Annotated in this window: 57 protein-coding genes (1 of these 57 running past the window's edge); 46 read left to right on the top strand and 11 right to left on the bottom strand. The window is 75.4% G+C overall.

Annotated elements, in window-relative coordinates:
* The 23 genes from H7K62_RS20340 to whiG all read left to right on the top strand — a co-directional run.
* A partial coding sequence (locus H7K62_RS20340; RefSeq protein WP_186722162.1) for an AAA family ATPase occupies positions 1-2,471 on the top strand: 2,471 nt, incomplete at its 5' end.
* A gap of 53 nt (positions 2,472-2,524) precedes the next feature.
* Entirely contained in the window at positions 2,525-3,727 is a 1,203-nt protein-coding gene (gene ftsY / locus H7K62_RS20345) for a signal recognition particle-docking protein FtsY (RefSeq protein ID WP_370591881.1), read from the top strand.
* A 261-nt stretch (positions 3,728-3,988) separates the two neighbouring features.
* Entirely contained in the window at positions 3,989-5,353 is a 1,365-nt protein-coding gene (locus H7K62_RS20350; protein ID WP_186722166.1) for an ammonium transporter, read from the top strand.
* Positions 5,350-5,688 (top strand): P-II family nitrogen regulator, encoded by a 339-nt coding sequence (locus tag H7K62_RS20355; RefSeq protein ID WP_109772549.1) that lies wholly within the window; start codon positions 5,350-5,352, stop codon positions 5,686-5,688. The genes H7K62_RS20350 and H7K62_RS20355 overlap by 4 nt, the downstream gene beginning before the upstream one ends.
* Before the next feature lie 88 nt (positions 5,689-5,776).
* Complete coding sequence (locus H7K62_RS20360; protein WP_370591873.1) at positions 5,777-8,227, top strand: [protein-PII] uridylyltransferase; 2,451 nt, start codon at positions 5,777-5,779, stop codon at positions 8,225-8,227.
* A 46-nt stretch (positions 8,228-8,273) separates the two neighbouring features.
* Positions 8,274-9,893, top strand: a complete 1,620-nt coding sequence (gene ffh / locus H7K62_RS20365; RefSeq protein ID WP_186722168.1) for a signal recognition particle protein — start codon at positions 8,274-8,276, stop codon at positions 9,891-9,893.
* A gap of 3 nt (positions 9,894-9,896) precedes the next feature.
* Complete coding sequence (locus H7K62_RS20370; protein ID WP_186722176.1) at positions 9,897-10,997, top strand: amidohydrolase family protein; 1,101 nt, start codon at positions 9,897-9,899, stop codon at positions 10,995-10,997.
* A 58-nt stretch (positions 10,998-11,055) separates the two neighbouring features.
* Positions 11,056-11,955 (top strand): ABC transporter substrate-binding protein, encoded by a 900-nt coding sequence (locus H7K62_RS20375; RefSeq protein ID WP_186722178.1) that lies wholly within the window; start codon positions 11,056-11,058, stop codon positions 11,953-11,955.
* On the top strand, positions 11,952-12,827 hold the full coding sequence (locus tag H7K62_RS20380) for an amino acid ABC transporter permease (protein ID WP_186722180.1): 876 nt from the start codon (positions 11,952-11,954) through the stop codon (positions 12,825-12,827). The genes H7K62_RS20375 and H7K62_RS20380 overlap by 4 nt, the downstream gene beginning before the upstream one ends.
* Positions 12,824-13,588 carry an amino acid ABC transporter ATP-binding protein gene (locus H7K62_RS20385; RefSeq protein ID WP_186722182.1) on the top strand — a complete coding sequence of 255 codons (765 nt, stop codon included), beginning with the start codon at positions 12,824-12,826 and terminating at the stop codon, positions 13,586-13,588. The genes H7K62_RS20380 and H7K62_RS20385 overlap by 4 nt, the downstream gene beginning before the upstream one ends.
* Before the next feature lie 176 nt (positions 13,589-13,764).
* On the top strand, positions 13,765-14,244 hold the full coding sequence (rpsP, locus tag H7K62_RS20390) for a 30S ribosomal protein S16 (RefSeq protein WP_186722184.1): 480 nt from the start codon (positions 13,765-13,767) through the stop codon (positions 14,242-14,244).
* A 23-nt stretch (positions 14,245-14,267) separates the two neighbouring features.
* Positions 14,268-14,522: an RNA-binding protein gene (locus H7K62_RS20395; RefSeq protein ID WP_186722186.1), complete on the top strand. Its 255-nt coding sequence runs from the start codon at positions 14,268-14,270 to the stop codon at positions 14,520-14,522.
* A gap of 12 nt (positions 14,523-14,534) precedes the next feature.
* Positions 14,535-15,065 (top strand): ribosome maturation factor RimM, encoded by a 531-nt coding sequence (gene rimM, locus H7K62_RS20400; RefSeq protein ID WP_186722187.1) that lies wholly within the window; start codon positions 14,535-14,537, stop codon positions 15,063-15,065.
* Between the two features lie 7 nt (positions 15,066-15,072).
* On the top strand, positions 15,073-15,882 hold the full coding sequence (trmD, locus tag H7K62_RS20405) for a tRNA (guanosine(37)-N1)-methyltransferase TrmD (RefSeq protein WP_186722189.1): 810 nt from the start codon (positions 15,073-15,075) through the stop codon (positions 15,880-15,882).
* A 224-nt stretch (positions 15,883-16,106) separates the two neighbouring features.
* A complete protein-coding gene (gene rplS / locus H7K62_RS20410; protein ID WP_186722191.1) occupies positions 16,107-16,463 on the top strand; it encodes a 50S ribosomal protein L19 in 357 nt (118 codons plus the stop codon).
* A gap of 202 nt (positions 16,464-16,665) precedes the next feature.
* Positions 16,666-17,424, top strand: a complete 759-nt coding sequence (gene lepB / locus H7K62_RS20415; protein WP_186722193.1) for a signal peptidase I — start codon at positions 16,666-16,668, stop codon at positions 17,422-17,424.
* Positions 17,417-18,229, top strand: coding sequence for a ribonuclease HII (locus H7K62_RS20420; protein WP_370591874.1), 813 nt, complete (start codon positions 17,417-17,419; stop codon positions 18,227-18,229). The genes lepB and H7K62_RS20420 overlap by 8 nt, the downstream gene beginning before the upstream one ends.
* Positions 18,230-18,238: 9 nt before the next feature.
* Positions 18,239-18,562, top strand: coding sequence for a DUF2469 domain-containing protein (locus tag H7K62_RS20425; protein ID WP_186722195.1), 324 nt, complete (start codon positions 18,239-18,241; stop codon positions 18,560-18,562).
* A 148-nt stretch (positions 18,563-18,710) separates the two neighbouring features.
* The gene (locus H7K62_RS20430) at positions 18,711-19,154 is read left to right on the top strand and encodes a YraN family protein (RefSeq protein ID WP_370591875.1); all 444 of its coding nucleotides are present in this window, start codon (positions 18,711-18,713) and stop codon (positions 19,152-19,154) included.
* Entirely contained in the window at positions 19,151-20,731 is a 1,581-nt protein-coding gene (locus H7K62_RS20435; RefSeq protein WP_186722197.1) for a YifB family Mg chelatase-like AAA ATPase, read from the top strand. The genes H7K62_RS20430 and H7K62_RS20435 overlap by 4 nt, the downstream gene beginning before the upstream one ends.
* Complete coding sequence (gene dprA / locus H7K62_RS20440) at positions 20,728-21,960, top strand: DNA-processing protein DprA (RefSeq protein ID WP_186722204.1); 1,233 nt, start codon at positions 20,728-20,730, stop codon at positions 21,958-21,960. The genes H7K62_RS20435 and dprA overlap by 4 nt, the downstream gene beginning before the upstream one ends.
* A gap of 67 nt (positions 21,961-22,027) precedes the next feature.
* Positions 22,028-22,906 (top strand): tyrosine recombinase XerC, encoded by an 879-nt coding sequence (locus tag H7K62_RS20445; protein WP_255480896.1) that lies wholly within the window; start codon positions 22,028-22,030, stop codon positions 22,904-22,906.
* A gap of 49 nt (positions 22,907-22,955) precedes the next feature.
* Positions 22,956-23,870 carry an RNA polymerase sigma factor WhiG gene (gene whiG / locus H7K62_RS20450; RefSeq protein ID WP_186722208.1) on the top strand — a complete coding sequence of 305 codons (915 nt, stop codon included), beginning with the start codon at positions 22,956-22,958 and terminating at the stop codon, positions 23,868-23,870.
* Here the strand turns inward: whiG and H7K62_RS24360 are convergent.
* A complete protein-coding gene (locus tag H7K62_RS24360; RefSeq protein WP_222437962.1) occupies positions 23,761-24,438 on the bottom strand; it encodes a M23 family metallopeptidase in 678 nt (225 codons plus the stop codon). The genes whiG and H7K62_RS24360 overlap by 110 nt on opposite strands.
* Before the next feature lie 388 nt (positions 24,439-24,826).
* On the opposite strand from H7K62_RS24360, the gene rpsB reads away from it, so the two are divergent.
* The 10 genes from rpsB to H7K62_RS20505 all read left to right on the top strand — a co-directional run bounded on the left by rpsB (position 24,827) and on the right by H7K62_RS20505 (position 35,718).
* Positions 24,827-25,771 carry a 30S ribosomal protein S2 gene (gene rpsB / locus H7K62_RS20460; protein ID WP_186722210.1) on the top strand — a complete coding sequence of 315 codons (945 nt, stop codon included), beginning with the start codon at positions 24,827-24,829 and terminating at the stop codon, positions 25,769-25,771.
* 139 nt (positions 25,772-25,910) lie between these two features.
* Entirely contained in the window at positions 25,911-26,735 is an 825-nt protein-coding gene (tsf, locus tag H7K62_RS20465; RefSeq protein ID WP_186722212.1) for a translation elongation factor Ts, read from the top strand.
* 4 nt (positions 26,736-26,739) lie between these two features.
* Positions 26,740-27,498 (top strand): UMP kinase, encoded by a 759-nt coding sequence (pyrH, locus tag H7K62_RS20470; protein ID WP_186722214.1) that lies wholly within the window; start codon positions 26,740-26,742, stop codon positions 27,496-27,498.
* Between the two features lie 66 nt (positions 27,499-27,564).
* The gene (gene frr, locus H7K62_RS20475) at positions 27,565-28,122 is read left to right on the top strand and encodes a ribosome recycling factor (RefSeq protein ID WP_186722215.1); all 558 of its coding nucleotides are present in this window, start codon (positions 27,565-27,567) and stop codon (positions 28,120-28,122) included.
* Positions 28,123-28,150: 28 nt separating this feature from the next.
* Positions 28,151-29,032 (top strand): phosphatidate cytidylyltransferase, encoded by an 882-nt coding sequence (locus tag H7K62_RS20480; protein ID WP_186722217.1) that lies wholly within the window; start codon positions 28,151-28,153, stop codon positions 29,030-29,032.
* Positions 29,033-29,080: 48 nt separating this feature from the next.
* Positions 29,081-30,262: a 23S rRNA (adenine(2503)-C(2))-methyltransferase RlmN gene (gene rlmN, locus H7K62_RS20485; RefSeq protein WP_186722219.1), complete on the top strand. Its 1,182-nt coding sequence runs from the start codon at positions 29,081-29,083 to the stop codon at positions 30,260-30,262.
* Positions 30,263-30,505: 243 nt separating this feature from the next.
* Positions 30,506-31,582 (top strand): LLM class flavin-dependent oxidoreductase, encoded by a 1,077-nt coding sequence (locus tag H7K62_RS20490; RefSeq protein WP_186722221.1) that lies wholly within the window; start codon positions 30,506-30,508, stop codon positions 31,580-31,582.
* A 244-nt stretch (positions 31,583-31,826) separates the two neighbouring features.
* Positions 31,827-33,539 (top strand): ATP-binding cassette domain-containing protein, encoded by a 1,713-nt coding sequence (locus H7K62_RS20495; RefSeq protein WP_370591876.1) that lies wholly within the window; start codon positions 31,827-31,829, stop codon positions 33,537-33,539.
* A gap of 48 nt (positions 33,540-33,587) precedes the next feature.
* Positions 33,588-34,157, top strand: a complete 570-nt coding sequence (locus H7K62_RS20500; protein ID WP_186722225.1) for a DivIVA domain-containing protein — start codon at positions 33,588-33,590, stop codon at positions 34,155-34,157.
* A gap of 136 nt (positions 34,158-34,293) precedes the next feature.
* Positions 34,294-35,718, top strand: coding sequence for a family 43 glycosylhydrolase (locus tag H7K62_RS20505; RefSeq protein WP_186722227.1), 1,425 nt, complete (start codon positions 34,294-34,296; stop codon positions 35,716-35,718).
* Here H7K62_RS20505 and H7K62_RS20510 read toward each other — a convergent pair whose 3' ends face one another.
* Entirely contained in the window at positions 35,719-37,599 is a 1,881-nt protein-coding gene (locus tag H7K62_RS20510) for a chorismate-binding protein (RefSeq protein ID WP_222437963.1), read from the bottom strand.
* Between the two features lie 101 nt (positions 37,600-37,700).
* Here H7K62_RS20510 and H7K62_RS20515 point away from each other — a divergent pair, with 101 nt between their 5' ends.
* Positions 37,701-38,234, top strand: coding sequence for an SNARE-associated domain-containing protein (locus H7K62_RS20515; RefSeq protein ID WP_186722229.1), 534 nt, complete (start codon positions 37,701-37,703; stop codon positions 38,232-38,234).
* On the opposite strand, the gene H7K62_RS24365 is transcribed toward H7K62_RS20515, so the two are convergent.
* Entirely contained in the window at positions 38,220-38,789 is a 570-nt protein-coding gene (locus H7K62_RS24365; protein WP_186722231.1) for a YdeI/OmpD-associated family protein, read from the bottom strand. The genes H7K62_RS20515 and H7K62_RS24365 overlap by 15 nt on opposite strands.
* 106 nt (positions 38,790-38,895) lie before the next feature.
* Here H7K62_RS24365 and H7K62_RS20525 point away from each other — a divergent pair, with 106 nt between their 5' ends.
* The gene (locus H7K62_RS20525; RefSeq protein ID WP_370591877.1) at positions 38,896-39,156 is read left to right on the top strand and encodes a helix-turn-helix transcriptional regulator; all 261 of its coding nucleotides are present in this window, start codon (positions 38,896-38,898) and stop codon (positions 39,154-39,156) included.
* A complete protein-coding gene (locus tag H7K62_RS20530; RefSeq protein ID WP_186722235.1) occupies positions 39,153-39,632 on the top strand; it encodes a hypothetical protein in 480 nt (159 codons plus the stop codon). Before H7K62_RS20525 ends, H7K62_RS20530 begins: the two co-directional genes overlap by 4 nt.
* A gap of 12 nt (positions 39,633-39,644) precedes the next feature.
* On the opposite strand, the gene H7K62_RS20535 is transcribed toward H7K62_RS20530, so the two are convergent.
* The 4 genes from H7K62_RS20535 to H7K62_RS20550 all read right to left on the bottom strand — a co-directional run bounded on the left by H7K62_RS20535 (position 39,645) and on the right by H7K62_RS20550 (position 43,699).
* Positions 39,645-40,061: a pyridoxamine 5'-phosphate oxidase family protein gene (locus H7K62_RS20535; RefSeq protein ID WP_186722297.1), complete on the bottom strand. Its 417-nt coding sequence runs from the start codon at positions 40,059-40,061 to the stop codon at positions 39,645-39,647.
* A gap of 114 nt (positions 40,062-40,175) precedes the next feature.
* The gene (locus tag H7K62_RS20540; protein WP_186722237.1) at positions 40,176-41,594 is read right to left on the bottom strand and encodes an aspartate aminotransferase family protein; all 1,419 of its coding nucleotides are present in this window, start codon (positions 41,592-41,594) and stop codon (positions 40,176-40,178) included.
* Positions 41,591-42,055: an Lrp/AsnC family transcriptional regulator gene (locus tag H7K62_RS20545; protein WP_186722245.1), complete on the bottom strand. Its 465-nt coding sequence runs from the start codon at positions 42,053-42,055 to the stop codon at positions 41,591-41,593. Before H7K62_RS20545 ends, H7K62_RS20540 begins: the two co-directional genes overlap by 4 nt.
* Positions 42,056-42,163: 108 nt before the next feature.
* The gene (locus H7K62_RS20550) at positions 42,164-43,699 is read right to left on the bottom strand and encodes an APC family permease (protein WP_370591878.1); all 1,536 of its coding nucleotides are present in this window, start codon (positions 43,697-43,699) and stop codon (positions 42,164-42,166) included.
* A 117-nt stretch (positions 43,700-43,816) separates the two neighbouring features.
* On the opposite strand from H7K62_RS20550, the gene H7K62_RS20555 reads away from it, so the two are divergent.
* Positions 43,817-45,088 carry a saccharopine dehydrogenase family protein gene (locus H7K62_RS20555; RefSeq protein WP_186722249.1) on the top strand — a complete coding sequence of 424 codons (1,272 nt, stop codon included), beginning with the start codon at positions 43,817-43,819 and terminating at the stop codon, positions 45,086-45,088.
* A gap of 21 nt (positions 45,089-45,109) precedes the next feature.
* Entirely contained in the window at positions 45,110-45,832 is a 723-nt protein-coding gene (locus tag H7K62_RS20560; protein WP_370591879.1) for an AAA family ATPase, read from the top strand.
* A gap of 20 nt (positions 45,833-45,852) precedes the next feature.
* Here H7K62_RS20560 and H7K62_RS20565 read toward each other — a convergent pair whose 3' ends face one another.
* Positions 45,853-46,248 (bottom strand): YtxH domain-containing protein, encoded by a 396-nt coding sequence (locus H7K62_RS20565; protein ID WP_186722251.1) that lies wholly within the window; start codon positions 46,246-46,248, stop codon positions 45,853-45,855.
* 94 nt (positions 46,249-46,342) lie between these two features.
* Here H7K62_RS20565 and H7K62_RS20570 point away from each other — a divergent pair, with 94 nt between their 5' ends.
* The 3 genes from H7K62_RS20570 (at position 46,343) to H7K62_RS20580 (ending at position 48,572) form a co-directional block, all read left to right on the top strand.
* On the top strand, positions 46,343-46,840 hold the full coding sequence (locus tag H7K62_RS20570) for a GNAT family N-acetyltransferase (RefSeq protein ID WP_370591880.1): 498 nt from the start codon (positions 46,343-46,345) through the stop codon (positions 46,838-46,840).
* A 117-nt stretch (positions 46,841-46,957) separates the two neighbouring features.
* Positions 46,958-47,380, top strand: coding sequence for a hypothetical protein (locus tag H7K62_RS20575; protein WP_186722255.1), 423 nt, complete (start codon positions 46,958-46,960; stop codon positions 47,378-47,380).
* A gap of 40 nt (positions 47,381-47,420) precedes the next feature.
* The gene (locus H7K62_RS20580; RefSeq protein ID WP_186722257.1) at positions 47,421-48,572 is read left to right on the top strand and encodes an alpha/beta hydrolase; all 1,152 of its coding nucleotides are present in this window, start codon (positions 47,421-47,423) and stop codon (positions 48,570-48,572) included.
* Positions 48,573-48,628: 56 nt separating this feature from the next.
* On the opposite strand, the gene ypfJ is transcribed toward H7K62_RS20580, so the two are convergent.
* From ypfJ to H7K62_RS20595, 3 genes are read right to left on the bottom strand one after another with little or no spacing between them, the layout of a single operon-like run.
* Positions 48,629-49,525, bottom strand: coding sequence for a KPN_02809 family neutral zinc metallopeptidase (gene ypfJ / locus H7K62_RS20585; RefSeq protein WP_186722259.1), 897 nt, complete (start codon positions 49,523-49,525; stop codon positions 48,629-48,631).
* Positions 49,526-49,576: 51 nt separating this feature from the next.
* Complete coding sequence (gene gabT / locus H7K62_RS20590; protein ID WP_186722261.1) at positions 49,577-51,007, bottom strand: 4-aminobutyrate--2-oxoglutarate transaminase; 1,431 nt, start codon at positions 51,005-51,007, stop codon at positions 49,577-49,579.
* 10 nt (positions 51,008-51,017) lie between these two features.
* The gene (locus H7K62_RS20595; RefSeq protein ID WP_186722263.1) at positions 51,018-52,091 is read right to left on the bottom strand and encodes a lysylphosphatidylglycerol synthase transmembrane domain-containing protein; all 1,074 of its coding nucleotides are present in this window, start codon (positions 52,089-52,091) and stop codon (positions 51,018-51,020) included.
* A 32-nt stretch (positions 52,092-52,123) separates the two neighbouring features.
* On the opposite strand from H7K62_RS20595, the gene dxr reads away from it, so the two are divergent.
* From dxr to H7K62_RS20620, 5 genes are all read left to right on the top strand, one after another.
* Complete coding sequence (dxr, locus tag H7K62_RS20600; protein WP_186722265.1) at positions 52,124-53,329, top strand: 1-deoxy-D-xylulose-5-phosphate reductoisomerase; 1,206 nt, start codon at positions 52,124-52,126, stop codon at positions 53,327-53,329.
* Positions 53,330-53,344: 15 nt separating this feature from the next.
* Entirely contained in the window at positions 53,345-54,727 is a 1,383-nt protein-coding gene (locus tag H7K62_RS20605) for a M50 family metallopeptidase (protein ID WP_186722267.1), read from the top strand.
* Between the two features lie 30 nt (positions 54,728-54,757).
* The gene (gene ispG, locus H7K62_RS20610) at positions 54,758-55,921 is read left to right on the top strand and encodes a flavodoxin-dependent (E)-4-hydroxy-3-methylbut-2-enyl-diphosphate synthase (protein ID WP_186722269.1); all 1,164 of its coding nucleotides are present in this window, start codon (positions 54,758-54,760) and stop codon (positions 55,919-55,921) included.
* Between the two features lie 70 nt (positions 55,922-55,991).
* Entirely contained in the window at positions 55,992-56,864 is an 873-nt protein-coding gene (locus H7K62_RS20615; protein WP_186722270.1) for a GNAT family N-acetyltransferase, read from the top strand.
* 103 nt (positions 56,865-56,967) lie between these two features.
* Positions 56,968-57,671, top strand: partial view of a uracil-xanthine permease family protein gene (locus H7K62_RS20620; RefSeq protein ID WP_186722272.1) — the 5' portion only. It continues 610 nt past the right edge of the window; the window shows 704 of its 1,314 coding nt (coding positions 1-704); the start codon lies at positions 56,968-56,970; the stop codon falls past the right edge of the window.

Raw genomic sequence — 57,671 nt, forward strand, 5'->3', positions numbered from 1 at the left:
GCCGAGCCCGCCTCGAGGCGCGGGTGGCCGCGGCGCGCGGCTCCCTGGAGGCCGCCGCGGCCGAGGCGGCCCGCGCCGAGGCCCTGCTCGAGGCGGCACGGGGGCGGGAGGCGCAGGCCACAGCCGCGCTCGCGCAGGTCGCCGGTCCCGCCGCCGCTGACGACGACGACGGGGGCCGCGTCCGGGAGGCGGCGGCCGCCACGGCGAGCGCCCTGGCCGACGCGGAGCAGCGGCTGGCGGCGGCCCGCGCCGCCGAGCGCGGCGCGGAGCGGGACAGGGCCGGTGCCGCAGCGCGCCTGGAGGCGCTCGAGCTCGGGCTGGCCGGCCGCCGCGACGGCGCCGGAGCCCTCCTGGCCGCCGGGGCGCGCCAGCCGGGCGTGCTGGGGGCGGTGGCCGGCCAGCTGCACGTCGAGCCGGGCGCGGAGGACGTCGTCACCGCGGCCCTCGGAGACCTCGCCGAGGCCGTGGTGGTCGAGTCGCTCGACGCCGCCGTCGACGCGCTGCGCCTGCTGCGCCACGAGGCCGCCGGCAGCGCCGACCTGGTGGTGCTGCCCGGCGCCCGGACGCCGGCCGACCGGGGCCCGGGTGCGGGCGGGCGCCGAGCCGCCCGCGCGGACGCCGCCCACGACGCGGCGGCGGAGCTGGCCGCGGTGCTGCGCGACCTGGAGGGCGTGGACGGGGCGCGTCCCGTCGCGGCGCTCGTCAGCGCCGACGGTGAGCTCGGCCGGGCGGTGTCCGCCCTGCTCGCGGCGCACGTCGCCGTGCCGGGGCTCGCCCAGGCCCGTGCCCTCGTGGCGGCCCACCCGGCGCTGGTGGCCGTGACGGAGTCCGGTGACGTGCTGCGCGCGGGGTCCGCCCGCGGCGGGGGCAGCACCGGCACGAGCCGCGTGCACGTGCAGGCCGCGGCCGACGCCGCCCGGGAGGCGCTCGAGGACGCGCAGGCCGCCAGCGCCTCCGCCGCGGCGGAGCTGCGCACCGCCACCGCAGTGGCGGCCGCCGCCCGCGAGCGGCGCGACGCCGCCCTGGCGGAGCTGGCCTCCCGGGACGCCGCCGCGGCCCGCGAGGCCCGCCGCACCGGTGAGCTGACCGCCGCCGCCCGCGCCGCCTCCGCCGACGCCGCCCGTGCGGCGCAGCAGGACGAGCGCGCCCGTGCCGCCGTCGTCGTCGCCCGCCAGAAGGTGGAGGCGCTGTCCGCGGAGCTGGCCGCGGACCAGCAGGCAGCCGCCGCAGCGGCCCCGGCGGTCCTGGGGGAGCTGGAGGACGGGCAGGCGGCCGACGAGCGGGGCTCCCGGACCAGCGCTGAGCTGGCTGCGGCCTCCACGGCGGCGCGCGGCGCCGAGGTGGAGGCGCGCCTGGCGCTGCGGACCGCGGAGGAGCGCGAGCGGGCCAGCAGCGGTCGCGCCGAGGGGCTCGCCCGCGCGGCGCGCCAGGAGCGGGCCGCGCGCGAGCGCGCTGCCCAGCAGGCCGAGCGACACCGCGCGGGCGAGGCCGTCGCCGCGGCCGTCCGGGTCGGGGCGCAGGCGTCGCTGGAGGTGCTGGAGCGGGTGCTGGCCGAGGCCGGCCGCGTGCGCGAGGAGGCCTCCGCGCAGCGCGAGGGCGCCGCGGCGGCGGTCCGGGAGGGCCGCAGCGCCGTCGAGGGGCTGTCCCGTGAGCTCGCGGCCCTCACCGACGCCGCCCACCGCGAGGAGGTGGCGCGCGTGGAGCAGCGCGCCGCGCTCGACGCGCTGGCCGCGCGGGCCGCCGACGAGCTGGGGCTGGACGTGCCGGCGCTGCTGGCCGAGCACGCGCCCGGGGAGGACTTCGACCGCCCTGCCCAGGAGGCCCGGCTGGCGAAGGCCGAGAAGGCGCTGGCGCGCCTGGGGCGGGTGAACCCGCTGGCGCTGGAGGAGTACGCGGCGCTGGAGGAGCGCTCGGCGTTCCTCACCTCCCAGCTGGAGGACCTGCGCACCACCCGCGCCGACCTGCTGGAGATCGTGCGCACCGTCGACGAGCGCGTGCAGCAGGCGTTCGCGGAGGCGTTCGCCGACACGGCGGCCGCCTTCGAGAGCGTGTTCCCCCGGCTGTTCCCCGGCGGCGAGGGCCGTCTGGTGCTCACCGACCCCTCCGACCTGCTCACCACCGGCGTGGAGGTCGAGGCCCGTCCCGCCGGCAAGCGGGTCAAGCGGCTGAGCCTGCTCTCCGGCGGGGAGCGGTCGCTGACCGCCGTGGCGCTGCTGGTGGCCATCTTCACCGCCCGCCCGAGCCCGTTCTACGTGCTCGACGAGGTGGAGGCGGCCCTGGACGACGCCAACCTGCGGCGGCTGCTGGCCGTGCTGGAGGAGCTGCGGGCCTCCAGCCAGCTCATCGTCATCACCCACCAGGAGCGCACCATGGAGATCGCCGACGCCCTGTACGGCGTGACCATGCGCTCCGACGGCGTCACCGCGGTGGTGTCGCAGCGGCTGCGGGAGCGGGCCAGCACCTCCGCCTGATCCGGCGGTGCTGGCCCCGCGCGCGGGTCTGGGAGGCTGGGGGCGTGGACACGATCCAGCTGATCATCGGCGCCGTCATCCTGATCGGGGTGCTCGGCGCCGGGCTCGCGGTGGGGCTGGTGCGCCGCGGCCGCGACGCCGCCAGCCGGACCCTCGGCCGCCGTCCCGGCCAGGACGCCGACGGTGAGCACCTGCCGGGCGTCGGCGACGACGCCGAGGTCCCGCGCGACAGCGCCACCCGCACCATCGACACCCTCCCCGCTCCTCACCTGCAGCTGCCCGACGAGGTCGAGGAGCCGACCACGCCGGCGGTGGACCGGCCCGAGCCGGCCGCCGGTCGCCTGGTCCGCCTGCGCGAGCGCCTGGCCCGGTCCAACACCGCGCTCGGGCGCGGGCTGCTGGCGCTGCTGAGCCGCGACACCATCGACGAGGCGACGTGGGAGGAGGTCGAGGACACCCTCCTGCTCGCCGACCTCGGCGTCGGCCCCGCCACCGAGCTGGTCGACAGGCTGCGCCTTCGCGTGCGCACCCTGGGTGAGCGCGACCCGCAGCGCGTGCGCGCGATGCTGCGCGAGGAGCTGCTCGCGGTGGTCGACCCGTCGATGGACAGGTCGCTGCGCACCGCGCGCCCCGCCGAGGCGCCCGGGCACCCCGCCGTCGTCATGGTGGTCGGGGTGAACGGCACCGGGAAGACGACGACGGTGGGCAAGCTCGCCCGCGTGCTCGTCGCGGAGGACAAGGACGTCGTGCTGGGCGCCGCGGACACCTTCCGCGCCGCCGCCGCCGACCAGCTCGCCACCTGGGGTGAGCGCGTGGGCGTGCCCACCGTCCGCTCCGACCGGGACGGCGCCGACCCGGCGTCGGTGGCCTTCGAGGCCGTCAGGACCGGCACGGAGGCCGAGGCCGACGTGGTGCTCATCGACACCGCCGGCCGCCTGCAGAACAAGGCGGGCCTCATGGACGAGCTGGGCAAGGTCAAGCGCGTCATCGAGCGCAGCACGCCGGTCAGCGAGGTGCTGCTCGTGCTCGACGCGACCACGGGGCAGAACGGCCTCAAGCAGGCCGCCGTGTTCTCCCAGGTGGTGGACGTCACGGGCATCGTGCTCACCAAGCTGGACGGCACCGCCAAGGGCGGCATCGTGGTGGCGGTGCAGCGCGAGCTGGGCGTGCCGGTGAAGCTGGTCGGGCTGGGGGAGGGCCCGGACGACCTCGCCCCGTTCGACCCCGAGGCGTTCGTGGACGCGATCCTCGCCTGAGCCGCCCCCGCCGGGCGCAGGCCCCCGACCAGGGGGTCTCACGGCCCCGGAAAGCCCCTGCGGGGGACGGCGAAACGCAGTGTTCACACGAACGGGGCCGATGACACGGCTCAGTAACACCGAGGGAACGCGCGCTTGACGGTGGGTGGGCACCTTTCTCTGCAGCGCCCCCGGCGACCGGGGGCTCGCGGCAGCCGGACGACGGCGCCGCTCCCCACACCCCGGCCCGCACGGGCCGCGCTCCTGGCAGGAGGTGGCCGGATGGACACCGGCTCGACCGCCTGGATCCTCACCAGCGCCGCCCTGGTGCTGCTGATGACTCCCGGCCTGGCGTTCTTCTACGGCGGCATGGTCCGCGGCAAGAGCGTCCTCAACATGATGATGATGAGCTGGGGCGCCCTCGCCCTCGTCGGGGTGCTCTGGATCCTCTACGGCTACTCCATGGCGTTCGGCAACGACGTCGGTGGCGGCCTCCTGGGCGACCCGTGGCAGTTCTTCGGCCTCAAGGGCCTCATGACCCCGGTCACCGGCGAGACCCTGGCGCCGTTCGGCATCAAGGAGGCCACCCCGGGCGTCATCCCGCCGATGGCCTTCGTGGCCTTCCAGGTGGTCTTCGCCTGCATCACCGCGGCCCTCATCTCCGGCGCCATCGCCGACCGCGTGAAGTTCAGCACCTGGATGATCTTCGTGGGTGTCTGGGTGACCCTGGTCTACTTCCCCGTCGCCCACTGGGTGTTCGCGTTCACCAGCGCCGACGGCTCCACGGTCGGTGGCTGGATCGCCAACAACCTCAAGGCCATCGACTTCGCCGGCGGCACCGCCGTCCACATCAACTCCGGCGCCGCGGGCCTGGCCCTGGCGCTGGTCATCGGCAAGCGCCGCGGGTTCGGCAAGGAGGCCATGCGCCCCCACAACCTCACCCTGGTGATGCTGGGCGCCGGCCTCCTGTGGTTCGGCTGGTTCGGCTTCAACGCCGGCTCCGCCCTCACCGCCGGCACCACCGCGTCGGTCGCGTGGGTCAACACCTTCGCCGCCACCTGCGCCGCGATGCTCGCCTGGCTCATCGTGGAGCGGTTCCGCGACGGCCACGCCACGTCCCTCGGCGCCGCGTCCGGCGCCGTGGCCGGCCTGGTGGGCATCACGCCCTCCTGCTCCTCGGTGAACCCGGTCGGCGCGCTGCTGCTCGGCGCCATCACCGGCGCGATCTGCGCCTTCGCCGTGAGCCTCAAGTACAAGCTCGGCTACGACGACTCCCTCGACGTGGTCGGCGTGCACATGGTCGGCGGCTTCACGGGCACCGTGCTGGTCGGCTTCCTCGCCACCTCCGACGCCCCGGCCGGGGTCTCGGGCCTGTTCTACGGCGGCGGCGTCGACCAGCTGTGGCGCCAGGTGGTCGGCGCGCTCGCGGTGATGATCTACTCGTTCGTCGTCACCTACGTCATCGCCCTGGTCCTGAAGAAGACGGCCGGATGGCGCATCCCGGACGAGGACGAGGTCTCCGGCATCGACCAGGCCCAGCACGCCGAGACGGGCTACGACCTCGTCGGCAGCATCGGCGGCCACGGCCCGGTCTCCGGGTCGGTCCTCCACACCACCGCTCGCACCTCTGAGGGGGCCTCGGCATGAAGCTCGTCACCGCGGTCATCAAGCCGCACAAGCTCGACGACGTGAAGAGCGCGCTGGAGTCGTTCGGCGTGCAGGGCATGACGGTCTCGGAGGCCAGCGGCTACGGCCGCCAGCGCGGCCACACCGAGGTCTACCGCGGCGCCGAGTACACCGTGGACATGGTCCCGAAGGTGCGCCTGGAGGTCCTCGTGGACGACCTCGACGCCACCGGCGTGGTGGAGGCGGTCGTCAAGGCCGCCGCCACCGGGCGCATCGGTGACGGCAAGGTGTGGGTCATCCCGGTCGACGACGTCGTGCGGGTCCGCACCGGCGAGCACGGGGCCGACGCCCTCTGACACCCCTGCGGGCGGTGCTCCTGTCGCTGTCAGCGGCAGGAGCACCGCCCGACGCACTTCCCCCGCACCACCGAAGAGAGGGTGACCCGTGACCGCTGGAGCCATCCCCCGCAGGGACCTCCGCAGGGAGCGGCTCGCCCTCGCCGTGCGCGCCGGCCTGGACGACCCCGCGCGCGGCCCCGACCGGCGCGAGCGCCTCGCGGGCCTGGTGGACGCCTGGCTCGAGGACGTCTGGACCGACGCCGTCCTGTCCCACCCCGCGGGTCCCGCCGTCGGCGCCACCGCCACCGCCACCGGCATCGCGCTGGCCGCCGTGGGGAGTCACGCCCGCCGCGACGCCGGCCCCGCCAGCGACCTCGACCTGGTGATCCTCCACGACGGGCGCCAGCTGGGCACCGACGACGTCGCCGCTCTGGCCGACCGGGTCTGGTACCCCGTCTGGGACGCCGGCCTGCGCCTGGACCACTCCGTGCGGTCGCCCGCTCAGTGCCGCGAGGTGGCCGCCGCTGACGCCTCGGCGGCCGTCGGCCTGCTCGACCTGCGGCCCCTCGCCGGTGACGCCGCGATGGTGCTGCGCACCCGCGAGGCCGTCCGCGAGGACTGGCGGCGCACCGCGCGCAAGCGCCTGCCGGTGCTGCTCGACGAGGTCGCGGCGCGCCACCGCCAGCAGGGTGACCTGGCCTACCTGCTCGAGGGCGACCTCAAGGAGGCCCGCGGCGGGCTGCGCGACGTCGTCGTCCTGCGGGCCCTCGTGGCCAGCTGGGTGGCGGACGCGCCCCACGGCGGTGGCGGGGCCCACGGCGTGCTCGACGAGGCGACGGGCCTGCTGCTGGACGTCCGCGACGGGCTGCAGGCCGTGACCGGCCGCGCCGGTGACCGGCTGCTGCTGCCTGAGCAGGACGCCGTGGCCGCGGCGCTGGGCCTGGGCGACGCCGACGAGCTGCTCGCCCGCGTGGCCGGTGCCGCCCGTGCGGTGGCCCACGCCCTGGACCGCACCACCCGGCGCGCCCGCGGCGCCATGACCTCCCGGCGCGGCCTGCGCCGCGCCCGCCCGCGGCTGCGCAGCCTCGGACCCGACCTCGTCGAGCACGAGGACGAGCTGTGGCTGGGCGCCCAGGCGCGTCCGCAGACCGACCCCGCGCTCGCGCTGCGCGCCGCCGCCACCGCCGCCCGCGCCGGCATCCCGCTCTCCCCGATCACCGCCGAGCACCTCGCCTCCGGCGGCGCTCCGCTGCCCGACCCCTGGCCGGTCCCCGCCCGCGAGGCGCTGGTGGACCTCCTCGGCACCGGCGAGGCGCAGGTGCCGGTGTGGGAGACCCTCGACCAGGCCGGACTGGTGGTGCAGTGGTTCCCCGAGTGGGCCGCCGTGCGCAACCGCCCGCAGCGCACCGTCGTGCACCGCCACACGGTGGACCGCCACCTGGTGCAGACGGCCGTGGAGGCCGAGCCGCTGCGCTCGTCGGTCTCGCGCCCCGACCTGCTGCTGCTCACCGCCCTCCTGCACGACCTGGGCAAGATCGGCAGCGGTGAGGAGCACTCGGCCAAGGGCGCTCCCATCGCCGCGGGCGTGGCCCGGCGCGTGGGCCTGTCCGACGCCGACGCCGCCGTCGTCCACCGGCTCGTCCTGCACCACCTGACGCTGGTGGACCTCGCCACCCGGCGCGACCCCGACGACCCGCGCACCGTGGCCGAGCTCGTGGACGCCGTGGACGGCCGGGAGGACGTGCTCGACCTGCTGCGCGCGCTGACCGAGGCCGACGCCCGCGCTGCCGGCCCCGCCGCCTGGACCGCCTGGCGGGCGCGGCTCGTGGACGACCTCACGCACCGCGCGCGGCGGGTGCTGCAGGGCCACGAGCCTCCCGGCCCGGCGCCGCTGACGCAGGAGGAGTCCGCGGCCGTGGACGGCGTGCTCGCCGACGGGCAGCCGCGGATCCGGGTGGACCAGGTGGCCGGCCTCCACGCCGTGCACGTGGTGGCCCCCGACCGCCCCGGCCTGTTCGCCGACCAGGCGGGCCTGCTGGCCAGCCACCGGCTGTCGGTGCGCTCGGCGCTCGTGCGCACGGTCGACGGCGCGGCGGGCCGGCCCGGGAGCACGGGCGTGGCCGTGGACACCTGGTGGGTGGAGGCGCCCGCGGGCCTTCCCGACCCCGGCGTGCTGCTCACCGGTCTGCGCCGCCTCGCCTCCGGGGACGACGCGGTGCTCGAGCCCATGCGCCGCCGCGACGCGGGCTGGCGCCCCGGCACCTCGGCGGCCCAGACCCGCGCCACCGCCCCGCCCCGCGTGCTCGTGCTGCCCGGGGCCTCGGGGGAGGCGACCGTGGTGGAGGTCCGGGCCCTCGACAGGCCGGGCCTGCTGCACGCGCTGGGGTCGGAGCTGGCCGGCATCGGCGTGGAGATCCACAGCGCGCACGTGGCCACCTACGGCGGGCAGGCCGTCGACGTGCTCTACCTCGGCGAGCCGGACGGCAGCCCGCTGGCGCCCGCCCGGGTGGCCGCGGCGGTCTCGGTGCTGGGCGCGGCCGCCGACGTCGACGCCTGACCTCCAGCGCTCCACCGCGCGGCGGCCCGCCGGTAGCCTGGACGTCGTGTTCAGCTCCCTGTCCGACCGGCTCACCGCGACCTTCAAGGGCCTGCGGGGCAAGGGCCGGCTCACCGAGGCCGACGTCGACACGACGGTGCGCGAGATCCGCCGCGCGCTGCTCGAGGCCGACGTCGCCCTGCCCGTGGTGCGCGCGTTCACCGGGAGCATCCGCGAGCGGGCTCTCTCGGCGGAGGTCTCGCAGGCGCTGAACCCGGCGCAGCAGATCGTCAAGATCGTCAACGAGGAGCTCATCGGCGTCCTCGGGGGGCAGACGCGGCGGCTGCGCTTCGCGAAGAACCCGCCGACCGTGATCATGCTCGCGGGCCTGCAGGGCGCCGGCAAGACCACCCTCGCCGGCAAGCTGGGCAAGCACCTCAAGGACACCGGGCACACCCCGCTGCTCGTCGCCTGCGACCTCCAGCGCCCCAACGCCGTCACCCAGCTGCAGGTGGTCGGCCAGCGCGCCGGCGTCGAGGTCTTCGCCCCCGAGCCGGGCAACGGCGTCGGGAACCCGGTCGAGGTGGCGCGCCGCGGTGTCGAGCACGCCCGCGACAAGCAGTACGACGTCGTCGTCGTCGACACCGCCGGCCGCCTCGGCGTCGACGCGGAGATGATGCAGCAGGCCTCCGACATCCGGGAGGCCACGCAGCCCGACGAGGTGCTGTTCGTGGTCGACGCGATGATCGGCCAGGACGCGCTCGCGGTGGCGCAGGCGTTCCAGGAGGGCGTCGACCTCACCGGCGTCGTCCTCACCAAGCTCGACGGCGACGCGCGCGGCGGTGCCGCCCTGTCCGTGGCCACCACCACCGGTCGCCCGGTGCTGTTCGCCTCCACCGGCGAGGGCCTGGCCGACTTCGAGGTCTTCCACCCCGACCGGATGGCCTCGCGCATCCTCGACATGGGTGACGTGCTCACCCTCATCGAGCAGGCCGAGCGCGCCTTCGACGCCAAGGAGAGCGCGGCGCTCGCCAGCCGCTTCGAGGCCGGGGAGGACTTCACCCTCGAGGACTTCCTCACCCAGATGCAGGCCCTCAAGAAGATGGGCCCGCTCAACAAGGTGCTCGGGATGCTCCCCGGCATGGGCGCCATGAAGGACCAGCTCGACGAGCTCGCCAGCGACGGCGCGATGAAGCGCATCGAGGCGATCGTGAGGTCCATGACGCCGCTGGAGCGCCACAACTCCAAGGTGCTCAACGGCTCGCGGCGCGCCCGCATCGCCCGCGGCTCCGGCGTGGAGGTCAGCGAGGTCAACCAGCTCATCGACAGGTTCACCGAGGCGCAGAAGGTCATGCGTGCCATGCGGGCCAAGGGCGGCGGCGGTCTCGCCGGCGCGCTCGGCGGCATGGGCGGCGGCCCCGGCGGCGGGATGGCCGGCCTCGCGGGCGGCAAGAAGTCGCGCGGGCGCATGCAGGCCCCGCCGGCCAAGGGCAAGAAGGCGAAGTCGGGGAACCCCGCCAAGCGCGCCGAGCAGGAGCGCGCCGCCTCCGAGAAGGCCCTCGCCAGCCGCGGCTCGGCCTTCGGGCCTGGCGCGGCCTTCGGCGCGGGCGCCTCGACGGGTGACGAGCCCCAGCTGCCTCCGGGCTTCGAGCTGCCCTCGGGCTTCGACAAGCACCTGGGTCGCTGACCCGTGCTCCACCTCCCCGGTCCCGTCCTGGCGCGCCTCGACGACTCCGGCGAGGTGGAGGTCCGCGACGGCGCCTGGGTGCTCGACGGGCGCATCACCTTCGACCGCCCGACCTCGGCGGGACGCGACGACGTCGAGGTGCTCGACGGCTGGGTGCTGCCCGGCCTGGTCGACGCCCACTGCCACGTCGGCCTCGGCCCGACCGGCCCGGTCGACGCCGAGACCGCCCGCCGCCAGGCCGAGACCGACCGCGACGCCGGCGCGCTGCTGCTGCGCGACGCCGGCTCCCCGGCCGACACCCGCTGGATGGACGACGACGACGCCATGCCCCGCGTGCTGCGCGCCGGGCGGCACGTCGCGCGCTCGCGGCGCTACCTGCGCGGGGTGGGCGAGGAGGTCGAGCCGGAAGACCTCGTGGCCACGGTCTCGGCGCAGGCCCGGACCGGTGACGGCTGGGTCAAGGTGGTCGGGGACTGGATCGACAGGTCCACGGGCGACCTGTCCCCGTGCTGGCCGGTGGAGGAGCTCACCCGCGCCGTGGCCGCCGCGCACGCCCTCGGCGCGCGGGTGGCGGTCCACACGTTCTCCGAGCAGACCCTGCCCGACCTGCTGGCCGCCGGCGTCGACTGCTGGGAGCACGCCACCGGGCTCGACGGCGAGACCGCGGCCGCGGCAGCCGCCGCGGGCGTGGCCATCACACCGACGCTGGTGAACACCGCGAGGTTCCTCGAGTTCGCCGCGGCGGGTGCGCCGAAGTTCCCCACCTACGCCGCCCACATGCGGGCGCTGCACGCCCGTCGTCCCCAGGCCGTGCGCGACGCGGTCGACGCGGGTGTGCGGCTCCTCGTCGGCACCGATGCGGGCACGGAGGTGCCGCACGGGCTGGTCGCCGACGAGGTCGCCGCGCTCGTCGAGGCCGGGCTCACGCCGCTGCAGGCGCTCAGCGCGGCCACCTGGGGCTCGCGGGCCTACCTCGGGGCGCCCGCCCTGGAGGAGGGCGCCCCGGCCGACCTCCTCGTGCTGCCGGCCGACCCCCGCGAGGACGTCGACGTGCTGCGCGCGCCACGCGCGGTGGTCCTGCGCGGACGCGCCGTCGCCACCTGACCTGTGCGTGCGGTTCCAGGACCGCCGGATCGTGCCCGTCTCAACTACTGTTCGGCGCGTGCTGCGCCGACCCGCCCTGCTCCTCACCGCCCTCGCGGGAGCGTCCGCCCTGCTCGTGGCGGGCTGCGCGCCCCAGGAGGAGGCCGGGGGAGCGGCCGGCGCCTCCAGCGCCGGGGGCTCGGCGTCCGCGACGACGACGGCGAGCTGCTCCCCGGCCGACCTCAAGACGCTCACGCCAGGCACGTTCACGGTCGCCACCGACACCCCCGCCTACGCGCCGTGGTTCTCGGACGACGACCCGAGCAACGGCAAGGGCTACGAGTCCGCCGTCGCGTACGCGGTCGCGGGGCAGCTGGGCTACTCCAAGGATGCGGTCACCTGGAAGGTCGGCAGCTTCAACGCCGCCATCGCGCCCGGTCCGAAGGACTTCGACGTCGACATCAACCAGTTCTCCATCACCGACGAGCGCAAGCAGGCCGTCGACTTCTCGACCCCGTACTACGACGTCGCGCAGGCCGTGGTCACCGAGGGCAGCTCCAAGGCCGCCTCGGTCACGACGCTCGCGGGCCTCAAGGACCTGCGCCTCGGCGCCCAGGTGGGCACCACGAGCTACACGGCCATCACGGACCAGATCAAGCCGTCGACCCAGCCGAGCGTCTTCAACACCAATGACGACGCCGTCGCGGCGCTGAAGAACGGCCAGGTGGACGCCATCGTCGTCGACCTCCCCACCGCCTTCTACATGGCCGGCGCCCAGCTCGACGCCGGCAAGGTCGTCGGCCAGCTCCAGACGCCCAGCGGCGGCGCCACCGACACCTTCGGCATGGTGCTCGACAAGGGGTCGCCGCTCACCGCGTGCGTGAGCCGCGCCGTCGACACGCTCCGCGCCGACGGCACGCTCGCCAAGCTGCAGCAGCAGTGGCTCGACGAGGCGGCCCAGGCGCCCGTCCTGACGTGAGCGCCCCGCCGTCAGCCGGGGTGGTCCTCCCGCCGGTCAGCGACGTCGAGGCGGGGCGCCGCTCCTACCGCCGCTCGCGCCAGCGGCGCTCGACGGGGATCGCCGTCCTCTCGACGGTCGTCTTCGCCGTCGTGCTGGTCGTGGGGACGACGAGCGCCCCGGGGTGGCCGCGGACGCAGCAGTCCTTCCTCGACCCCGACGTCGCGCGCCGGGCCCTGCCGCTCGTGCTCGAGGGCCTGTGGCTGAACCTGCGCGTGCTCGTCGTCGCGGCGGTGCTCGTCCTGGTGATCGGCCTGGGGGTGGCGCTGCTGCGGACGCTCCGGGGGCCGCTGTGGGCGCCGGTGCGCCTCCTGGCGGCGCTGTACACCGACGTGTTCCGCGGCATGCCGCTCATCGTGCTGCTGTACATCATCGGGTTCGGGGTCCCGGGGCTGCGCCTGCAGGGCGTCCCCACCGACAAGGTGGTCCTGGGCACCACGGCCATCGTCCTGGTCTACGCGGCCTACGTCTCAGAGGTCTTCCGCGCGGGCATCGAGTCGGTCCACCCCAGCCAGCGCGCTGCTGCCCGTGCTCTGGGGCTCACGCACCGGCAGACCACGCGCCTCGTCGTCCTCCCGCAGGCCGTCCGCAACGTCACGCCGCCGCTGCTCAACGACCTCGTGGCGCTGCAGAAGGACGTCGGCCTCATCTCCGTGCTGGGCGCGATCGACGCCGTCCGGCAGGCCCAGATCCTCTCGGCCACCACTGCGAACTTCACCCCGTACATCGTCGCCGTGGTCCTCTTCGTCCTCCTGGCCGTGCCGACCGCCCGGCTCGCCGACTGGTCCACCGCGAGAGCGCGGCGCCGGCAGCAGGCGGGAGGCATCCTGTGAGCGACCAGCCGGTGCTGCGGGTGCGGAACCTCGTCAAGACCTACCCGACGGCCCAGGGACCCGCGCCGGTGCTGCGGGGCATCGACCTCGACGTCGACGAGCACCAGGTGGTCACGCTCATCGGGGCGTCCGGCTCGGGCAAGTCGACCCTGCTGCGCTGCGTGGACCTGCTCGAGCAGGTCGACGACGGGCAGGTGTGGCTCGACGGGCAGGACGTCACCGACCCCCGGGTCGACGCGGACGCCGTGCGCCGCCGCATCGGGGTGGTGTTCCAGGCCTACAACCTCTTCCCGCACCTGTCGGTGCTCGACAACGTCACCCTGGCCCCGCGCCGCGTGCACGGCGTGCCGCGCGAGCAGGCCGAGGCCGCGGCCATGGAGCTGCTCGAGCGGATCGGCCTCGCAGCGCGCGCCCGCGCCTACCCCGACCAGCTCTCCGGCGGCCAGGCGCAGCGCACGGCGATCGTGCGGGCGCTGGCGGTGCAGCCGCGGCTGCTCCTGCTCGACGAGGTCACGTCCGCGCTCGACCCCGAGCTGGTGGGGGAGGTGCTCGCCCTGGTGCGCGAGGTGGCGGCCGGGGGCATGACCATCCTCATGGCCACCCACGAGATGGGGTTCGCCAGGTCCGCCGCCGACGTCGTGTGCTTCCTCGAGGGCGGCGTGCTGCTGGAGCAGGGCCCGCCCGAGCAGGTGCTGGGGGACCCGCAGCACGAGCGCACCCGGACCTTCCTGCGCCGGGTCGTCGAGGCCGGGCGCCTCTGAGGGCCGCCGGAAGGCGGTGACGGGGCAGGCCCGGACTACCGGTACGATCGAGGGCTGTACTCGGCGGTGTGCGGCCCCTCTCTCCGCGATCCGCTGGTCCTCGGGCCCGACGCAGCGCGACACCCACCGCGCGGCCGCCGGCCCACACCCGCGAACCGAAGCAGGAGCACTACCCCGTGGCTGTCAAGATCCGCCTCAAGCGCCTGGGCAAGATCCGCGCCCCGTACTACCGCATCGTCGTCGCCGACTCGCGCACCAAGCGCGACGGTCGTGCGATCGAGGAGATCGGCAAGTACCACCCGACCGAGGAGCCCTCGCTCATCGAGGTCGACCGCGAGCGCGCGCAGTACTGGCTCGGCGTCGGCGCCCAGCCGACCCCCCAGGTCGAGGCCATCCTCAAGATCACCGGTGACTGGCAGACCTTCAAGGGCCTCCCGGGCACCGAGGGCACGCTGAAGACCAAGGCCCCGAAGGCCCCCGCGGCCGGCGCCGAGGACTTCTCCGCCGACAAGCGCGAGAAGCCGAAGAAGGCCGACAAGCCCGCCGCTGACGAGAAGGCGGAGACCCCGGTCCAGCCCGCCGAGGTCGCCAACGCCGAGCAGCCGAACGGCACCGACGAGCCGGCCGAGGCCGGTTCCTCGGGCACCTCGGCCTGAGCACCGGGCAGGAGCAGGCCGTCGTGCTCGCTGACGCGCTCGACCACCTGGTCCGCGGCATCGTCGACAACCCCGACGACGTCCGGGTCACCACCCGCCGCCTGCGGTCCGGCGAGGTCCTCGAGGTGCGCGTGCACCCCGAGGACCTCGGCCGGGTCATCGGGCGGTCGGGTCGCACGGCCAAGGCGCTGCGCACGGTCGTGAGCGCCCTGGCCGGTGACGACGACGTGCGCGTGGACGTCGTCGACGTCGACCGCCCGCGTCGTCGTCCCTCCTGACAGGAGCTGCACGTGGAGGTCGTCGTCGCCCGCATCGGGCGCCCCCACGGGGTGCGCGGTCAGGTGAGCGTCGAGGTCCGCACCGACTCCCCCGGCGAGCGCTTCGCCGGGGGAGCGGTGTTCTCCACCGACCCCGCCGCCGCGGGGCCGCTGGTGCTGGAGTCCGCACGCGACCACAACGGCGTCACCCTGCTCTCGTTCCAGGGCGTGGCGGACCGCAACGCCGCGGAGGGCCTGCGCGGCGTGCTGCTGCTGGCCGACGTGCCCGCCAGCGCCGACGACGAGCCCGACGCGTGGTCGGTGCCCGCGCTCGTGGGGCTGCGCGCCGAGCGCACCGACGGGCGCACCGCCGGCGAGGTGGTCGGCGTGGAGCACGGACCGGCCCAGGACCTGCTCGTGGTGCGGCAGCCCTCGGGGTCGCTGGCGCGGGTGCCCTTCGTCGCAGCCCTCGTGCCCGTCGTCGACGTCGAGGGCGGCCGGGTGGTCCTGGACCCGCCCGGCGGCCTGCTCGAGGGCGACGGCGCCCCGGAGGACGCCCGGTGACCGTGCTGTGAGGATCGACGTCGTCTCGATCTTCCCCGAGTACCTGTCGCCCCTGGAGCTGTCGCTCATCGGCAAGGCCCGTACGACGGGTCTGCTCGACCTGCACGTCCACGACCTGCGCACCTGGACCACCGACCGCCACCGCACCGTCGACGACGCCCCGCTCGGCGGGGGCGCGGGCATGGTCATGCGCCCCGAGCCCTGGGCCGCGGCGCTGGCCGACGTCCGCGAGGCGGGCCGGCGCACGCTGGAGGAGCCCGACGCGGTCCCGCACCTGCTGGTGCCCAGCCCCGCGGGCGTCCCCTTCACCCAGGCGATGGCCCACGAGCTGGCCGACGAGGCCTGGCTGGCGTTCGCGTGCGGGCGCTACGAGGGCATCGACGAGCGCGTGCTCGACGTGGCCGCCGAGCAGGGGCCCGTGACGCCCGTCAGCCTCGGCGACTACGTCCTCAACGGCGGTGAGGTGGCCGTCCTCGCCGTCGTCGAGGCCGTGGCGCGCCTGCTGCCGGGCGTGCTGGGCAACCCGGAGAGCGTGGTGGAGGAGTCCCACGCTCCCGCCACCGGCGGACTGCTGGAGGCCCCGGTCTACACCCGACCCGCGACCTGGGAGGGCCGGTCGGCGCCCGACGTGCTGCTGTCGGGCCACCACGCGAAGGTGGCGGCCTGGCGGCGCGAGCAGTCGCTGCGGCGCACCGCCGCGCGGCGCCCCGACCTGCTGGAGCGGCTCGACGCCGCCCAGCTGACGCGCGCCGACCGCGCCGTCCTGGCGGACCTGGGCTGGGAGAGCGGCGACGACGGGGTGCGCCGCACCTCCTGACCGCCCGGTCCGCCGCTGTGCTCGCGAAGCCCTGGTCGGTGGTGCGCCGCCGCTGTGGCAGACTGGGACGCCGTGCCGTGACCGGCGCCCGCCCCTGCCACAGGGGGCGAGCGGTCGCCGGAGGGGACCGGCACGACGACAGAGGCAGACCAGCGGCCCACCGCACACCGCGGCGGGCCAGACGTCGCGCGTGACCTGTGGCACCGCGGGAACGGACACCAACCGTGCACACCTTCGACGCTCTCGACGCCGCGTCGCTCCGCAGCGACCTGCCGTCCTTCGGCCCTGGCGACACCATCAAGGTCAACGTCAAGGTCGTCGAGGGCAGCCGCTCCCGCATCCAGGTCTTCCAGGGCGCGGTCATCCGCCGCTCCGGCGGCGGCGTCCGCGAGACCTTCACCGCCCGCAAGGTCAGCTTCGGCGTGGGCGTGGAGCGCACCTTCCCGCTGCACTCCCCGGCGATCGACTCCATCGAGGTCGTGACCCGCGGTGACGTGCGCCGCGCCAAGCTGTACTACCTGCGCGACCTGCGCGGAAAGGCCGCCAAGATCAAGGAGAAGCGGGACGTCCGTCCCGCCTGAGCGCCTCCCGCTCACCGCAGCAGGGGCCCGGTCCGTCCTCGGACCGGGCCCCTGCTGCATCCCCACCGGCGCTCCCGAGCGCGGTCCTGACGGCTGTCCCCAGCGCGGTCCCGGCCGCCACCTCACGGAGCCTCCCAGCCCCGCGACGTAGCCTTCCGAGGTCGCCGGCGCACCGCCGCGGCCCCCATCCCCCGGAGGACGAGTGGTTGACCAGCAGGCGCGGCACGAGTCCCCGCCACCGGACGGCCCCGGCCGCCGCTCGCGCGAGCGCGGTCCGCTCGCCGGCCTCCTCGCGGCCCTGCGCGAGGCCGTCGTCGTGGTGGTCGCGGCGCTCGTGCTGTCGCTGCTCGTCAAGACCTTCCTCGTGCAGGCGTTCTACATCCCGTCGGAGTCGATGGAGGACACCCTGCTCGTGGGGGACCGCGTGCTGGTCAGCCAGCTGACGCCGGGCCCGGTCGCGCTCCAGCGCGGGGACGTGGTGGTCTTCGAGGACCCGGGCGGCTGGCTGCAGCCGCAGCCCGAGCCCGACCGGGGCCCCGTCGGCAACGCCGTCGTCGACGTGCTCACCTTCGTGGGGGTGCTCCCCTCCAACTCCGGCCAGCACCTCATCAAGCGCGTCATCGGGCTGCCGGGCGACCACGTGGTCTGCTGCGACGCGCAGGGCCTGACCACCGTCAACGGCGTCGCGATCCACGAGGACTTCCTCAAGCCCGGGTCGGTCTCCAGCGAGAAGTCCTTCGACGTCACCGTCCCGCCGAACAGCCTGTGGGTGGAGGGCGACAACCGGCAGAACTCCGGTGACTCCCGCTACCACCCCGGCTCGCCCGGCGGCGGCGCCGTGCCGGTCGACGACGTCGTGGGGCGGGCCGTCGTCATCGTCTGGCCGCTCGACAGGCTCACCTGGCTGGGCCGGCACGCCGAGGCGTTCGCGGGCGTCCCGGCCGCCTCCAGCGGTGGCTGAGCGCCCCACCGCCCGGCGCCCCCGCTCCACCGCCCCCACCCTGCGCCGCGAGCGGGAGCTGCTGCGCTCCGGGCACGCCCTCGTGGCCGGCGTGGACGAGGTGGGGCGCGGAGCGCTCGCCGGGCCGGTGACCGTCGGCGTCGTCGTCGTCGAGCTCTCCACCCGCAGCGCCCCCGTCGGCCTGCGCGACTCCAAGCTGCTGAGCCCCGCGGCCCGGGAGGCGCTCGTGCCGGCGCTGCGCCGCTGGGCGCCGGGGTGGGCGGTCGGGCACGCCTCCGCCGCCGAGGTGGACGCCCTGGGCATCCTGCGGGCCCTGCGGCTGGCGGGGACGCGCGCCCTGCACCAGCTGCCGGCGCTGCCCGCCGCGGCCCTGCTCGACGGCGACTACGACTGGCTGAACCGGCCCCACCCGCCGCCGGCGGCGAGCTGCGCGCCGCTGGGGGGCGGCGTCGACGTCGTCACCCAGGTCAAGGGGGACCTGCGCTGCGCCGCCGTCGCCGCGGCCTCGGTGCTGGCGAAGGTCGAGCGGGACGCCCTCATGGTCGGGCTGGACGCCGAGCACCCCGGCTACGGCTGGGCCGGCAACAAGGGCTACAGCGCCCCCGACCACCTCGCGGCCCTGCGCGAGCTCGGTCCCTGCGTCCAGCACCGCCGCAGCTGGCGCCTGCCCGGCACCACCGCCGCGGGGCAGGCGGCGCTGGCCGAGCAGCTCGACCTGCTCGGCGCCCTCGACGCCCCGCCGGAGGACCGGGCGGGCGCCGAGCCCCGGGGCTCCGACGAGGCGCTGGGCGCGCGGGGTGCATGATGAGCCGCGATGAGCGCTGAGGACCTCGAGGACTACGAGACCGAGATGGAGCTCGCGCTCTACCGCGAGTACCGCGACGTCGTCGGCCTGTTCTCCTACGTGGTGGAGACCGAGCGCCGGTTCTACCTGGCCAACTCCGTGGACCTGCGTCCCCGCACCACCGACGGGGAGGTCTGGTTCGAGCTGGTCCTGTCCGACGCGTGGGTCTGGGACGTCTACCGCTCGGCGAGGTTCGTCAAGACCGTCCGCGTGGTGACGTTCAAGGACGTCAACGTCGAGGAGCTGTCCAAGAGCGACCTCGAGGTGCCCAAGCCCGAGGGCTTCAGCGGCTGACCCTCCGGCGGGCTGGGCCCGCCGCGCGTGCTGAGCACGTCGTCCGCCCACAGGCTGCCGCTGCCGGCCCGCCGTCCACAGGGCGCCCACCGCCGGTCGGCGGCGCACGGGCCTCCGCGGGCAGCGTGACCACCCGGAGGTGGTCGAGGTGGTCGAGCTGGTCGACGCGGCGGATGGCCGGGACGGGGCCCACGAGGTGGTCGGCCCGGTGTTCCCGGGGGTCGGGGCGCTCTCGCGCCGGGAGGTCGGCGCCCACGGCGAGCGGCTGGCCGAGGCGCACCTGGTCGCCGGCGGCGCCGAGGTGCTCGACAGGAACTGGCGCTGCCGCTGGGGAGAGCTCGACCTCGTCGTGCGCGACGGCGACGCGCTGGTGGCGGTGGAGGTCCGCACCCGCCGCACCACCGCGGCGGGCACGCCGCTGGAGTCGGTGACGCCGGTCAAGGTGGCCCGGCTGCGCCGGCTGCTCGGGGCCTGGTGCGCCGACCACCCCGGGCGCGTGCGCTCCGGAGCGCTCCGCCTCGACGTGGTGGGGGTGCTCCTGGAGCCCACCGGCGAGGCGTCCGTCCAGCACGTGCGCGGGGTCGGCGCGTGAGCGTCGGCCGGTCCCTGTCCGTGGCCCTGGTCGGCCTGTCCGGCCACCTCGTGGAGGTCGAGGCCGACGTCACCCCCGGTCTGCCCGCCTTCGTGGTCAGCGGCCTCCCCGACGCCGCGCTCAACGAGTCCCGCGACCGCGTGCGCTCCGCGCTGCGCAACGCCGGCCTGGCCGTGGCCGACCGCCGGGTGGTGGTCAACCTCTCCCCGGCGTCGCTGCCCAAGCAGGGCGCCTCCTTCGACGTCGCGGTCGCCGCGGCGATCATCGCCTCCCAGCAGGGCCTGCGGCCCGCCTCGGCGGCCAGCGCCCTGCACCTGGGGGAGCTGGGGCTGGACGGCTGGGTCCGCCCCGTCCGCGGGGTGCTGCCCGCCGTGCTCGCGGCGCGCTCCCACGGCGTGCGCCGCGCGGTGGTCCCCACCGCCAACGCCGCCGAGGCCGCACTGGTGCCGGACGTGGAGGTGGTGCCCGTCGAGCACCTGGGAGACGTGGTCCGCGCCCACGGCGGCTCCGCGGTGGGGCCTCCGGTGCGCTCCTCGCGCCGCGCCGACGGCTCCGGTGGCCCGTCTGGCGCGGCGCTCACCGCAGGGCCGGCAGGTCCGGGGGACGCGGGGGACCTGGCGGACGTGGTCGGCCAGGCCGACGCGCTCGACGCCCTGCGCGTGGCCGCCGCCGGCGGCCACCACCTCCTCATGACCGGGCCGCCCGGCGCCGGCAAGTCCCTGCTGGCAGCGCGCCTGCCCGGCGTGCTGCCCCCGCTGTCGGAGGACGAGGCCGTGGAGGTCACCGCCGTGCACTCCCTGGCCGGCACCTTCGACCCCTCCCGCGGGCTGCTCCACCGGCCGCCGTTCGAGGCTCCGCACCACACCGCCTCCGCGGCGGCCGTGCTGGGCGGCGGGTCGACCGGGCCCGCGCCCGGTGCCGTCTCCCGCGCCCACCGCGGGGTCCTCCTGCTCGACGAGACCCCCGAGTTCGACCGCAGGGTGCTCGAGGGCCTGCGCCAGCCCCTGGAGGACGGCGAGGTGGTCATCGCGCGCTCGCGGGGCACCGCCCGCTTCCCCGCGCGCTTCCAGCTGGTGTGCACGGCCAACCCCTGCCCCTGCGGGCGCGCCACCGACAAGGGGCTCGCCTGCCGCTGCACCCCGCAGGAGCAGCGCCGCTACCGCAACCGGCTCTCGGGGCCCCTCCTCGACCGGGTGGACCTGCAGGTGGCCGTGGCCCCGGTCTCCCGCACCGAGCTGGACGCCGCCGAGCGCGGCACCGGACGGCTCACCACCTCGGCGCAGGTGGCGCGGCACGTGGCCACCGCGCGCGACGCTGCCGCGCAGCGCCTGCGCGGCACGCCGTGGCGGTGCAACGGCGAGGTCCCGGGCAGGCACCTGCGCGGGCCGCTGCGCCTGCCGCCCGCCGTGGTGCGGCCCGCCATGGTCCGCCTCGACGAGGGCGAGCTGACGCTGCGCGGCCTGGACCGGGTGCTGCGCGTCGCGTGGACCCTGGCCGACCTCGCCGGCCGCACCGCCCCGGGCTCGGCGGACGTCGAGCGCGCGCTGTCCTGGCGGCTGCCGTGGGCCCTCGCATGAGCGCCCCCGGCAGCTCGGCCCCGGGGTGGCAGGACGCCCTGCCCGCCTTCGGGCGGCGCCTGCCGCGCTGGGCCGCCGACGAGCGGCTCGCGCTGCTCGCGTGGTCCCGCCTGTCCGAGCCGGAGGACCTCGTGGCCAAGGCCTTCGTCGCGGGCCGCGGAGCGCGCCAGGCCCTGGAGCGGCTGGCGTCCCCGGCCCCGGTGAGCGCCGCCGAGTGCCTCCTCGGTGAGAGGACCGAGCACCTGCGGGCCGGGCTCGCGCGCTGGGCGAGCCGCTGGGAGGAGACCGACCCCGAGCGGGACCTCGACCGGGTGCAGACCCTCGGAGGCCGGGTGGTGCTCGACGGTGACCCCGAGTGGCCCGACGGGCTGGCGCTGCTCAACGGCGGCGAGCCCTTCGCGCTGTGGGTGCGCGGCCCCCTCCACCTCGCCCGGGCCTGCGAGCGCAGCGCCGCCGTGGTGGGCGCCCGAGCGGCCACCGCCTACGGCGAGCGCCTCGCGGCGAGCATCGCCGTGGGCCTCGGGGACGCCGGCGCCACCACCGTCTCCGGGGCCGCCCTCGGCGTCGACGGGGCGGCGCACCGCGGCGCCCTCGCGGCGGGCGCCCCGACCCTGGCCGTGCTGGCCTGCGGGGTGGACCGCGCCTACCCGCCCTCCCACCAGCGGCTGCTGCGGGCCGTGGCCGAGGAGGGCCTGGTGGTGAGCGAGGTGCCACCGGGTTCCAGCCCGATGCGGCGCCGGTTCCTCCAGCGCAACCGCCTCATCGCCGCGGTCTCGAGCGCCACCGTGGTGGTGGAGGCCGGCTGGAGGTCGGGGTCGCTGTCCACCGCGGGGCTCGCGATGGACCTCGTCCGTCCGGTCGGGGCCGTCCCGGGGCCGGTCACCTCCCCGTCCTCGGAGGGCTGCCACCGGCTGCTGCGCGCCGGCGCCATCTGCGTCACCGACGCCGCCGAGGTGCTCGAGCTGGTCAGCGGGGTGGCCCCCGACGCGGTGCGGCGGGTGGAGGCGCGACCTCACGACGGCCTGGACGCGCTCCAGCTGGCCGTCTTCGACGCCCTGCCGGTGGTGTCGGCGCAGTCCGCGGAGCGCATCGCCGTGACCGCCGGGCTGGCGGCGCCCGACGTCCCGCCCGTCCTGCGGGACCTCTCGCAGCGGGGCCTGGCGTCCCGCTCGTCCGGCGGGTGGCGGCGCGCCCCGCGGGGGTCCGGCGCCGGGGGTGACCGACAGTAGGGGGGTGCAGCAGGATCGTGACGCGCCGGAGGGCGCCGGTGAGGGGTGCCCCGCGCAGTGGCCCCGGCTGTTCTGCCGGCACCTGGAGCTCGAGCGCGGCGCCTCGCCGGCCACCACCCGGGCCTACACCGCCGACCTCGCCTCCCTGCAGGCGCACCTGGACGCCTCCGGCACCGACCTCGCGGCCCTGTCCCTGGCGGACCTGCGCTCCTGGCTCGGTGCCCTGGCGGCCTCCGGGGCCGCCCGCTCCTCGCTGGCGCGGCGCACGTCAGCCGTCCGCAGCTTCACGGCGTGGGCGGTGCGCACGGGGCGCCTGCCCGCCGACCCCGCGCTGCGGCTGCGCTCGCCGTCCCCGAACCGGACCCTGCCGACGGTGCTGCGCGCCGACCAGGCCGGGCGCCTCATGGACCTGGCGGCCACCCGCGCCGACGACGACGAGCCGGCCCACCTGCGGGACCGGGCGGCGGCGGAGCTGCTGTACGCCAGCGGCATCCGCGTCAGCGAGCTCGTCGGCCTGGACGTCGACGACGTCGACCGCGCCCGGCGCACCCTGCGGGTGCTGGGCAAGGGGTCCAAGGAGCGGGTGGTGCCGTACGGGCAGCCCGCCGACCGCGCGGTGGGGGACTACCTCGAGCGGGGGCGCCCGCGGCTCGCCACGCCCGGGTCGCCACCGGCTCTGCTGCTCGGGGCCCGCGGTGGCCGCTGGGACCAGCGCCAGGTGCGCGCGGTGGTCCACGCGCTGCTCAGGGGCCTGGAGGAGGGCGTCGACGCGGCTCCCCACGCCCTGCGACACACCGCGGCGACCCACCTGCTCGACGGCGGCGCGGACCTGAGGTCCGTCCAGGAGATGCTCGGCCACGCTAGCCTGGCGACCACGCAGGTCTACACCCACGTCTCGGTCGAGCGCCTGCGCCGCAGCTACGAACAGGCCCACCCGCGGGCGTGAGCGCCCCGCAGGCGCCCGGCGGGGAGCCCCGTCGGGGAGAGGCAGGGACATGACCGAAGCAGCTCCCGTCGAAGCGCCCCCGGCGCCGACCATCACCACCGCCACGTCCGCGGGCGCCCCCGCTCCGGCCCCCGCGCAGCGCGCGCCCCGGCTCAGCAGCCGGCTGGCGGCCAAGGGCGCCGACGCCGAGGCGGTCGCCCGCAACGAGGCGCTCCTGCGGGACCTGTGGGAGCGGTTCAAGGCCCACGGCGACCCCGTCGTCCGCGAGCGGCTGATCCTCCACTACGCCCCGCTGGTGAAGTACGTCGCCGGCCGCGTGGCCGTGGGCCTGCCGGCCAACGTCGACCAGGCCGACCTGGTGTCCTACGGGGTCTTCGGCCTCATCGACGCCATCGAGAAGTTCGACCTCGAGCGGGCCATCAAGTTCGAGACGTACGCGATCACCCGCATCCGCGGCGCGATCATCGACGAGCTGCGCGCCATGGACTGGATCCCGCGGTCGGTGCGCAGCAAGGCCCGTGACGTCGAGCGCGCCTACGCCGCCCTCGAGGCGGAGCTGCACCGCACGCCCACCGAGCCCGAGGTGGCGGCCCGCATGGGCATCACCCTCAAGGAGCTGCACGCGATCTTCAGCCAGGTGTCCTACGTCAACGTGGTGGCGCTCGACGAGCTGCTGGGCGTGACGGGGGAGAAGGGCGAGTCCCTCTCCCTCGGCGACACCCTGAAGGACACCCGCGTCGAGGACCCGGTCACCGCGTTCGAGAACGAGGAGACCAAGTACCTGCTCGCCCGCGCCATCGACCAGCTCCCCGAGCGGGAGAAGATCGTCGTGACCCTCTACTACTACGAGAACCTCACGCTGTCGGAGATCGGCAAGGTGCTCGGGGTGACGGAGTCGCGGGTGTGCCAGATGCACACCAAGGCCGTGGTGGCGATGCGGGCGAAGCTGGCCGAGGCCAGCTGACCGGACGGCCCGCCACGGGGCCGCCGCCCCAGCCGGGCACCGGCAGCAGCCGGACCCGAGGGCGCAGCAGCGCCAGCGGGTCGCGGTAGCGGACCTGCGCCCCCGACCCGGCCCGCACGCCCCAGTGCAGGCAGGTGCGGGTCCCGCAGTGCGCGCCCGCGGCGGCCAGCGCCCCGACGCGCTGGCCGCGGACCACGCGCTCTCCCACCGCCACCGAGGCGTCCACCGGTTCCAGCGTGGCCCGCCAGCCCGACGCGGCGCGGATGCTCACCACCGGGCGCCCCGCCACGTCCCCGGCCGCCACCACCACGCCGTCGACGGGGGCCAGCACGACCTGGCCCGGGGCCGCCGCCAGGTCCACCCCGCGGTGCCCCGCCTGCCAGGGCCGACCGGGCAGCGACGCGCGGCGCAGCACCGCCGGGGGCCCGCCGGCGTCGTCCAGGGGCCACCACCAGCCGGTCCCGCTCGGTGCGGCTGCGGCTGCGGGCCTGACCACGGCCACGGCGGGCGCCGCCGGGAGCACCGGGACCAGCAGTGCCAGGAGCACGACGACGACGAGGGCGGGCACCCGGCCAGGCTGGCCCGACGCCGACCGTGCGCACCGGACCCCGCGAGCCCCTGTGGACAGGTCCGCGGGCGGCCGCCCCCGGCGGCTCCCTGTGGGCGGCTGACAGCCCGGTGGCCGTCCTCCAGCCCTCGTCCGGCCCTCGTCCGCCTGGGCCGTGGTCAGGGCGGACCCGCCCGTCCGCGTAGGATGGAGCACGGCCGGTCTCACGACCGGTACTTCGCGTGCCCGCACACCGCTTCGCGGCGGGGTGCGCCACCTCGGTCCCGGCGCAGCCGGGCGGTGGCGCTCCGCAGGCACCAGGGCGGCGGCCGGACCCGGTCCGCTGCGACCAACCGAGGAGAGCCCCGTCTCCGCGAGCGATCGCGGGTGGGGCCGAGAGGAGTGCGGCATGGCCGTCGTCACCACGCGCCAGCTGCTCGAGAGCGGCGTCCACTTCGGGCACCAGACCCGTCGCTGGAACCCCAAGATGAAGCGGTTCATCCTGACGGACCGCAACGGCATCTACATCATCGACCTGCAGCAGTCGCTGACCCACATCGACCGCGCGTACGAGTTCGTCAAGCAGACGGTCGCGCACGGCGGCTCGATCCTCTTCGTGGGCACGAAGAAGCAGGCCCAGGAGCCGCTGGCCGAGCAGGCCGCGCGCGTCGGGATGCCCTACGTGAACCAGCGCTGGCTGGGCGGCATGCTCACCAACTTCCAGACGGTGAGCAAGCGCCTGCAGCGCCTCAAGGAGCTCGAGCAGATCGACTTCGACGACGTGGCCTCCTCGGGCCGCACGAAGAAGGAGCTGCTCATGATGCGCCGCGAGAAGGAGAAGCTCGAGCGCACCCTCGGCGGCATCCGCGACATGGCCCGCACGCCCTCGGCGATCTGGGTCGTGGACACCAACAAGGAGCACCTCGCCGTCGACGAGGCCCACAAGCTGGGCATCCCGGTGGTGGCGATCCTCGACACCAACTGCGACCCGGACGTCGTGGACTACCGCATCCCCGGCAACGACGACGCGATCCGCTCGGTCACCCTGCTGACCCGCGTCATCGCTGACGCCGTCGCCGACGGCCTGCGCACCCGCGCCGGTGGTGGCGAGGCCGCCGCCGAGCCGATGGCCGCCTGGGAGGCCGAGCTGCTCGCCGGCGAGACCCAGACCGGCGCTGGCGCCGGCGACAACGCCGCTGGCGCTGCCGCCGCGCAGGGCGAGGAGAAGGCCGCCGCCGAGGTCCCCGCGGGCGCCACCCCGGCCGCCGCGATCGACCAGGCCGAGGGCGAGGCCAGCGAGCCCGCCGCCGCGCCGGCCGAGGCCGCCGCCGACGAGGCGCAGCCCAGCGCCTGACGCGCACCGCCGCGCCGCCCCCGACCGGGGCGGCGCGGCACCGCCGACCGGCCCCACCGGGCCGGCGGCACCAGACCACGAAGACCGCGCGCCCGCACGACCGGCGCGCGGAGGACACCAGGCGAGAGGACGGACCCCCATGGCGACCACCGCCGCTGACATCAAGGCCCTGCGCGAGCAGACCGGCGCCGGCATGCTCGACGTCAAGAAGGCGCTCGACGAGGCCGACGGCGACCGCGCCAAGGCCATCGAGATCCTCCGGGTCAAGGGCCTCAAGGGCGTGACCAAGCGCGAGGGGCGCACCACCAGCAACGGCCTCGTCGCGGCTCGCGTCGAGGGCGGCGTGGGCACCCTCGTCGAGGTCAACTGCGAGACCGACTTCGTCGCGAAGGGCGAGCGCTTCATCGCCCTGGCCGACCGCGTGCTCGAGCTGGCCGTCAGCTCCGGCGCGAAGGACGCCGCGTCGCTGCTGGCCGCCGAGATCGACGGCAAGCCGCTGCAGGCGCTGCTCGACGAGTCCAACGCCACCATCGGCGAGAAGATCGAGGTCCGTCGCGTGGCGCGCCTCGAGGGCGAGCACGTCGCCTCCTACCTGCACCGCACCAGCCCCGACCTGCCCCCGCAGATCGGCGTGCTCGTGGCGCTGGACAGCGAGGAGGTCGACACCGCCCGCGACGTCGCCATGCACGTCGCCGCCCTGTCGCCGCTGCACCTGCACCGCGACGAGGTCTCCGAGGAGACCGTGGCCAACGAGCGCCGCATCGCCGAGGAGACCGCGCGCGAGGAGGGCAAGCCCGAGGCCGCCCTGCCGCGCATCATCGAGGGCCGCGTGAACGGCTTCTTCAAGGACAACGTGCTGCTCGAGCAGTCCTTCGCGAAGGACCCCAAGCGCACGGTCCAGCAGGTGCTCAACGACTCCGGGGTCAAGGTCCTCGGCTTCGCCCGCTTCCGGGTCGGCGCCTGAGGCCGTGAGCACCCCGGTCAGCAGCGCGCAGGACGGCGCCGCCGGGCGCGGTGACGGCTGGCGCCGCGTCGTCCTCAAGCTGTCGGGCGAGGCCTTCGGCGGCGGCCGCGTCGGGGTGGACCCCGACGTGGTCGCCTCCGTGGCCCAGGCCATCGTCGGCCCCGTGCGCGAGGGCGTGCAGGTGGCGATCGTCGTCGGCGGGGGCAACTACTTCCGCGGCGCCGAGCTCAGCGAGGGCGGCATGGACCGCAGCCGCGCCGACTACATGGGCATGCTCGGCACGGTCATGAACTGCCTGGCCCTGCAGGACTTCCTCGAGCAGGCGGGCGTCGACACCCGCGTGCAGACGGCCATCACCATGGGCCAGGTCGCGGAGCCGTACGTGCCGCGCCGCGCCATCCGCCACATGGAGAAGGGCCGCGTCGTCATCTTCGGCGCGGGCGCCGGGCTGCCGTACTTCTCCACGGACACGGTGGCCGCGCAGCGGGCGCTGGAGGTCCGGGCGGACGCGGTGCTCATGGCCAAGAACGGCGTGGACGGCGTGTACACCGCCGACCCGCGCAAGGACCCCGACGCCGCCCGCCTGGACGAGGTCAGCTACGGGGACGCGCTGCGCCAGCAGCTCAAGGTGGTCGACGCCACCGCCTTCAGCCTGTGCATGGACAACGGCCTGCCCATGGTCGTGTTCGGCATGGACGGGGAGGGCACCATCTCCGCCGCGCTGCGCGGTGAGAGGATCGGCACGCTCGTCTCGGCGGGCTGAGCCCCCGCGCCCCCCGCGGGGGGCGCGGGACAGCCCGACGACGCACGGACCAGGAGGGCCAGGCCAGTGATCGACGACACGCTCCTCGAGGCCGAGGAGAAGATGGAGAAGGCGGTCGAGGTCGCGAAGAGCGACTTCTCGGCCATCCGCACCGGCCGCGCCAACCCGGCGCTGTTCGCCAAGGTCAACGTGGAGTACTACGGGGCGATGACCCCGCTGCAGCAGCTGGCGTCGTTCCAGGTGCCCGAGGCGCGCACGGTGATCATCAGCCCGTTCGACAAGTCCTCGATGGCGGCGATCGAGAAGTCCCTGCGCGCCTCGGACCTCGACGTCAACCCGTCCAACGACGGCAACGTCATCCGCATCATCCTCCCGCAGCTCACCGAGGAGCGGCGTCGCGACTACATCAAGCTCGCCCGCTCCAAGGCCGAGGACGCCCGCGTCTCCGTGCGCAGCGTCCGCCGCAAGGCCAAGGACGAGCTCGACCGCGTGGTCAAGGACGGCGAGGCCGGCGAGGACGACGTCGCGCGCGCCGAGAAGGAGCTCGACTCCCTGACCCGTCGCTTCGTCGACGAGATCGACGAGCTGGTCAAGCACAAGGAGACCGAGCTCCTCGCCGTCTGAGCGGCGGAGCGGAGACCCGGTGGGAGCCGTGGCCGAGCCAGCGGTGAAGCCCGCCCGCCCCCCGGGGCGGGCGGGGCGCAACCTCCCGGCCGCCATCACGGCGGGCGTCCTGCTCGGCGGTGGGGTCCTCGTGGCCCTGCTGCTGGTCAAGCAGGTCTTCATCGCCATCGCGGCGGTCGCCGTGGGCCTGTCGGTGCGCGAGCTGGCGCGGGCGCTGGCCACCCGCCACCGCCGTGTCACGCAGGTGCCGCTGGTCGTGGGGTCCGCGGCCACGCTCGTCGCGGCCTACGTCGGCGGGCTGGACGCGCTGCTCGTGGGGGTCTGCCTCACCGCGGTGGCCGCGGTGCTGTGGCGGGTCCTGGAGGTCCCGGACCTCCCGCCGCACGTGGGCGAGGGCACCTCCGCGCCGGGGGTGGCCCTCGTGCGCGACGTCACCGCCGCCGTCCTCGTCGTGGGCTGGCTGCCCCTGCTGGCGGGCTTCGCGATGCTCATGCTCGCCGCCGACGACGGCGCCCAGCGGGTCGTTGTCTTCGTCCTGCTCACCGTCTGCAGCGACGTCGGCGGCTACGCGGCCGGCGTCCTCCTCGGCCGCCACCCGATGGCGCCGTCCATCAGCCCCAAGAAGTCGTGGGAGGGCCTGGCCGGCTCCGCCGTGGCCTGCCTGGTGGCCGGCTCGCTGTCCGTGTCGCTGCTGCTCGGGGGCACGTGGTGGGCGGGTGCCCTCGTGGGCCTCGCCGCCGTGGTGGCAGCGACCCTGGGGGACCTGTCCGAGTCCATCCTCAAGCGCGACCTCGGCATCAAGGACATGGGCACGCTCGTCCCCGGGCACGGCGGGATGCTCGACCGGCTGGACTCGCTGCTGGCCGTCGCGCCCACCACGTGGGTGCTGCTGGACCTGCTGGTCCGCTGACCTGCGCGGCGCCGGCTGGGCCGCACCCGTGGGACCATGGAGAACGCCATGGCTGACTCCTCCGCTCCTGCTGCCGCCCCCGCCGCGGCTCCCGCCGCTGCTCCTGCCCCTGCTGCGGCGGGGACCCGTCCTGCCCTGACCCTGGCCGCGCCGCGCCGGGCCAAGCCCCCGCGCCACCTGGCCGACCTGGCCCCCGCTGACCGCGCCTCCGCGGCCGCGGAGCTCGGCGTGCCCCCGTTCCGCGTCAAGCAGGTCGCGCAGCACTACTTCGGGCGCGGCGAGGTGGACCCGGCCGGCATGACGGACCTGCCCGCGGCCCTGCGCGAGCAGCTGGGTGCGGCGCTGCTGCCGCCGCTGCTCACGCAGACCCGCGTCCTGGAGGCCGACGGCGGCGACACCGTGAAGACCCTGTGGCGGCTCTTCGACGGCGCCCGCATCGAGAGCGTGCTCATGCGCTACCCGGGGCGCGTGACGCTGTGCGTCTCCAGCCAGGCCGGCTGCGGGATGGCCTGCCCCTTCTGCGCCACCGGACAGGGCGGGCTGCAGCGCAACCTCTCGGCGGCCGAGGTGGTCGAGCAGGTCGCGGCCGCCAACCGCCACCTGGCCCCCACGGGCGAGCGCGTGCACAACGTGGTCTTCATGGGCATGGGGGAGGCGCTGGCCAACTACAAGGCCTGCGTGGGTGCGGTGCGCCGCATGGTGGACCCGGCTCCTGACGGGCTGGGGATGTCCGCGCGCGGCATCACCGTCTCGACCGTGGGCCTGGTCCCCGCCGTCGACAAGCTCGCGGGGGAGGGGCTCGCGGTGACGCTGGCGCTGAGCCTGCACGCCCCCGACGACGTGCTGAGGAACGAGCTGGTGCCGCTGAACAGCCGCTTCGACGTCGCCGCGGTGCTCGACTCGGCCAAGCGGTACTTCGACGCGACGGGCCGGCGCGTGAGCATCGAGTACGCGCTCATCCGGGACGTCAACGACCACGCCTGGCGCGCGGACCTGCTCGCCGAGCAGCTGCTGGCACGGGGGAGCGGCTGGGTGCACGTCAACCCCATCCCGCTGAACCCGACCCCCGGCTCGCGCTGGACAGCCTCGGACCCGGACGTCGAGTCCGAGTTCGTGCGGCGGCTGCGCGACGCGGGCATCCCGACCACGGTGCGCGACACCCGCGGGCGTGACATCGACGGCGCCTGCGGCCAGCTGGCCGCCTCCGACATCGCCCAGCCGACCGGCTGACCTCGCGCTCGAGCCTCCCGCGGGGAGCCTCCTCGTGCGCCCTGGACCTCGTGCTGGGACCACGAGCCGTCACCGGGTGGGCTCGTGCCCACGGGGTGGGCTGGCGCCCGGCTGCGAGCCCTGCACCCGGGCGCCACCCAGTGGACCCCGCGCCGTCCAGTCCCCCAGTGCGACCCCGGCGGATGTCGCCCGATCCTCCGCGGATGCGGGAACACACCACCGCTGCCGGGAGTTAGTTGAAACATGAAGAACATCGGGTTCCTCAACTTCGGCAACTGGCGACCCGCCCGCGGCTCCCAGGTGCGCACGGGCGCTGACGCGCTCTTGCAGACCGTCGAGCTGGCCGTGGCCGCCGAGGAGCTCGGGCTGGACGGCGCGTTCATCCGCGTCCACCACTTCGCCCCCCAGCTCTCCTCGCCCTGGCCGCTGCTCGCGGCGATGGCCGCGCGCACGTCCCGCATCGAGCTCGGCACGGGTGTCATCGACATGCGCTACGAGGAGCCGCTCGCCATGGCGGAGCTCGCGGCCTCCACCGACCTCATCGCCGGCGGCAGGCTGCAGCTGGGCGTCTCCCGGGGCTCACCCGAGCCCGCGCTGCGCGGCGCCGAGGCCTTCGGCCACGTCGCCCCCGAGGGGCGCACGGACGCCGACCTGGCCCGCGACCACACGCGCCGCTTCCGCGCCGCCATCGCCGGCGCCGGCGTGGCGGCCATGGACCCGCAGATGACGGGGCGCCAGGGCCTGCTCTCGGTGCAGCCGCAGGCCCCGGGTCTGTCCGACCGCATCTGGTGGGGCGCCGGCACCCGCGCGACCGCCCGCTGGGCGGGGGAGCAGGGCATGAACCTCATGAGCTCCACGCTGCTCACCGAGGACACCGGCGTGCCGTTCGACCAGCTGCAGGCCGAGCAGATCGCCGGCTTCCGGGAGGCGTGGGCGCAGGCCGGCTGGTCCGGCACCCCGAGGGCGTCGGTCTCGCGCAGCGTCATGCCCATCACCACCGAGGAGGACCGGCTGTACTTCGGCGGAGACGTCGACAGCACCGACCAGGTCGGCTTCCTCGACGGTGGCCTGGCGCGCTTCGGGCGGCACTACGCCGGAGACCCCGACGTCGTCGCCGAGCAGCTGGCCCGCGACGTGGCCGTGCAGGAGGCGGACACGCTGCTGCTGACCATCCCCAACATGCTGGGCGTGGAGTACAACACCCGGCTGCTCGCCGCCATCGCCGAGCACGTGGCCCCGGCGCTCGGCTGGACCCCGGCGCACCTGCGCGTGCAGCAGGAGGCGGACCAGCCGACGGGTCAGCGGTCCGCCGCCCTCTGAGGCTCGTCCACGGGGACCAGCGTCCCCTTCGTGGAGCGTGGCTCTGGTGGGCGGGGTGACCGGCGACGACGGTCAGGCGCGTCAGCGTCACCTCCCACCCCGCCGTCGCGCTGCGTGCGGCGGGGTGGGAGGTGGCGCGCAGATGCATGATCGTCGCCTGGTGGCGGGCGTGCGATCGACAGCGGGGCTCGGGAGGGGAAACCCGTGTGACGGCGGCGCGGGGCGTCGGGGAGGATCGACGCCCGTGGCGCACCTCGAGGTCTCCGGGATCTCCTACGACCTCCCGGACGGCCGTCCCCTCCTGCGCGAGGTGGACCTGCGCGTCGGTGACGGCCAGCGCACGGCGCTGGTGGGCCCCAACGGCACCGGCAAGACCACGCTGCTGCGCATCATCACCGGCGAGCTGGTGCCCACCTCCGGCTCCGTCGCGCGCTCCGGAGAGCTGCAGGTCATGCAGCAGTCCGCCGGCGCCGGCGCCGCCGAGGTCCGCGACCTGCTGCTGTCCGTGGCGCCGGCGTCCCTGCGCGCCGCCGCGGCGGAGCTGGACGCCGCCGAGCTGGCGATGATGGAGCTCGACGACGAGCCCACCCAGATGCGCTACGCCACGGCGATCACCGCCTGGGGCGACGCCGGCGGCTACGAGGCGGAGGTGGCCTGGGACGTCGTCTGCGACGCCGCGCTCGGCGTGCCGTGGGAGCGCGCCCGCTGGCGCGACGTCGCCACGCTGTCCGGCGGGGAGCGCAAGCGGCTCCTCCTGGAGTCGCTGCTGCGGGGGCCGGCTGGCGTGCTGCTGCTCGACGAGCCCGACAACGCCCTCGACGTCCCCGGCAAGCGCTGGCTGGAGGAGGCGCTGGTGGCCAGCGGCCGCACGGTGCTGCTCATCAGCCACGACCGCGAGCTGCTGGCCCGCACCGCCACCCGCGTGGCCACCCTCGAGCCCAGCGCCGCCGGCGCCCGGATGTGGGTGCACGGCGGCGGCTTCTCCGGCTACGCCGACGCCCGCGCCGACCGCGCCGCCCGTCTGGAGGAGCTGCGCCGCCGCTGGGACGAGGACCACGCGGCGCTCAAGCAGCTGGTGGTGACCCTCAAGCAGAAGGCCACCTTCAACGACGGCATGTCCAGCCGCTACCAGGCCGCCCAGACCCGGCTGGCGCGCTTCGAGGAGGCCGGTCCGCCCGAGGCCGCCCCGGTGGCCCAGCGGTTCGGCATGAGGCTGCGCGGCGGCAGGACGGCGAAGCGCGCGGTGACGTGCGCGCAGCTGGGCCTGACGGGGCTCGTCGCACCCTTCGACCTCGAGCTGCACCTGGGAGACCGGCTCGCCGTCCTCGGGTCCAACGGCTCCGGCAAGAGCCACCTGCTGCGGCTGCTCGCCGGCGGCGGCACCCACCCCGAGGCCGAGCACGAGCCCGTCGGCCCGCTGTCCGACGGCCCACCGCCCGCGCCGGTGGAGCACACGGGGACGGCGAAGCTCGGCGCGCGGGTGCGCCCGGGCTGGTTCCGCCAGTCCTCGGCCCTCCACGGGGAGGCGGCCACCAGCGCTGACCCGCACGCCGGCAAGACCCTGCTGGAGGTGCTGCACCGCGGGGACGGCCACCGGCAGGGGCTGCCGCGCGAGCCCGCCACCCGCGCCCTGGACCGCTACGGCCTGGCCGGGGCCGCCGAGCAGCGCGCCGACACCCTCTCCGGCGGCCAGCGGGCGCGGTTCGGGGTGCTCCTGCTGGAGCTGTCCGGGGCCACCCTGCTGCTGCTCGACGAGCCCACCGACAACCTCGACCTGGAGTCCGCCGAGGCGCTCGAGGCCGCGCTCGAGCGCTTCGAGGGGACCGTGGTGGCGGTGACCCACGACCGGTGGTTCGCCCGCGGGTTCGACAGGTTCCTCGTGCTCGGCGCGGACGGCACGGCACGCGAGGCGCCCGAGCCGGTGTGGGACGAGCCACGGGTGCGCCGCACGCGCTGAGGGCGTGTTCTCCTGCGCCCCGTGGGGCTGCTGGGGCACCATGCTGCAGTGACCCCGGGGCCGACGTTCGAGCGCACCACCGGCTTCCGCCGCGGCTACGCCGTGGAGCAGGTCGAGGAGTTCTTCGCCAGGGCCCGCGTCTCCTACGAGACCGGCGGCCCCCGCGGTGGCGTCAGCAGCCGCGACGTGCGCGAGGTGGGCTTCGACCTCGTGCGCCGCGGCTACGACGTGCAGATGGTCGACGCCGCCCTGGACCGCATGGAGGACGCCTTCCTGCGCCGCGAGCAGGAGGTGGTGCGGGGGCGCCTGGGCGCCGACCGCGCCTACGCCGAGCTCGCCGCCCGCGCGGCCACGCTGCGCCCCCGCCTCGAGCGCCCCGAGGGCGACAGGTTCGACAGGGCCGCCCACGGCCACCCCGGCTACGACCCGGCCGAGGTGGACGCTCTGTGCGACCGCATCAGCGGCTGGCTCGACGGCGAGCCCGGGCTCAGCCACGACGACCTGCGCCGCTCCGTCTTCAGCACCCGCCGCGGCGAGCAGGGCTACGCCGAGCACCAGGTGGACGCGTTCATCGACCGCACCGTCGAGGTCATGGCGGCCTCGATCACCACCGCCTGACCCCGCGCCCGGCCCGGCGCCCGGACCCGCCCCGGCGGCGCAGAGGCGGCGCGGACGGGGGAACCGCGCCGGCCGGGGTCCTCCGGACGGAGCAGCGCCCCTGCGGTCCGCAGCGGCGCCTGCCGACCACGTCCCCGTGGCCCACCCCCGCCGTCCTCGCCCCGCCCTCCCGGCGCGCCCGACCCGGCTGGCGCGCCTGCGCGCGACCGCGTCGCTCGCGCTCGCCGGCCTGCTCGGAGGCCTCGTGCTGCTGCCCGCCGGCACCGCGGCCGCCGTGGACGGCACCGAGACCCGGGCGCCGGAGGTCAAGAACAACTGGACCGTGCCCGGTGAGGTCTGGCAGGGCGACTTCGCCGACCCGTCCGTGGTGCGCGTGGGCAGCACCTACTACGCCTACGCCACCAACACCGCCGGCCGCTACGTGCCCGCGCTGACCAGCACCGACCTCGTCACGTGGCGGGCGCGGCCCACGTACAGCCAGTCCGGTCCGCCCGGGAAGCCTGGGTACTCGGTGGCCACCGACACCGCGGTGCCCGCGGAGTTCCGGTCCCAGAGCTGGTCGGACTGGGACAAGTACAACAACAACGACGTGCTCGTGAAGCCCGCCTCGTGGGGGCTGAAGACCTCCGACGGACCCTGGGTGCGCACCGAGTACTGGGCGCCGTCGGCGTTCCAGATCGGCTCCACCTGGTTCCTGTACTCCGCGGTGCGGGTGGGCGCCACGCGCTTCTGCCTCACCGTCGCCACCGGACCGGGGCCGCTGGGCCCGTTCCGGGACGACACCACCGGCCCGATCCAGTGCCAGCCGGTGGCCAGCGACCCGGACGGCTCCATCGACCCCGCCGCCTACCACGACCCCGCCACCGGCAAGGACTACCTGCTGTGGAAGGCCCTGGGGAAGGTGAACAGCCACCCGAGCGCGATCCTCTCGGTGGAGCTGGGCGCCGACGGCCTGCCCAGGCCCGGTGCCGGCTGGAACACCCTCCTCACGACGCACGAGGGCGGGTGGGAGGGGACGACCGTCGAGAACCCCTCCATGGTCAGCTACGGCGGCACCACCTACCTCTTCTACTCCGCCAACCACTGGGGGACCACGGACGCGGCCGGCCACAGCGCCTACGCCACCGGCTACGCCATCTGCCCCCAGGGCCCCACGGGCCCGTGCACCCGCCCGGACGAGAAGCCGCTGCTGTCCAGCAGCGGCACCGCGCAGGGCCCCGGCGGGTCCGCGGCGTTCCTCGACGCCGACGGCGGGCTGCGGATCGCCTACGCCACGTACTTCCTCGGGGAGGACCGCCGCGGCGAGGCCATCCGCCAGCCGCGCCGCCTGGGCGTCGGCACGCTGGTGCGGGCCGCGGACGGCCGCCTCTCCGTGGTGGCCGGCACGGCTCCGGTCGGGCCGTGGACGCCCGCCGCGGCGCCCGCGCCCAAGGCGCCGTCGTCGCCTCCCGCCGCCAAGCCGCCGGCGGTGAAGGCCCCCGCCACGAAGCCCGCCAAGAAGCCCGCCGCCAAGAAGCCGGCCAAGAAGCCCGTCACGAAGGCGGCGCCCAGGAAGCGGTAGTCAGGCCAGCACCGCGGCCCGCCACCCGCGCAGCGAGCTGAGCACGGCCAGGCCCTCGGCCCGGCGCAGGTCGCCGGGGTGGAGCACCCGCAGCTCCAGCTGACCGGACTCCAGCAGCCGCTCCCGCAGCACCCCCGGCAGCAGCCCGCACTCCACCGGAGGGGTCCACCAGCGGCCGTCGAGGCGCACCGCGAGGGTGGCGGTGCTCGCCTCGCAGACCTCGCCCCGCTCGTTGGTCCACACCACCTCGTCGGGACCGCCGGGCCCGCCCACCCGGTGCTCGGCGCGCAGCTGCTCGATCCAGGCGCGGCGGGTGGTCTTGTGCCGCGGCCACCAGTCGTCGCTGCGCACGCGCGGGGCGTCGTCCACCACCAGCCGCACCGGCGACGACGACGACGGCAGCGGGGCGGTGGTCACGGACGCACGGCCGTCCGGCGACAGTTCCAGGCGCACCCGCAGCGGGACCTCGGCCCCGGCGGGCGACCGTGCTGCGGCCTTCGCGGCGGCCACCGCGGCGTCCAGGGCCGCGCGCGCGGCGGGCTCGTCGAGCGGGACCCCGACGAAGGCCGCCGAGTCCCGCAGACGGCGCAGGTGCCGCTCCACGTCCACCAGCCCGACCCCGGGGCGGTGGGCCAGCGTCTCCAGCAGCCCGGGCCGCGGCTCCCGGTGGCCCAGCACCGCGGCCTTCGCGAGCACCTCCCGGTGCTCGGCCCCGGCCCGCGAGCCCCACGTCACGCCGCTGCCCGTGCCGTAGACGACCTCGGCCCCGCCCCCCTCGCGTGAGCCCCCGGTGACGACGGCGGTGCGGATGGCCACCGAGAAGCGCGCCGTGACCGGCTCGCCGGGAGGGGCCAGCCAGCCCACGGCCCCGCAGTAGACCCCCCGCGGGGAGCGCTCCAGCGCCGCGATGGCCCGCATGGTCGAGGCCTTCGGGGCACCCGTCACCGAGCCGCACGGGAACAGCGCGCGGAACAGGTCCACGGTCGAGGTGCCCTCGCGCAGGCGCCCCTCCACGGTCGAGACCACCTGGTGGACCGTCGGGTACGTCTGCGCCGCCAGCAGCTCGCTCACCTCCACCGACCCGGGCTCGCACACGCGGTGCAGGTCGTTGCGGAGCAGGTCGACGATCATGACGTTCTCCGCGCGCTCCTTGGCGCTGCTCGCCAGCCGCCCCAGCGCGAGCGCGTCCTCCGCGGCCGACCGGCCCCGCGGGGCCGTCCCCTTCATGGGGCGCGTCACCACGCGGCGCCGGCCGGGTGCGCCGGGGTCGTCGACCACGGCGAAGAACGCCTCCGGGCTGGCGCTGGCCACCACCACGTCCTCGCCCCACGGCCGCAGGTCCAGCAGCGCCCCGTGGTCACCGCGCTGCGCGCGCACGAGGTCGGCGTAGAGCGCGGCCGCGTCCCCGGAGAAGGGGGCGCGCAGCCGCAGGGTGAGGTTGACCTGGTACGTCTCGCCCCGGGCGATGCGCTCGCGGACGCGCGCCACCGCCTGCGCGTGCTCGGCGGGGGAGGTGTCCGGCGCCCACGCCCCTGCCGACCAGGCGCGCTCGTCGTCGTCGCCGTCGCCGTCGCCGCCGTCGGGTCCCGCACCGCTGGCGCCGACCGGCGCCACCTCGCGCGGCGGGTCGACCAGCGCGAACCACACCAGGGGCAGCCCGGGCTCCGGAGCGCGGGTGACGAGGGCGCTGTCCAGTGCGGGGGCCGCCTCGTAGGCGACGAAGCCCACCGCCCAGCTGCCCGCGCTCACGGCCTCCTGCACGGCCTCCAGCGCCGGCACCACGGCGTCGAGCTCCCGCGCGACGACGACGCCCCGCGGCGGCATGTCGGGACCAGCGAAGAGCAGCGCCCGCCCGGTGCGGAGGTCGTCGGTGCGGAGCACCCCGGGATCCTGCCGCACGCGCGCCTGCCAGCGGCACCGGCGTCCGCCGCCGGCGTCTGGTCCCGCGCCGGGCGCCACGGCGCGCGGGTAGCGTCGCGGGGGTGCCGGCCTGGACCGACGGCGCCCCGTTCTGGGCGCTGTTCGCCTTCTTCTTCGCGGTGGCGGCGGTGCGCACGCAGGCGACCTACTGGCTCGCCCGCGTCGTGGCGGCGTGGTCCGCGCCGGACGCCAGCGCCGGGGAGCGGAGCGCCCGGCGTCCCCGCTGGGTGCTGCGGGCGGGCGGGTGGCTGCGGCGGGCCTCCTCCGGACGGGGCGTGCGCGCCGTCCAGCGGTGGGGGCTGCTCGCCGTGCCGGCGTCGTTCCTGGCCACCGGCACCAAGACGGCCGTCAACGGCGCCGCGGGGCTGCTGCGGATGCCGTACGGCAGGTACACCGCGGCGATGCTGGTCGGGTGCGCCCTGCACGCGACGATCTACGCGACGGTCGGGTGGGCGGCGTGGACGGCGGCGCTGTCGGCGGCCACGGGGTCGGCCTGGGGCGCAGCGGTGCTCACCGCGCTGGCAGCGGTCGTCGTCGTCCTCGGGGTGCGGGCTGCGAGGAGGGCGAAGGCGCGGCAGCGCTCAGGGACGCGCTGACCGCAGCTGCTCCAGGAGGGCCGCCACGTGGCGCGCGCGGGTCTCCGGGCGCTTGACGGTGTGCATCCGGTACAGCCAGGGGTACCGGTCGCCTCGGGACATCGCCTCCCACGCGGCGGCGGCCACGGGGTCGGCGGCGAGCGCCTCGGCGAGCTCGGGCGGCGGCTGGATGGTGGCCGACCCGGCGTAGGCGCGCTCCCAGCGGCCGTCGGCCTTGGCGGCGGCGACCTCCGCGGCCCCGCGGGGGCGCATGCGGCCGGCCGCCTCCAGCGCGGCGACCCGCTGGACGTTCACCGCCGACCAGTTCGAGCGCGGCCGGCGCGGGGTCATCCGGATCGCGTAGCTGACGTCGTCGCGCGCGGTCACCTGGCCGTCGATCCACCCGTGGCACAGCGCCTCGAGCACCGCCTGCTCGTAGAGGAGCGCGGTGGGCTCGGTGGCGCCGCCCTTGGCCAGGGCCAGGCGCACCCCGGCGGACGCGGTGGCGTGCTCCTCGAGCCAGGCGCCCCACGCGGCGGCGTCGGCGACGACGAGGTCGGGCAGCGGCGTGGCCACGGCAGGAGTGTGCCGCGCAGGACCGACAGGGGGAAGCGTGTCAGGTTCGCTCGACTTCCTGTCGTGTCTACTTGACACGATGTCGAGTTCACCAGACAGTGGAGGGGTGGGAAGGACGTCAGCGAAGGGCCGCAGCAACGGCGTCCGCGCTGCCCGGGCGGTGCTGGGGCTCACCCAGGCCGACCTGGCGGCGGCGGCGGGCGTCACGCGGCAGACGGTCGTGGCCGTCGAGGCGGGTGACTACGCCCCGTCGGTCTACCTGGCCCTGGCGATCGCGGCCCGGCTGGGCCGGACCGTCGAGGAGTTGTTCGGTCAGGACGAGGCGAAGGTCGCTGCCGGTGCGGCAGCAGCGGAGGAGCAGCGGTGAGCGAGCAGGCGCGTGACGGCTGGTTCGTGCGGGCGGCGGCGCGGGTCGGTGACCTCGGCAGCCCCTTCTACGCCGAGGAGTACCGGCGGGACGTCTGGAACGAGGCGAGCGCCATCGGCTTCCAGCTGGTGCTGTGGCTGCTGTCGCTGGCGGCGGTGGTCTCGGTCTGGGTCGGCGGTGCGCCGGCCGTGCCCTACGCCCTGGTGATGTTCCTCGTGCCCGGCGCGGCCTCGTGGGTGGTCCTGTCCTACGCCAGCGCCCACGGCGTCGACGGCGCGACGGGGAGCAGGAAGGTCCTCGGGTGGCGCGTGGGCGTCTTCGTCGTGCTGGCGCTAGCGCTGTGCGCGGGCGTGGTCCGGGCGATGGCCGGTGCTGACCTGGCTCCGGGTCTGCTCACCGGGCTCGTCGTCGGTGCGCTGCTCGGCGGGCTGGGCGTCTGGTGGTCCAAGCGGCGCGCCGCCGCGGGTGGTGCCTGAGGCCCGAGCGCCTCAGCGCAGGTGCGAGGAGCTCATGACGCGGTCCACGGCGATCTCGACGACGACGCGCAGCGGGTCCTCACGAGGCTCGCGCTCGTAGCGGACGGCGTAGCGGGCGACGGCGTCAGCGACGACCTCCGGCTCGTCCCGCACGCGGACCGGCCCCTCGAGGGTGATCCACTGCGCCCTCTCGAAGGAGCACAGCACCGCCCGGCCGGCCGGGCCGGCGGCCGTCTCGGCGAGCCGGGCGTTGCGCACCTTGCGGGAGGTCGACCGCGCGGTGATGCGGGCGAGGCCCGCCTCGGGGTCCCACGTGAAGCCCACCGGCACCACGTGCGCCGTGCCGTCGGGGCGGTGGGTGGTCAGGGTCGCCAGGCGGCGCTCGGTGACGAAGGTCAGTGCGGCGGGGGTGAGCTCCACGCCGACCAGGGTGGCGGACCGCTCACGGCCATGGACGGGCGGGCGTCCGGGAAGTCCATGATCACGGTGGGAAGGTGCTCGGGACTCCCATGATCACGGTGATCATGGGAGTCCCGAGCGCTCTCAGAGCAGCGCCCAGGCGCGGGTGAGGACGTCGCGCAGGGTCGCCTCGATCATGTCGAAGTCGGACTGGTCCGCGATGAGCGGCGGCGACAGCTGGATCACCGGGTCTCCGCGGTCGTCGGCGCGGCAGTACAGGCCGGCCTCGAACAGCGCCCCCGACAGGAAGCCGCGCAGCAGCCGCTCGGCCTCCTCGCCGGAGAACGTCTCGCGGGTGGCCTTGTCCTTGACCAGCTCGATCCCGTAGAAGAAGCCCTCGCCGCGCACGTCCCCGACGATCGGCAGGTCGAGCAGCTTCTCCAGCGTCGCCCGGAACGCCGGGGCGTTCTCCCGCACGTGGTCGTTGAGGCCCTCGCGCTCGAAGAGGTCGAGGTTGGCCATGGCCACCGCCGCCGAGACCGGGTGCCCGCCGAAGGTGTAGCCGTGGGCGAAGGACGTGTGGCCGTGCGCGAACGGCTCGTAGACGCGCTCGGAGGCGATGCACGCGCCGATGGGGGAGTAGCCGCTGGTCATGCCCTTGGCGCACGTGATGATGTCCGGGGTGTAGCCGAGGTCGGTGCAGGCGAACATCGACCCGATCCGCCCGAAGGCGCAGATCACCTCGTCGGAGACCAGCAGCACGTCGTGGCGGTCGCAGATCTCGCGCACCCGCTGGAAGTACCCGGGCGGCGGGGGGAAGCAGCCGCCGGAGTTCTGCACCGGCTCCAGGAAGACCGCCGCCACGGTCTCGGGGCCCTCGAACTCGATGGCCTCCTCGATGCGGTCGGCGGCCCAGCGGCCGAACGCCTCCGGGTCGTCCCGCAGGTGCTCGGGGGCCCGGTACTGGTTGGTGTTCGGCACCCTGAAGCCACCGGGCACGAGCGGCTCGAAGACCGCCTTGGCCGCGGGGATGCCCGTGATGGCCAGGGCGCCCTGGGGGGTGCCGTGGTAGGCGACCGAGCGGCTGATGACCTTGGTCTTCAGCGGCTTGCCGACCAGCTTGAAGTGGTTCTTGGCCAGCTTCCACGCGGTCTCGACGGCCTCGCCACCGCCGGTGGTGAAGAACACCCGGTCCAGGTCTCCCGGGGTGTAGGAGGCCAGCCGCTCGGCGAGGTCGATGGCGGGCGGGGTGGCGTAGGACCACAGCGGGAAGAAGGCCAGCTCGCTCGCCTGCTTCGCGGCGGCCTCGGCCAGCTCGCGGCGTCCGTGGCCGGCCTGCACGGTGAACAGCCCGGCCAGGCCGTCGAAGTACCGCTTGCCGGCGTCGTCGTAGATCCAGCAGCCCTCGCCGCGGGTGATCACCGGGACGCTCTTCTCCCAGGCGGACTGCCGGGTGAAGTGGCCCCACAGGTGGTCGCGGGCGGCCTGGGCGCGCGGGGTCCCCGACGGCGTCAGACCGGCGGGAGCGGTGGTGGGCGTGCGGTCGAGCGGAGTCGTCGTCATCGGGTTCCCCAGTCGTAGCGCTGCTTGATGAGCTTGAGGTAGACGAGCGTCTCGGTGGACGTGACGCCCGGGACGGCGCGGATGCGCCGGGACAGCAGGTCGAGCAGGCGGTCGTCGTCCTCGCAGACCACCTCGGCCAGCACGTCGAAGGTGCCGGCCACCGCCACCACGTACGTGACCTCCTGCATCTCGGCCAGGGCGTCGGCCACGACGGTGGTGTCACCGCTGCAGCGCACCCCGACCATCGCCTGGCGCGGGAACCCCACCTGCATCGGGTCCGTCACCGCGACGATCTGCATGACGCCCGCCTCGAGCAGGCGCGCCACGCGCTGGCGCACCGCCGCCTCGGACAGCCCCACGTCGGCGGCGATGGCCGCGTACGAGCGGCGGCCGTCGGCCTGCAGCTGCTCGATGATGCGCTTGGAGGTCTCGTCGAGGACGGGACCCGAGCGTGCTGCCATGCGACCCGAGCATGCACCCGATCGTGGGTGGAAGCAAGGAGGGAAGACGGTTTCCGTCGCGATGGATGCGTGAAGCGCCGGAAACCGTCGTCCCTCAGGTGGTGTCGGTCAGAGGCCCCCGACGGGCGGCGCGCCCGTGTCCGGCACCAGGACCTCGGTGCGGGCGTTGAGCGTCTCGCCGCGGAAGAACGCCCGCAGGCGGATCGCGCAGAGCAGCATGAGCGGCACCCCGAGGGCGAGCATGCCGACGCCCAGCACGAAGACGCCGCCGACGCCGCCGATCACGGTCTCCCCGTAGTCGGGGCGGGCCATGTCCACCACGCTGTAGCCGAAGATCACCAGCATGAACAGGCCGCCCAGGAACGGCAGGATCCCGCGCAGCCACAGGTGCGCCGCGGACTGGCGCAGCGTGGAGCGGAAGAACCACACGCACGCGAAGCTCGTGATGCCGTAGTAGAACGCGACCGCCAGGCCCAGGCTGGCGATGGAGTCGGCCAGGGCGTTGGTGCTGATGAGCGAGAGCAGCACGTAGAAGCCCACGGCGGTGGCGCCCATCACCAGCGTGGAGAAGCCGGGCGTCTTGAACCGGGGGTGCACCGTGCCGAACTGCGGCGGGAGCGCCTTGTACACGGCCATCGCCAGGGTGCCGCGCGCGGTCGGGAGGATGGTCGACTGGGTGGAGGCGGCCGCCGACACCGCGATGGTGATCATCAGCAGGACGGCGAGGACGGGTCCGCCCAGGGGGTCTCCGAGCACGGTGATCGTGTCGTCGGCGTTGTCGGGGTTGCCCAGCCCGATGCCGGTGGTCCCGAAGCCGCTGTAGGCCTGGATGGCCGTGGCGACGGCGGTGAACGTCACCACGAGGATGATCGTGGCCAGGGTGGCCGCGCGGCCCGGGATGCGGTCGGGGTCCTTGCTCTCCTCGTTCACGGCCAGGCAGGCGTCCCAGCCCCAGTACAGGAAGATGCACAGCACGATGGCGGCGACGGCGTCGCCGAAGCTGATGCCGGTGGGGATGAACCAGCTGAGCTCGGGCTGCACCGCCTGCGGGCCGGCCGAGCCGCTGTAGACCGCGAACAGGGCCCAGGCGGCCAGCACCACGAGGAAGAGGAACTGCCACGCCACCAGCACGTTCTGCATCCGCTCCGACAGCAGGATGCCGCGGTAGCTGACGTACGTCATCACGGCGATGAACGCCACGGCGAAGGCCATCCGCCCCCACTGGCTGTCGGCCAGCCCGTCCAGCCCCACCACGCGCAGCGTGTAGATGGCCGCGATCTCGGCCACGTTGGCCAGCACGATGATCGCCGAGACGGCCACGCCCCAGCCGCCCATCCAGCCGACCACCGGGCCGAAGGCCTTGGTGGCCCACGTGAAGGTGGTGCCGCAGTCGGGCACGGCCTTGTTGAGCTGCTGGTAGGCGATGGCGGTGAGGACCATCGGGACGAACGCCACGATGAACATGGCGGGTGCCTTCTCGCCCACCCCGAGGTAGCCCAGCGTGGCCGCGAGCCCGTACGCGGGGGCCGTCGAGGCGAGCCCGATGACGGTGTTGCCCCACAGCCCCAGCGTCCCGGTGGCGAGCCCCTTGCCCTCGCCCGTGCTCCCAGCGGTCGGCGCTCCTGCGCTGACTCCCGATGCCACATCCACCTCCGGGTCGCTCCGTCGCGGCCTGGATCGACCGGCCTGGATCGGCATCATGGCCCCCGAACAGGCGGAAGCGGTAGCGGTGAGGCCGAATCGCAGCGGTAACCTCCGCCGATGAGGATCCTGATCGTCGGTTCCGGAGGTGTCGGGGACGCGCTGTCGCGGATCCTGGCCCGCCGCTTCCGCACCGCTCCCTTCGCCGACGTCGTCGTCGTGGCCGACTACGACGAGTCCCGCGCCCAGCGCACCGTCGAGGCGGTCCGCCACCGCGAGGGCGACGCCGCCGCGGGCGCCTTCACCGCCGCGCGCGTCGACGCCTCCGACGCGAGCTCGGTGGAGGCGCTGGCCCGCCAGGTGGGCGCCACGCACGTCATGAACGCCGTGGACCCGCGCTTCGTCATGCCGATCTTCACCGGGGCGCTGGCTGCGGGGGCGGACTACCTCGACATGGCGATGTCCCTGTCGAAGCCCCACCCCACCGAGCCCTGGTCGAAGACCGGCGTGAAGCTGGGCGACGAGCAGTTCGCCCTCGCGCCGCAGTGGGAGGACGCCGGCCGCCTGGCGCTGGTCGGCATCGGCGTGGAGCCCGGCCTGGCCGACGTCTTCGCCCGCTACGCCTGCGAGGAGCTCTTCGAGACCGTCACCGAGCTCGGGGTCCGCGACGGCGCCAACCTCACCGTGGACGGGTACGAGTTCGCGCCGTCGTTCTCGATCTGGACCACCATCGAGGAGTGCCTCAACCCGCCCGTGGTCTGGGACGACGGCGCGTGGAGCACCCTGCCCCCGTTCAGCGAGCCGGAGGTCTTCGACTTCCCCGGCGGCATCGGGCCCGTCGAGTGCGTGCACGTGGAGCACGAGGAGGTGCTCCTCATGCCGCGCTGGCTCCAGGCGGACCGCGTGACCTTCAAGTACGGGCTCGGCGAGGAGTTCATCGGCGTCCTCAAGACCCTGCGCAAGCTGGGCCTGGACCGCACCGAGCCGCTCACCGTCAAGGGCGTCCAGGTCAGCCCGCGCGACGTGGTCGCTGCGTCCCTGCCCGACCCCGCCACTCTCGGGCCGCTCATGAAGGGAGCCACCTGCGCCGGTCTGCTCGTGACGGGCACCGGCAAGGGGGAGGGGTTCGCCGGGCGCCCGCGAGAGGTGTACCTGCACCACGTGGTCGACAACGCCTGGTCCATGGAGGAGTTCGGCGCGCAGTGCGTGGTATGGCAGACGGCGGTCAACCCCGCCGTCGCCCTGGAGCTGCTCGCTGACGGCCGCTGGTCAGGCGCCGGCGTGCTCGGCCCGGAGGCGCTGCCGCACCGGCCGTTCCTGGACCTGCTCGCCGCCGAGGACGGCTACGCCAGCCCGTGGGGGATGCAGGAGCGCACGCCCTCGTCGTCCTGATCCTGCGGCACCCTCTCGGTCGTGGACACCTCGCGGTGGGGCCTGCCGGTGCGCCGGGTCGAGCCGGACCCGGACGTCGCACCGCTGCCCGCGGGGGAGTGGCCCATGACCGTGCCGGCCGTCGCCGCGCTCCTGGGCGACGGCCTGGACCTGGGACCCGCGACCGTGCTCGTCGGGGAGAACGGGGCGGGAAAGTCCACCCTGCTCGAAGGCATCGCGTGGGCCTTCGGGCTGGACAGCCGCGGCGGCTCGGCGAACACCCGCGGCATGCTCAGCGAGGACGAGCCGGACCCCGTGGGACGCGCCCTGCGCGTGGTGCGAGGGCCGGGAGCGGGGCGATGGGGCTTCTTCCTGCGCGCCGAGACCATGCACCGGGTCTTCGAGACCATCCCCGGCCGGACCGATCCCGACTTCCACGCGATGAGCCACGGGGAGTCCTTCAACGCCCTGCTCGGCACCCGCAGGTACCGAGGCCCGGGGTTCTACTGCTTCGACGAGCCCGAGAGCGCGCTGTCGTTCACCAGCCAGATGGCCCTGGTCGCGCAGCTCGTGGACCTGGTCGCCACCGGCACCGCACAGGTGCTGGTGGCGACCCACTCACCGCTCCTGGCGGCCCTGCCGGGCGCCCGGGTGCTGCTTGTCGACGACGACGGCCTGACCGACGTCCCCTGGGACTCCCTGCCGCTCGTCGCGCACTGGCGGGCGTTCATGGACGACCCCCGCCGGTACCTGCGCCACCTGTGAGGCGCCCCCGCGGCCGGGCGTCAGATGCGTCCGCCGGCGTTGCTCCCGGTGGCCGGCGGGACGGGCGTCAGGGGAGTCGTCGACCCCGGCTGTCCCGCGCTGGCGCTCGTGCTGGTCCCGGTGCTGGTCCCGGTGCTGGTCCCGGTGGTGCTGGCGGAGTCGCCGCCGCTGCCGGGCAGCTTCTCCTTCACCGCCTGCACCGCGGAGCTGTTCGCGGCCGCGTCCTTGGCGCTGGCGGCAGCGCTCTTCGCGGTGTCGACAGCCGCGGTCTGGGCCTGGTCGACCCTCGTCTTGACCTTGGGGTCGTTCCAGAGGCGCGAGACCGACGAGACGATCTGGTCGTAGCGCTGGCGGCCCGCCCGGGCGCCGAGCACGTAGCCGATCGCGGCGCCGATGAGGAGCGACTTCTTGCCCACGGGTTCCTCCAGGAGGGTGAGGGGCTGGCGTCCCGGTGTTCTCCAGGTGGACCACGTGTCTACCGCGAGAGGGCGCTCCTGGCACCCTGGCGCCGTGACGCTGGAGGACCGGAGCGCTGACGGCCGAGCGCGACTGGTGCTCGTGGAGGCCGCCTACGACAGCCCCCTCGTGCAGGAGCTCGTGGCGGAGGTGCAGGCCGAGTACGTCCAGCGCTACGGAGGCCCCGACGAGACGCCCCTGAGCCCCGCTGAGTTCGCCCCGCCCGGTGGGGCCTTCCTCGTGGCGCTCCTGGACGGCGAGCCCGTGGGCACGGCCGGTCTGCGCGACCACGGAGACGGCGACGTCGAGCTCAAGCGGATGTACGTCCGCGCCGCCCACCGGCGGCGCGGCCACGCGAGGCGCCTGCTGGCCGCAGTCGAGGAGCGGGCCCTGGCGCTGGGGCACCGACGGCTGGTGCTGGAGACCGGCCAGATGCAGCCCGAGGCGGTGGCGCTGTACCGCAGCGCGGGCTACGGGCCGATCGCGCCGTACGGCCACTACGCCGACTCCCCGCACAGCATCCACCTGGCGAAGGTCCTGGCCACGGGCTGAGGCGCTCTGACCTGGGCGGACGCGGGTGACCGTCCGACCAGGGGATGACGCGGACGGTCGCTCTCCCCGACCCGGGTCGGTCGCGCGGGGGTCGGCGGGGCGGGCAGGGTCGTGTCCGTGGTCGACGTGCGCCTGGAGCCCGGCGGTGGGCCGCGGCCCGACGAGGTCGCGAGCCCGCTGCGTGTCAGCGTGCTCGAACGCGAGCCCGCCCTGCCAGGATGGGCTCAGGCCGACCCGGCGTGGTCGCCCCTGGTGCTCGGCTGGGCCGACCGGCGCGGTGAGCCCGTGGGTGACGCGCTGGTGCTGCGCCGCAGGGTGCCGGGCAGCCGGCGCTTCCTGGCGCTCCTGCCCGAGCCCCCGCGGCTCGGTGGGCTGGAGCGCGAGGCGTCCCTGTGGCGACCGCAGGCGGTCGCGCTGCTGCGCGCCCTGGGCGCGTTCGCGGTGCGGATCGGTCTCGGGGTGCCGTCGGACTCGCACGCCGTGCCGGAGCTCGCGAACGCTGACGAGCCGGCGAGGAACCTCCCAGCCCGCCTTCGTTGAAGATCCAGGATCTTCACAGCCCCCTCACGAGGATGTCCCTGTGAGCCTGACCGGGTCCCCGCTGCAGTACGGCAGCATCGCCATCGCGGCCGTGGCGTTCGTCGTCGTCATCGTCCTGTGGGGGCGGCTCGCGAAGGTGAACGTGGTCACGGTGGCCGTCCGGGCCGTCGCGCTGCTGGGCGTCAACGCGCTGGTGGTCTTCGCGATGCTCGTCTCGGCCAACGACTACTTCGCCTTCTACAGCGGCTGGGACGACCTGGCCGGCGCCAACGCCGACGCCGTGGTCGCCACCAAGGGCGCCGCCAGAGCCACGGAGACCAAGGCCCAGGAGAACGCCCTCCTGGCGGGCACCACCAAGCCGGCGGCTCCGCAGGGCACGCCGGTGGACGGCTACGACGGGCGGGTCCAGCGGCTCACCGTCACTGGCCCCTCGGGCACCACGGGCACCGTGCTGGTGGTGCTGCCGCGCGGCTACGACGACCCCTCGCAGGCCTCCACCACGTACCCCGTCCTCGTGGCCCTCCACGGCTCCCCGGGCAGCCCCAAGCAGTGGCTCACCGCGCTCGACGTCCGTCCCGCCGTCGACCTGGTCGTGAAGGCGAACCAGATGGCCGAGCCGATCGTGGTGCTACCCGACCTCGGCATCCCCGCCGGACGGGACACCGAGTGCCTCGACGGACCGCAGGGCCAGCCCCAGGTCGAGACCTGGCTCTCGGACGCGCTGCCCAAGGCGGTCGAGGCGAGCTACCGCGCACGGACCAGCCCCCAGGCGTGGGCCGCCATGGGCTTCTCCATGGGCGGCTGGTGCGCCGCCGAGCTGACCATGCTGCACCCCCAGCAGTACGGCGCCGGCATCGTCATGGGCGGGTACTTCCGGTACGAGCCGGGCAGCGGCTACGTGCCGTTCCCCAAGGGCAGCCAGGAGGCGCAGGCGCACGACCTCGTGGCGGTGGCCGCCAAGAAGCCGCCGGCGGTGTCCCTGTTCGTGGCCTCCAGCCAGGACGACCCCGAGAGCTGGCCCACCACCAAGGCGTTCCTGGCGGCGGCCAAGGCGCCGATGTCGGTGACGTCCCTCATCGCCAAGACCGGGGGCCACCGCAGCGACGTGTGGGCCGGGCAGATGCCCCAGGCCCTGGTCTGGCTGGGGAAGACCGCGCCGGGCTTCGCCCCCGCCGGGACGCCCGCCCAGTAGCGGTCAGCAGCGGACGGCGGCGGCCGCGGGACGACGGCGGCGCGTCTGCAGGCTCCTCAGAGCTGTGCGGCCGTGCTCGTGTCGCAGGCGGCGGGGTCGCCGGAGTCGTACCCCGTCGAGAACCACCGCTGCCGCTGCTCGGCGGTGCCGTGGGTGTACGTCTCAGGGTCGGTCCGCCCGGTAGCGGCCTCCTGGATCCGGTCGTCGCCGACCGACGCCGCCGCGGAGAGCGCGTCCGCCACGTCGGTCTGCGTCAGCGGCTCCAGCAGGGGCCGGCCGGTGTCCGGGTCGGGGGTGGTCGTCGCGTGGTGGGCCCACACCCCCGCGAAGCAGTCGGCCTGGAGCTCGCTGCGGACCGCGGCGGAGTCCGCGCCGGTCCGGTCCCCCTGGACGCCGGCGAGCAGGCCCTGCTGGTCCTGCACCGCGTGCCCGAACTCGTGCGCCACCACGTACTCCTGGGCCAGCGGCCCGCCGCTGGCCCCGAACCTGTCGGTCAGCTCCTGGAAGAACGCGGTGTCGAAGTACGCCGTGCCGTCGCCCGGGCAGTAGAACGGGCCCACGTCGCTGGTCGCCTCCCCGCACGCCGTGCTCACCGCCCCCGTGAAGAGGGTCAGCGCCGGCTCCCGGTACTCGCCGGGCAGCAGCTGCCCCCACACGGCGTCGAGCGACTCGGCGGTGGCGATGACGCGGCAGTCGACGTCCTCGTTGGCCGCCTGGCCGGTGGTGCAGTCGGGGAACGCCTGGCGCCCGTCGACGGCCTGCCCCTGCTGGCTGCCGCCCCCGGAGCCGACCTGCTGCCCGGACACCACGCCGGACAGGTCCAGGCCGAAGTAGGCGCCCACGAGGAGGATGAGCAGGCCACCGACGCCCCCGCCCACGGCGACACCGCGCCGCCCTCCGCCGCCGCGCGAGGCGCGGCCGGGGTCGATCCTGCCGCCGGGGTCGAACGTCACGCCCGGCAGCCTGGCCCTGAGCGGGCCAGGCCGCCAGCCGTCAGCGGGTGGTCAGCCGGCCAGCGCCGCCAGCACCGCCGTCTCCAAGACGTCCAGCGCGTCGTCCAGCAGCGCCGGCTCGATGGTCAGCGGCGGCAGGAAGCGCAGCACGTTGCCGTACGTGCCGCAGGTCAGCGTCACCACGCCGGCCGCGTGGCAGGCGGCGCTGATGGCGGCGGCCCCCGCAGCGTCGGGCTGGCGCGTGGCGCGCCGCGCCCCGTCGCCGTCGTCCTCGGTCTCGACCACCTCGATCGCCAGCATCGCGCCGCGGCCGCGCACGTCACCGATGCCCGGCCGCTGCGCCTGCAGCGAGCGCAGGCGCGGCAGCATGCGCTCCTCGATGCTGCGGGCCGCGCCCACGAGGTCGAGGTCGGCCATGGCGTCCAGCGCCCCGAGGGCCGCGGCGCACGCGACGGGGTTGCCGCCGTAGGTGCCCCCGAGCCCGCCGCTGTGCACGGCGTCCATGGCGTCGGCGCGCCCGACCACCCCGGCCAGCGGCAGGCCGCCGGCCACGCCCTTGGCGATGGTCACGAGGTCGGGGCGGACGCCCTCCGCCTCGCAGGCGAACACGTCACCGGTGCGCGCGAACCCCGTCTGCACCTCGTCGGCCACGAACAGCGCGCCGTTCGCGCGGCACCAGGCGGCCAGCGCGGGCAGGAAGCCCGGGGCCGGCGCCACGAAGCCGCCCTCGCCCTGGACGGGCTCGATGACCACGCAGGCGACCTGGTCCGCGCCCACCTGGGCCTCGATGACCGCGATCGCGCGGGCCGCCGCCTGCTCCCCGGTCATCCCCTCCGGGTCGCGGAAGGGGTAGCTCATGGGCGCGCGGTAGACCTCGCCCGCGAACGGTCCGAAGCCCTTCTTGTAGGGCATGGCCTTGGCGGTCATGGCCATCGTGAGGTTGGTGCGGCCGTGGTAGGCGTGGTCGAAGACGACGACCGCGTCGCGCCCGGTGGCGTGGCGGGCGATCTTCACCGCGTTCTCCACCGCCTCCGAGCCGGTGTTGAACAGGGCGGCCTTGGCGGGACCGTCGACCGGGGCCAGGCGCACCAGCGCCTCGCACACCGCCACGTACTCCTCGTACGGGGTGACCATGAAGCAGGTGTGGGTGAAGTCGGCCACCTGCGCCTGCACGCGCTCCACCACGCGAGGCTGGGCGTGGCCCACGTTGACCACGGCGATGCCGGCGCCCAGGTCGATGAGCTGGTTGCCGTCCGCGTCGAGCAGCACGGCCCCCTCGGCGCGCTCGACGAACACCGGCAGCGTCGACCCGACGCCCTTGCTCACAGCCGCGAGCCGCCGCTCCTGCAGCGCCTTCGAGCGCGGGCCGGGGACCTCGGTGACGAGCCGGCGGACCTGCTCGAGGGGCTCGCGGGACGCGGTGGCGCTGCTGGTGGCGGAGGCGCTGCCGGTGGAGGAGCGGGGGTCGGCCGTGGTGGTCATGGAGACGAGGTTAGGACCCGCGCGGCCGCTTGTGGAGCGCCCACAGCACCCAGCCGGAGCCGCCGACCAGGCCCAGGCTCACCGCGCGGTAGAGGACGTCGGCGGCGAGCGCCTCGCCGGGGGTCGCCCCCGCCGCGACCAGGCCGACCGTCAGGGCCGCGTCCACCACGCCCAGGCCCGCCGGGACCAGCGGGAAGGACGCGGCGGCCATGGCGGCCGTGTACGCCAGCAGCACGTGCTCCGGGCGCAGCCCGTCGAGACCCGCCGCCGTGCAGCACAGCCACAGCGCCGCGGCGTCGAGCACCCAGTTGGCCAGCGCCCCCGCACCCGCCCACACCCACGTGCTGGGGCGGACCCGCACGGCCGCGAGGCCGTGCGCGCCCGCGTGCACCCGGTGCAGCGCGGCGCCCGTGCGGGGACGGCGGCCCGACAGCCGGGTGAGCGCGGCGGTGGTGACGTCGTGCGCCGTCGAGGCCCAGGCGCGGTGCGCGCCCAGCATCCGCGCCGCCACCACGACGACGACGAAGACCCCGGCCGCCGCCAGCAGGTGCCCCAGGTCTCCGCGCGCGCCGGTCCAGACGCCGCCCACCGCGCCGAGCAGGGCCAGCGCCGCCGACGAGAGCACGCCGCTGACCGCGATCACCCAGGTGGTGGTGGGCCGGGACGCGCCCAGGGCGGTCATCCGCGCGAAGTTGTGCGCGGTGGAGAAGACCGGGCCGCCCGGCAGGGAGATGCTCAGCGAGTGCGCCTCGAAGGCCAGCGCCGTGGTGGCCCGGCGCCGGGCCGCGCTCCGCGGGACCCCCGCGCCCAGCAGCAGCCGGCGCTGCATGACGGCGTACGCCACCATCGAGGCGAGGTCGACCAGCGCCGCCAGACCCAGCGTCCACCAGACGGGGTCGCTGACGGCGCGCAGCGCCCGCAGCACGTCGCGGCGCCCGGCGACCAGCTCCACCGCCACCACGCCGAGCAGCAGCACCACCACGGCCCAGCGCGTGAGGCGCCACCACGACGCCGCCGGACGCGCGGCGCCGCCGGTCGCACCGGTCGCGTCGGTCGCGTCGAGGTCGGGCACCGTGCTGCTCATCACCCCCATCATCGGCGCGCGAGGATGGAGGCGTGAGCAGCACGCGCGACGTCGTCCTCCTCGGGTCCACCGGGTCGATCGGCACGCAGGCCGAGGACGTCGTCGCCAGCGCCCCCGGGCGCTTCCGCGTGGTGGCCGTGGCCGCCGGCGGGTCCGACCCCGCGCGCCTGCGCCAGCTGGCCGAGCAGGCGGTGCGCCTCGAGGTGCAGGCCGTCGGCGTGGCCGACCCCGCCGCCGAGCCCGCGCTGCGCGAGCACCTGGCCTCCGCGGCCCGCGGGGCGGGCCGCACCGGGTGGGCCCCCGAGGTGCTCGCCGGGCCCGAGGCCGCGGTCGAGCTGGCCGGCCGGCGCTGCGACGTCGTCCTCAACGGCATGACGGGGTCGGTGGGCCTGCGGCCCACCCTGGCGGCGCTGGCGGCGGGCACCACCCTGGCGCTGGCCAACAAGGAGTCTCTGGTGGTGGGCGGGCCCCTGGTCAAGGCCCTCGCCGCTCCCGGGCAGGTGGTCCCGGTCGACTCCGAGCACTCCGCCATCGCCCAGTGCCTGCGCGGCGGCACGGCCGCGGAGGTGCGCCGGCTGGTGCTCACCGCGTCCGGCGGCCCCTTCCGCGGGCGCTCGCGCGCCTCGCTGGCCGAGGTGACCCCCGAGCAGGCGCTGGCCCACCCGACGTGGGCGATGGGCCCGGTGGTCACCACCAACTCCGCGACCATGGTCAACAAGGCCCTCGAGGTGGTGGAGGCGCACCTGCTCTTCGACCTCCCGCTGGAGCGCATCGACGTCGTCGTCCACCCGCAGTCGGTGGTGCACTCCATGGTGGAGTTCACCGACGGCTCGACCCTCGCCCAGTGCTCACCCCCGGACATGCGCCTGCCGATATCCCTGGGCATGGGGTGGCCGGACCGGGTGGAGCGCGCCGGCTACGGCGTCGACTGGACGCAGGCGACCGCGTGGACGTTCGAGCCGCTCGACGAGGAGGCCTTCCCCGCGGTGGCCCTGGCGCGCTCGGCGGCGACCACGGGCGGCACGGCGCCGGCGGTCTTCAACGCCGCCAACGAGGAGTGCGTCGCGGCGTTCCTCGCACGCCGGCTGCCGTTCCTGGGCATCGTGGACACCGTCGCCCGCGTGGTCGAGGAGCACCGCGGGCACAGCGCGCTCCCAGGCGAGGGGCTGACGGTGGACGACGTGCTGGCGGCAGAGGGCTGGGCGCGCACGCGCGCCCGCGAGCTGGTGGGGGTCTGAGCGGTGGGTGAGGTCGTGGCGTGGGTCGTCGGGGTCGGGGTGTTCGTGCTCGGCCTGGGGATCTCCATCGCCCTGCACGAGGTGGGGCACCTGCTGCCCGCCAAGCGCTTCGGCGTGAAGGTGACGCAGTACATGGTCGGCTTCGGGCCGACCCTCTGGTCGCGCCGGCGGGGTGAGACCGAGTACGGGGTGAAGGCGATCCCGCTCGGGGGCTACGTGCGGATGGTCGGCATGTACGCGCCGCTCACCGCCGTGGTGGAGGAGCGCGTCGACGACGAGGCGCGCGCCCTCGAGGGTGACGCCGCCGCCGCCGGACGGGTGCGCCGGCAGCGGCGCCAGGGCCCGTTCGCGCAGATGGCGGCCGACGCGCGCGCCCAGGCCGCCGAGGAGGTCGTGCCGGGGGAGGAGCACCGCTCCTTCCACCGCCTGCCCGTGGGTCGGCGGATCGTGGTGATGCTCGGCGGTCCGGTGGTCAACCTCGTCATCGCCACCGTGCTGCTCGGTGGATACGTCACCACCACCGGCCTGCCGCAGACCACGCCCGTGGTCAGCTCGGTCTCGCAGTGCGTGCTGCCCGCCGGGAGCGCACAGACGGCGTGCACCGCCTCGGACCCCGCCAGCCCCGCCGCGCGGGCCGGGCTGCAGCAGGGCGACCGCATCGTCTCGGTGGACGGCGTGGCCGCGGACGGCGACTGGACGCGCGTGCAGCAGACCATCCGGGCCTCGGCCGACAAGACCGTGCCGATCGTGGTGGAGCGCGGTGGGCAGCGGCTCACCCTGCAGGCGCCGATCATCCCCAACCAGGTGGCGCGGGTGTCTTCCTCCGGTGCCGTACAGACCGCGCCGGACGGCACCGTGCTCACCGACCGCGTCGGGTTCCTGGGCGTCACGCCCAGCACCGAGGTGGTGCCGCAGCCCGTCACCGCCGTGCCCGGCTTCATGGCCGAGCAGACCTGGAACGTCGCCAAGATCGTGCTGACGCTGCCGCAGCGCATGGTCGGGGTGGCGCAGGCCGCGTTCGGCGACGGTCCGCGCGACCCGAACGGGCCGATCGGCATCGTGGGCGTGGGGCGCCTGTCGGGGGAGATCGCGAGCAGCGACCTGTTCCACTCGACCGGGCAGCGGGTGGCGGCGATCGTCTCGGTGCTCGGCTCGCTGAACCTCGCGCTGTTCGTCTTCAACCTCGTGCCGCTGCTGCCGCTGGACGGCGGCCACGTGGCCGGGGCGCTGTGGGAGGGCGCCCGCCGCAAGGTGGCCTCCTGGCGGGGCCGGCCCGACCCGGGGCCCTTCGACCTCGCCAAGCTGCTGCCCGTCACCTACGCCGTCACCCTGGTGATCATCGCGATGTCCGGGCTGCTGCTCTACGCCGACGTGGTGCGCCCCATCACCCTGGGGTGACGCGCGCGGGCGGCGGGGGATACTGGTCGCATGGCATCGGTCCCGGTCAGCCTCGGCATGCCGAGCGTCAAGGAGGCGCCGCCCGTCCTGGCGCCCCGTCGTCCCACCCGGCAGATCAGGGTCGGCTCGGTCGGGGTCGGCAGCGAGTCGCCGGTGAGCGTCCAGTCCATGACGACGACGCCGACCACGGACATCAACGCCACGCTGCAGCAGATCGCCGAGCTGACGGCGTCCGGGTGCGACATCGTCCGCGTCGCGTGCCCCAGCCAGGACGACGCCGACGTCCTGCACATCATCGCCAAGAAGTCGCAGATCCCGGTGATCGCCGACATCCACTTCCAGCCCAAGTACGTCTTCACCGCCATCGAGGCCGGCTGCGCCGCGGTGCGCGTGAACCCCGGCAACATCCGCAAGTTCGACGACCAGGTCAAGGAGATCGCCCGCGCGGCGAAGGACCACGGCACGTCCATCCGGATCGGCGTCAACGCCGGGTCGCTCGACAAGCGGATCATGGACAAGCACGGCAAGGCCACCCCGGAGGCCCTCGTGGAGTCCGCGGTGTGGGAGGCGTCTCTCTTCGAGGAGCACGACTTCCACGACTTCAAGATCTCGGTGAAGCACAACGACCCCGTGGTCATGGTGCGCGCCTACGAGCTGCTCGCGGAGAAGGGCGACTGGCCGCTGCACCTCGGCGTCACCGAGGCCGGCCCCGCCTTCCAGGGCACCATCAAGTCCGCCACCGCGTTCGGCGCGCTGCTGTCCCAGGGCATCGGAGACACCATCCGCGTGTCCCTGTCGGCGCCGCCGGTGGAGGAGGTCAAGGTCGGCATCCAGATCCTGCAGTCGCTCAACCTGCGCGAGCGCAAGCTGGAGATCGTCTCCTGCCCCTCCTGCGGACGCGCCCAGGTGGACGTCTACACCCTGGCCGACGAGGTCACCGCCGGCCTGGAGGGCATGAGCGTGCCGCTGCGCGTGGCCGTCATGGGCTGCGTCGTCAACGGCCCCGGCGAGGCCCGCGAGGCCGACCTCGGCGTCGCCTCCGGCAACGGCAAGGGGCAGATCTTCGTGAAGGGGCAGGTCATCAAGACCGTCCCCGAGCACGACATCGTCGCCACGCTCATCGAGGAGGCCAACCGCCTGGCCGCCGAGATGGGCGAGGTCGAGGGCGCCGCGCCGTCCGTCTCGGTCGGCTGAGGCGGGCGCACAGCCGCCGATCGGGAACCTCCCCGGTCGCGGCCAGCCCGCCGACCGGCAGGATGCCGCTGTGTTCCGCAGCCCGCTGCGCGTCCTCGACGACGCCGACCGCGCCGACGTCCTCGCGCTGTGCGCGCAGGACCCGGTGGCGAGCATCTTCGTCACCAGCCGCGTGGCCGCCGTCGGGGCGGCTCCCGCACGCCTCGGCGGCCAGCTGTGGGGGTGGGGCGGGCCGGGTCGCCTGACCGGCATCTGCTGGGACGGCGCCAACCTCGTGCCCGTGCTCAGCACCGCGCTGGCGCCCGCCGAGCAGGCCCTCGCCCTGGACGCCTTCGCCGCCCGCGCCCGCCGCGTGGGACGGCGCTGCTCCTCGCTGGTCGGGTCCGCGCCCGCCGTCCTGGGCCTGTGGGACAGGCTCCAGGGCAGCTGGGGACCCGCCCGTGACGTACGGCCCGACCAGCCCCTCATGGCCGTGCGCACACCGCCGCTGGTGGCGCCCGACACCGCCGTCCGCCGCGCCACGGCCGACGACCTCGACGTCCTCGTGCCCGCCTGCATCGCCATGTTCACCGAGGAGGTCGGGTACTCGCCGACCGCCGGGGACGGCGGCGCCACCTACCGCCGGCGCGTCGAGGAGCTCGTGGCGGCCGGCAGGTCCTACGTGCGGATCGAGGGCGAGGGCAGCGCGCGGGAGGTGGTCTTCAAGGCCGAGCTCGGCGCGGTGGCCCCCGGGGTCGCCCAGGTGCAGGGCGTGTGGGTGCACCCGGAGCGCCGCGGCCACGGCATCGCCGAGCCGGGCATGGCCGCCGTCGTCCTGTCCACCCAGGCCGCCGGCTACCCCGTGGTCAGCCTGTACGTGAACGACTACAACACCCGCGCCGTGCGCGCCTACGAGGCCGTGGGCTTCGAGCGGGTGGGCACCTTCGCCACCGTGCTCTTCTGACGCCCTTCTGACGCGCGGGCGCCGCGGCAGCGCCGCCACCCACTAGCGTCAGCGGGCCGCGCAGCACGGGCGGCGACCACAGCACGGGTGAGGGTGAGGGTTCGTGGCGCGCACGAGCGGGTTCTGGCAGCTGCACGGTGACGGGCGGACCATCGAGCAGGGGGCCGTGGTGGCCCCGGAGGAGCGCCTCAGCTGGCCGCGCACGGTGGGCATCGGGATGCAGCACGTGGTGGCGATGTTCGGCGCCACCTTCCTCGTGCCGCTCATCACCGGCTTCCCGCCGTCGACCACGCTGTTCTTCTCGGCCGTGGGCACGGCCCTGTTCCTGCTGCTGACGCGCGGGCGCCTGCCCAGCTACCTGGGCTCCAGCTTCGCGTTCCTCGCTCCGATCGCGGCGGCCAAGACGGCGGGCGGCCTGTCGGCGGCGCTCGGCGGCGTCGTCGTCACCGGGGTGCTGCTGGCCCTGGTCGGGCTGCTGGTGCAGCGCGCCGGCGCCGCGTGGATCGAGCGGCTGCTGCCGCCGGCCGTCACCGGGACGATCGTGGCGCTCATCGGCCTCAACCTGGCCCCCGCGGCCTGGAACAACGTCAAGGGGGCGCCGGTCACCGCCGTCGTGACGATCGCCGCGATCGTGCTGGCGTCGGTGCTGCTGCGCGGGCTGCTGGGGCGGCTCTCGATCCTGCTGGGCGTGCTGGTCGGCTACCTCGTGGCCGTGGTCCGCGGGGAGGTGGTCTTCGACCAGGTGAGGGCCGCGGCCTGGGTGGGGCTGCCGGCGTTCTCCACGCCCACCTTCGACCTCGCGGTGAT

It is taken from the genome of Quadrisphaera sp. RL12-1S (assembly GCF_014270065.1).
Lineage (GTDB): Bacteria > Actinomycetota > Actinomycetes > Actinomycetales > Quadrisphaeraceae > Quadrisphaera.

Bases quoted from the DNA above. Each gene is read 5' to 3' on its own strand.
- H7K62_RS20350 (WP_186722166.1), top strand. From the start codon at position 3,989: ATGGACACCGGCTCGACCGCCTGGATCCTCACCAGCGCCGCCCTGGTG.
- H7K62_RS20355 (WP_109772549.1), top strand. From the start codon at position 5,350: ATGAAGCTCGTCACCGCGGTCATCAAGCCGCACAAGCTCGACGACGTG.
- H7K62_RS20425 (WP_186722195.1), top strand. From the start codon at position 18,239: ATGAGCGCTGAGGACCTCGAGGACTACGAGACCGAGATGGAGCTCGCG.
- dprA (WP_186722204.1), top strand. From the start codon at position 20,728: ATGAGCGCCCCCGGCAGCTCGGCCCCGGGGTGGCAGGACGCCCTGCCC.
- whiG (WP_186722208.1), top strand. From the start codon at position 22,956: ATGACCGAAGCAGCTCCCGTCGAAGCGCCCCCGGCGCCGACCATCACC.
- rpsB (WP_186722210.1), top strand. From the start codon at position 24,827: ATGGCCGTCGTCACCACGCGCCAGCTGCTCGAGAGCGGCGTCCACTTC.
- tsf (WP_186722212.1), top strand. From the start codon at position 25,911: ATGGCGACCACCGCCGCTGACATCAAGGCCCTGCGCGAGCAGACCGGC.
- rlmN (WP_186722219.1), top strand. From the start codon at position 29,081: ATGGCTGACTCCTCCGCTCCTGCTGCCGCCCCCGCCGCGGCTCCCGCC.
- H7K62_RS20490 (WP_186722221.1), top strand. From the start codon at position 30,506: ATGAAGAACATCGGGTTCCTCAACTTCGGCAACTGGCGACCCGCCCGC.
- H7K62_RS20540 (WP_186722237.1), bottom strand. From the start codon at position 41,594: ATGACGACGACTCCGCTCGACCGCACGCCCACCACCGCTCCCGCCGGT.
- H7K62_RS20545 (WP_186722245.1), bottom strand. From the start codon at position 42,055: ATGGCAGCACGCTCGGGTCCCGTCCTCGACGAGACCTCCAAGCGCATC.
- H7K62_RS20555 (WP_186722249.1), top strand. From the start codon at position 43,817: ATGAGGATCCTGATCGTCGGTTCCGGAGGTGTCGGGGACGCGCTGTCG.
- gabT (WP_186722261.1), bottom strand. From the start codon at position 51,007: ATGACCACCACGGCCGACCCCCGCTCCTCCACCGGCAGCGCCTCCGCC.
- H7K62_RS20595 (WP_186722263.1), bottom strand. From the start codon at position 52,091: ATGAGCAGCACGGTGCCCGACCTCGACGCGACCGACGCGACCGGTGCG.
- ispG (WP_186722269.1), top strand. From the start codon at position 54,758: ATGGCATCGGTCCCGGTCAGCCTCGGCATGCCGAGCGTCAAGGAGGCG.